The organism is Drancourtella massiliensis, from assembly GCF_016900655.1.
Taxonomy (GTDB): Bacteria; Bacillota; Clostridia; order Lachnospirales; family Lachnospiraceae; genus Sellimonas; species Sellimonas catena.
Map to the genome: position 1 here is coordinate 1 of NZ_JACJKH010000015.1, position 57,671 is coordinate 57,671.

Annotated in this window: 56 protein-coding genes and 4 tRNA genes (1 of these 60 running past the window's edge); 7 read left to right on the forward strand and 53 right to left on the reverse strand. The window is 45.6% G+C overall.

From position 1 onward, the window contains the following. Positions 1–78 precede the first annotated feature (78 nt). The 14 genes from H6A32_RS09250 to H6A32_RS09315 form a co-directional block, all read right to left on the reverse strand. Positions 79–609, reverse strand: coding sequence for a PglB (locus tag H6A32_RS09250; RefSeq protein WP_204864210.1), 531 nt, complete (start codon positions 607–609; stop codon positions 79–81). Then, positions 606–1,130: a transcription termination/antitermination NusG family protein gene (locus tag H6A32_RS09255; protein ID WP_118636793.1), complete on the reverse strand. Its 525-nt coding sequence runs from the start codon at positions 1,128–1,130 to the stop codon at positions 606–608. Before H6A32_RS09255 ends, H6A32_RS09250 begins: the two co-directional genes overlap by 4 nt. Positions 1,131–1,223: 93 nt before the next feature. Continuing rightward, complete coding sequence (locus tag H6A32_RS09260; RefSeq protein WP_118636794.1) at positions 1,224–1,793, reverse strand: transcription termination/antitermination NusG family protein; 570 nt, start codon at positions 1,791–1,793, stop codon at positions 1,224–1,226. Between the two features lie 12 nt (positions 1,794–1,805). Then, positions 1,806–2,258, reverse strand: a complete 453-nt coding sequence (locus tag H6A32_RS09265; protein ID WP_204864211.1) for a hypothetical protein — start codon at positions 2,256–2,258, stop codon at positions 1,806–1,808. Between the two features lie 492 nt (positions 2,259–2,750). Then, positions 2,751–2,912 (reverse strand): hypothetical protein, encoded by a 162-nt coding sequence (locus tag H6A32_RS09270; protein ID WP_087253381.1) that lies wholly within the window; start codon positions 2,910–2,912, stop codon positions 2,751–2,753. Between the two features lie 14 nt (positions 2,913–2,926). Continuing rightward, positions 2,927–5,641, reverse strand: a complete 2,715-nt coding sequence (mgtA, locus tag H6A32_RS09275; protein ID WP_204864212.1) for a magnesium-translocating P-type ATPase — start codon at positions 5,639–5,641, stop codon at positions 2,927–2,929. A gap of 174 nt (positions 5,642–5,815) precedes the next feature. Next, positions 5,816–6,316: a winged helix-turn-helix domain-containing protein gene (locus H6A32_RS09280; protein WP_087253385.1), complete on the reverse strand. Its 501-nt coding sequence runs from the start codon at positions 6,314–6,316 to the stop codon at positions 5,816–5,818. A 14-nt stretch (positions 6,317–6,330) separates the two neighbouring features. Then, positions 6,331–8,985, reverse strand: coding sequence for a magnesium-translocating P-type ATPase (gene mgtA, locus H6A32_RS09285; protein ID WP_204864213.1), 2,655 nt, complete (start codon positions 8,983–8,985; stop codon positions 6,331–6,333). Positions 8,986–9,143: 158 nt separating this feature from the next. Continuing rightward, positions 9,144–12,863 carry an FtsX-like permease family protein gene (locus H6A32_RS09290; RefSeq protein ID WP_204864214.1) on the reverse strand — a complete coding sequence of 1,240 codons (3,720 nt, stop codon included), beginning with the start codon at positions 12,861–12,863 and terminating at the stop codon, positions 9,144–9,146. A gap of 33 nt (positions 12,864–12,896) precedes the next feature. Continuing rightward, positions 12,897–13,262 carry a winged helix-turn-helix domain-containing protein gene (locus H6A32_RS09295; protein WP_087253391.1) on the reverse strand — a complete coding sequence of 122 codons (366 nt, stop codon included), beginning with the start codon at positions 13,260–13,262 and terminating at the stop codon, positions 12,897–12,899. Then, positions 13,259–14,350 (reverse strand): RES family NAD+ phosphorylase, encoded by a 1,092-nt coding sequence (locus H6A32_RS09300; RefSeq protein ID WP_087253392.1) that lies wholly within the window; start codon positions 14,348–14,350, stop codon positions 13,259–13,261. The genes H6A32_RS09295 and H6A32_RS09300 overlap by 4 nt, the downstream gene beginning before the upstream one ends. A 3-nt stretch (positions 14,351–14,353) precedes the next feature. Continuing rightward, entirely contained in the window at positions 14,354–15,277 is a 924-nt protein-coding gene (locus tag H6A32_RS09305; protein WP_144289687.1) for a sce7725 family protein, read from the reverse strand. A gap of 1 nt (position 15,278) precedes the next feature. Continuing rightward, positions 15,279–16,142 (reverse strand): sce7726 family protein, encoded by an 864-nt coding sequence (locus tag H6A32_RS09310; RefSeq protein ID WP_243424889.1) that lies wholly within the window; start codon positions 16,140–16,142, stop codon positions 15,279–15,281. Between the two features lie 55 nt (positions 16,143–16,197). Continuing rightward, on the reverse strand, positions 16,198–16,902 hold the full coding sequence (locus H6A32_RS09315) for an ABC transporter ATP-binding protein (RefSeq protein WP_118636799.1): 705 nt from the start codon (positions 16,900–16,902) through the stop codon (positions 16,198–16,200). A 99-nt stretch (positions 16,903–17,001) separates the two neighbouring features. Here H6A32_RS09315 and H6A32_RS09320 point away from each other — a divergent pair, with 99 nt between their 5' ends. Continuing rightward, entirely contained in the window at positions 17,002–17,499 is a 498-nt protein-coding gene (locus tag H6A32_RS09320) for a GNAT family N-acetyltransferase (protein WP_204864215.1), read from the forward strand. A 37-nt stretch (positions 17,500–17,536) separates the two neighbouring features. Further along, entirely contained in the window at positions 17,537–18,664 is a 1,128-nt protein-coding gene (locus H6A32_RS09325) for a DUF362 domain-containing protein (RefSeq protein ID WP_087167738.1), read from the forward strand. Between the two features lie 95 nt (positions 18,665–18,759). Here the strand turns inward: H6A32_RS09325 and H6A32_RS09330 are convergent, their stop codons facing one another. The 16 genes from H6A32_RS09330 to H6A32_RS09405 form a co-directional block, all read right to left on the reverse strand. Next, on the reverse strand, positions 18,760–19,716 hold the full coding sequence (locus tag H6A32_RS09330; protein ID WP_330620394.1) for an SPFH domain-containing protein: 957 nt from the start codon (positions 19,714–19,716) through the stop codon (positions 18,760–18,762). 1 nt (position 19,717) lies between these two features. After that, positions 19,718–20,176 (reverse strand): NfeD family protein, encoded by a 459-nt coding sequence (locus H6A32_RS09335; protein WP_330620393.1) that lies wholly within the window; start codon positions 20,174–20,176, stop codon positions 19,718–19,720. Between the two features lie 153 nt (positions 20,177–20,329). Beyond that, positions 20,330–21,688: an MATE family efflux transporter gene (locus H6A32_RS09340; protein ID WP_242959032.1), complete on the reverse strand. Its 1,359-nt coding sequence runs from the start codon at positions 21,686–21,688 to the stop codon at positions 20,330–20,332. 15 nt (positions 21,689–21,703) lie between these two features. Next, positions 21,704–23,281: a ClC family H(+)/Cl(-) exchange transporter gene (locus tag H6A32_RS09345; RefSeq protein ID WP_346342265.1), complete on the reverse strand. Its 1,578-nt coding sequence runs from the start codon at positions 23,279–23,281 to the stop codon at positions 21,704–21,706. A 151-nt stretch (positions 23,282–23,432) separates the two neighbouring features. Beyond that, positions 23,433–26,210, reverse strand: coding sequence for an insulinase family protein (locus tag H6A32_RS09350; protein ID WP_204864216.1), 2,778 nt, complete (start codon positions 26,208–26,210; stop codon positions 23,433–23,435). Between the two features lie 12 nt (positions 26,211–26,222). Next, on the reverse strand, positions 26,223–26,537 hold the full coding sequence (locus H6A32_RS09355) for a thioredoxin family protein (RefSeq protein ID WP_087253399.1): 315 nt from the start codon (positions 26,535–26,537) through the stop codon (positions 26,223–26,225). Further along, a complete protein-coding gene (locus tag H6A32_RS09360; protein ID WP_087167681.1) occupies positions 26,538–27,473 on the reverse strand; it encodes a hypothetical protein in 936 nt (311 codons plus the stop codon). Positions 27,474–27,483: 10 nt separating this feature from the next. Next, positions 27,484–28,248 carry a LytR/AlgR family response regulator transcription factor gene (locus tag H6A32_RS09365; protein WP_087167682.1) on the reverse strand — a complete coding sequence of 255 codons (765 nt, stop codon included), beginning with the start codon at positions 28,246–28,248 and terminating at the stop codon, positions 27,484–27,486. Positions 28,249–28,251: 3 nt separating this feature from the next. Beyond that, a complete protein-coding gene (locus tag H6A32_RS09370; RefSeq protein ID WP_204864217.1) occupies positions 28,252–28,737 on the reverse strand; it encodes a hypothetical protein in 486 nt (161 codons plus the stop codon). Between the two features lie 18 nt (positions 28,738–28,755). Further along, positions 28,756–30,474 (reverse strand): ABC transporter ATP-binding protein, encoded by a 1,719-nt coding sequence (locus H6A32_RS09375; RefSeq protein ID WP_204864218.1) that lies wholly within the window; start codon positions 30,472–30,474, stop codon positions 28,756–28,758. Then, the gene (locus H6A32_RS09380; RefSeq protein WP_204864219.1) at positions 30,471–32,201 is read right to left on the reverse strand and encodes an ABC transporter ATP-binding protein; all 1,731 of its coding nucleotides are present in this window, start codon (positions 32,199–32,201) and stop codon (positions 30,471–30,473) included. The genes H6A32_RS09375 and H6A32_RS09380 overlap by 4 nt, the downstream gene beginning before the upstream one ends. A 73-nt stretch (positions 32,202–32,274) precedes the next feature. Next, positions 32,275–32,766 (reverse strand): hypothetical protein, encoded by a 492-nt coding sequence (locus H6A32_RS09385; protein WP_087167686.1) that lies wholly within the window; start codon positions 32,764–32,766, stop codon positions 32,275–32,277. A 461-nt stretch (positions 32,767–33,227) separates the two neighbouring features. Continuing rightward, positions 33,228–33,301 (reverse strand) — tRNA-Pro (locus H6A32_RS09390). 4 nt (positions 33,302–33,305) lie between these two features. After that, a tRNA-Gln gene (locus H6A32_RS09395) sits at positions 33,306–33,376 on the reverse strand. Positions 33,377–33,450: 74 nt separating this feature from the next. Then, positions 33,451–33,524: transfer RNA gene (locus H6A32_RS09400), tRNA-Pro, on the reverse strand. Between the two features lie 4 nt (positions 33,525–33,528). Beyond that, positions 33,529–33,599 (reverse strand) — tRNA-Gln (locus tag H6A32_RS09405). 148 nt (positions 33,600–33,747) lie between these two features. Here H6A32_RS09405 and H6A32_RS09410 point away from each other — a divergent pair. Then, entirely contained in the window at positions 33,748–34,539 is a 792-nt protein-coding gene (locus H6A32_RS09410; protein WP_087167687.1) for a MerR family transcriptional regulator, read from the forward strand. A 92-nt stretch (positions 34,540–34,631) separates the two neighbouring features. Here H6A32_RS09410 and H6A32_RS09415 read toward each other — a convergent pair whose 3' ends face one another. The 4 genes from H6A32_RS09415 to H6A32_RS09430 form a co-directional block, all read right to left on the reverse strand. Beyond that, a complete protein-coding gene (locus H6A32_RS09415) occupies positions 34,632–35,846 on the reverse strand; it encodes an LL-diaminopimelate aminotransferase (RefSeq protein ID WP_087167688.1) in 1,215 nt (404 codons plus the stop codon). Between the two features lie 131 nt (positions 35,847–35,977). Continuing rightward, complete coding sequence (gene dapF / locus H6A32_RS09420; RefSeq protein WP_087167689.1) at positions 35,978–36,781, reverse strand: diaminopimelate epimerase; 804 nt, start codon at positions 36,779–36,781, stop codon at positions 35,978–35,980. 53 nt (positions 36,782–36,834) lie between these two features. Beyond that, on the reverse strand, positions 36,835–37,605 hold the full coding sequence (locus H6A32_RS09425) for a polysaccharide deacetylase family protein (protein ID WP_171027984.1): 771 nt from the start codon (positions 37,603–37,605) through the stop codon (positions 36,835–36,837). A gap of 62 nt (positions 37,606–37,667) precedes the next feature. Further along, positions 37,668–38,684 carry a YeiH family protein gene (locus H6A32_RS09430; RefSeq protein ID WP_118636806.1) on the reverse strand — a complete coding sequence of 339 codons (1,017 nt, stop codon included), beginning with the start codon at positions 38,682–38,684 and terminating at the stop codon, positions 37,668–37,670. A 119-nt stretch (positions 38,685–38,803) separates the two neighbouring features. Between H6A32_RS09430 and H6A32_RS09435 the strand changes: the two genes are divergently transcribed. Then, positions 38,804–39,688 (forward strand): LysR substrate-binding domain-containing protein, encoded by an 885-nt coding sequence (locus H6A32_RS09435; RefSeq protein WP_204864220.1) that lies wholly within the window; start codon positions 38,804–38,806, stop codon positions 39,686–39,688. A gap of 277 nt (positions 39,689–39,965) precedes the next feature. Here the strand turns inward: H6A32_RS09435 and H6A32_RS09440 are convergent, their stop codons facing one another. From H6A32_RS09440 to H6A32_RS09470, 7 genes are read right to left on the reverse strand one after another with little or no spacing between them, the layout of a single operon-like run. Then, a complete protein-coding gene (locus H6A32_RS09440) occupies positions 39,966–41,312 on the reverse strand; it encodes a sensor histidine kinase (protein WP_204864221.1) in 1,347 nt (448 codons plus the stop codon). Next, positions 41,309–41,992 carry a winged helix-turn-helix domain-containing protein gene (locus H6A32_RS09445; protein WP_087253422.1) on the reverse strand — a complete coding sequence of 228 codons (684 nt, stop codon included), beginning with the start codon at positions 41,990–41,992 and terminating at the stop codon, positions 41,309–41,311. Before H6A32_RS09445 ends, H6A32_RS09440 begins: the two co-directional genes overlap by 4 nt. Then, complete coding sequence (gene phoU / locus H6A32_RS09450) at positions 41,989–42,675, reverse strand: phosphate signaling complex protein PhoU (protein ID WP_191426561.1); 687 nt, start codon at positions 42,673–42,675, stop codon at positions 41,989–41,991. Before phoU ends, H6A32_RS09445 begins: the two co-directional genes overlap by 4 nt. 2 nt (positions 42,676–42,677) lie before the next feature. Continuing rightward, entirely contained in the window at positions 42,678–43,430 is a 753-nt protein-coding gene (gene pstB / locus H6A32_RS09455) for a phosphate ABC transporter ATP-binding protein PstB (protein WP_087167697.1), read from the reverse strand. After that, on the reverse strand, positions 43,430–44,263 hold the full coding sequence (pstA, locus tag H6A32_RS09460) for a phosphate ABC transporter permease PstA (RefSeq protein ID WP_087167698.1): 834 nt from the start codon (positions 44,261–44,263) through the stop codon (positions 43,430–43,432). The genes pstB and pstA overlap by 1 nt, the downstream gene beginning before the upstream one ends. After that, positions 44,256–45,125: a phosphate ABC transporter permease subunit PstC gene (pstC, locus tag H6A32_RS09465; protein WP_087167699.1), complete on the reverse strand. Its 870-nt coding sequence runs from the start codon at positions 45,123–45,125 to the stop codon at positions 44,256–44,258. The genes pstA and pstC overlap by 8 nt, the downstream gene beginning before the upstream one ends. A gap of 2 nt (positions 45,126–45,127) precedes the next feature. Continuing rightward, a complete protein-coding gene (locus H6A32_RS09470; protein ID WP_138373328.1) occupies positions 45,128–46,027 on the reverse strand; it encodes a substrate-binding domain-containing protein in 900 nt (299 codons plus the stop codon). A gap of 352 nt (positions 46,028–46,379) precedes the next feature. Between H6A32_RS09470 and H6A32_RS09475 the strand changes: the two genes are divergently transcribed. Next, entirely contained in the window at positions 46,380–47,258 is an 879-nt protein-coding gene (locus H6A32_RS09475; RefSeq protein WP_087253431.1) for a YitT family protein, read from the forward strand. Between the two features lie 64 nt (positions 47,259–47,322). On the opposite strand, the gene H6A32_RS09480 is transcribed toward H6A32_RS09475, so the two are convergent. Together H6A32_RS09480 and ald are read right to left on the reverse strand one after the other, a co-directional pair. After that, the gene (locus tag H6A32_RS09480) at positions 47,323–47,709 is read right to left on the reverse strand and encodes a hypothetical protein (RefSeq protein WP_204864222.1); all 387 of its coding nucleotides are present in this window, start codon (positions 47,707–47,709) and stop codon (positions 47,323–47,325) included. Positions 47,710–47,845: 136 nt separating this feature from the next. Then, positions 47,846–48,958 carry an alanine dehydrogenase gene (gene ald / locus H6A32_RS09485; RefSeq protein ID WP_204864223.1) on the reverse strand — a complete coding sequence of 371 codons (1,113 nt, stop codon included), beginning with the start codon at positions 48,956–48,958 and terminating at the stop codon, positions 47,846–47,848. A gap of 214 nt (positions 48,959–49,172) precedes the next feature. On the opposite strand from ald, the gene H6A32_RS09490 reads away from it, so the two are divergent. Beyond that, positions 49,173–50,036 (forward strand): MurR/RpiR family transcriptional regulator, encoded by an 864-nt coding sequence (locus H6A32_RS09490; RefSeq protein WP_087167703.1) that lies wholly within the window; start codon positions 49,173–49,175, stop codon positions 50,034–50,036. A 20-nt stretch (positions 50,037–50,056) separates the two neighbouring features. Here H6A32_RS09490 and H6A32_RS09495 read toward each other — a convergent pair whose 3' ends face one another. From H6A32_RS09495 to H6A32_RS09505, 3 genes are all read right to left on the reverse strand, one after another. After that, positions 50,057–52,186 carry a DNA topoisomerase III gene (locus tag H6A32_RS09495; RefSeq protein ID WP_204864224.1) on the reverse strand — a complete coding sequence of 710 codons (2,130 nt, stop codon included), beginning with the start codon at positions 52,184–52,186 and terminating at the stop codon, positions 50,057–50,059. Between the two features lie 9 nt (positions 52,187–52,195). Then, positions 52,196–52,891 carry a GTP pyrophosphokinase gene (locus tag H6A32_RS09500; protein WP_204864225.1) on the reverse strand — a complete coding sequence of 232 codons (696 nt, stop codon included), beginning with the start codon at positions 52,889–52,891 and terminating at the stop codon, positions 52,196–52,198. A 124-nt stretch (positions 52,892–53,015) separates the two neighbouring features. Beyond that, a complete protein-coding gene (locus H6A32_RS09505; protein WP_087167706.1) occupies positions 53,016–53,531 on the reverse strand; it encodes a cysteine hydrolase family protein in 516 nt (171 codons plus the stop codon). A 130-nt stretch (positions 53,532–53,661) separates the two neighbouring features. Here H6A32_RS09505 and H6A32_RS09510 point away from each other — a divergent pair, with 130 nt between their 5' ends. After that, positions 53,662–53,928, forward strand: coding sequence for a hypothetical protein (locus H6A32_RS09510; protein WP_087167707.1), 267 nt, complete (start codon positions 53,662–53,664; stop codon positions 53,926–53,928). A 38-nt stretch (positions 53,929–53,966) separates the two neighbouring features. On the opposite strand, the gene H6A32_RS09515 is transcribed toward H6A32_RS09510, so the two are convergent. The 7 genes from H6A32_RS09515 to H6A32_RS09545 all read right to left on the reverse strand — a co-directional run. Then, positions 53,967–54,323, reverse strand: a complete 357-nt coding sequence (locus tag H6A32_RS09515) for a SpoVA/SpoVAEb family sporulation membrane protein (RefSeq protein ID WP_087167708.1) — start codon at positions 54,321–54,323, stop codon at positions 53,967–53,969. 16 nt (positions 54,324–54,339) lie between these two features. Continuing rightward, positions 54,340–55,365: a stage V sporulation protein AD gene (locus H6A32_RS09520; RefSeq protein ID WP_330616766.1), complete on the reverse strand. Its 1,026-nt coding sequence runs from the start codon at positions 55,363–55,365 to the stop codon at positions 54,340–54,342. 18 nt (positions 55,366–55,383) lie between these two features. Beyond that, positions 55,384–55,863, reverse strand: coding sequence for a stage V sporulation protein AC (spoVAC, locus tag H6A32_RS09525; protein ID WP_207753146.1), 480 nt, complete (start codon positions 55,861–55,863; stop codon positions 55,384–55,386). Between the two features lie 12 nt (positions 55,864–55,875). Further along, complete coding sequence (locus H6A32_RS09530) at positions 55,876–56,298, reverse strand: stage V sporulation protein AB (RefSeq protein ID WP_204864226.1); 423 nt, start codon at positions 56,296–56,298, stop codon at positions 55,876–55,878. Beyond that, positions 56,288–56,917 carry a stage V sporulation protein AA gene (locus tag H6A32_RS09535; protein ID WP_118636814.1) on the reverse strand — a complete coding sequence of 210 codons (630 nt, stop codon included), beginning with the start codon at positions 56,915–56,917 and terminating at the stop codon, positions 56,288–56,290. The genes H6A32_RS09530 and H6A32_RS09535 overlap by 11 nt, the downstream gene beginning before the upstream one ends. After that, the gene (locus H6A32_RS09540) at positions 56,871–57,074 is read right to left on the reverse strand and encodes a hypothetical protein (protein WP_087167711.1); all 204 of its coding nucleotides are present in this window, start codon (positions 57,072–57,074) and stop codon (positions 56,871–56,873) included. Before H6A32_RS09540 ends, H6A32_RS09535 begins: the two co-directional genes overlap by 47 nt. A gap of 78 nt (positions 57,075–57,152) precedes the next feature. Then, positions 57,153–57,671 carry the 3' portion of a SigF/SigG family RNA polymerase sporulation sigma factor gene (locus H6A32_RS09545; RefSeq protein ID WP_087167712.1) on the reverse strand. 207 nt of this gene lie beyond the right edge of the window, so only the last 519 of its 726 coding nucleotides appear in the window; its start codon lies off the right edge, out of view — the gene reads right to left on this strand; its stop codon occupies positions 57,153–57,155.

Sequence of the window (57,671 nt, forward strand, 5' to 3'; positions counted from 1 at the left end):
AGATATTGCTTTTTCTTCAGATAGTTTTTCTTCCTCATGACTACACTCCCATTTCCAAAGAGGATATCTCCCCCTTGTTTATCCCTTTCTCATTTCTTTTTGATTTTCTATCGCCATCCCGCAGGGTATCCTCTCTCCCTCCGGAATTCTGCTTCCTTTTATAATTGCTCCACAGTCCAGATGGACACCGTCTTCCAGCACGCAGTCATGATCGGTCAGGCTTCCGATCGAAAGAATACATACCTTTCCAATCGTCGCTTCCGTATGGACGACCGCTTTAGGAAGAATCACCGTTCCTTCTCCGATCGTTGCCGACGGACTGACATATGCTTCTGGATGAATCAAAACTGGAACTGTAAATCCAAAGCGTTTCGCTCTTGAATACAGTTCCAGTCGTTTTTGATACACCCCCACTGACGGGAATGCATCCTGATATTCTTTTTTAAATACCGGCAGGTCGTTGATTTTCCCAACTGCTCCCGGTTTCAAATCGTCCAGAAAGTCAATCTTGTCATATACCGGATTGCCTTCTGTATCCCGCATAGCTCTGGCTGTTTCAGCTACTACACGACCATGTCCTCCTGCACCTAAAATCAGCAGGTTTTTCATTGCTTTCTCTCCTCCCTCGTCCGGATCCCAATCAGTATCTTCCTCTTCTGTCCGAACAGTTCTTTTTCTATCATTACATAGCAAAGACGTATCTTTTTCTTTACGATATTTCCAACATAATGTTTCAGCGGTCCTTCTGCCGAAAGAATCTTCTTCTCGTCATCCAGCTTTACATCCGACAGCCGGACAATCTTTTCCTTGTCTCCATCAATCAGATTCTCAAGAAATTCCTGTTCTTCTGATGAAACCGCAAGAAAGATGTCTTCCTCGGCCCGCAGTAATTTCGTAAGTCCGGGGATGTGTTTTAGTTCCCAGTACAGGGCTTCCGGATCTTTTGTTGTGACAAAGAGATACCCCGGAAACATGGTTTCCACATGGCAGATCTTCTGTCCTTCCAGACACCAGATCCTCTCTCTTCTTATGTAAAAGCAGTCTTCATAGAGATCTCTGTGAAGCTTGCTTTCGATGATCGTTTTCATTTCCTCTTCTTTTCCGGTCATCACCTGTATCACGTACCACATAGTCCCTCCTGAAAAAGGGCGTGCTTCGCCATTTCACGGCCTGCGCCCCGAACTCATTCCCTTTTCTTACGGCAGTTCTTTTCCCGGCAGTCTTTACTGTCGTGAAAATGTTTGCTGCTGTATTTTTCTATCATTCTGCCAGATCTGATCCCCTGGAAGGCGGATTCCAAACAGAATCGTTTCCTGTCTTCCAAAAAGTCCTACTTCTGCCAGTACATAACGTTTTCTCAGACGTTTCCTGACAATCTGCCCGGAATATGGTTTGAGAATTCCACCGACCCGGATCAGATTTCCCTCGTCATCCGCTTCGACTTCCGATAGTCCCATTGGAACATCCAGCCGTTTTCCACAGACTTGTTGAAGAAAGTGCAGATCTTCCTCTTCAATCCGGACTGGACATTCTTTTCCTCCGACAGGCTGTGGGTATTCTCTCGATCTTTCCAGAACTTCTGCCAGTTCTCCCATCTGATCTGTTTTTACAAAAATAAATCCCGGAAACATCAGTTCCGTATCCAGAATCAGCTTTCCATCTGCCCGGAACAGTTTTTGCTTTTTCAATACGCTGCAGACATCCCACAGTGCAGGATCTACTGTCTGGCGTAACAGCTCTGCCGCTGCTTCTTCTTTTCCGGGTACAGTCCTGAGTGCATACCAGTTTTCCATGCTCCACACCTCTCAGCTTTTTGACGTAATCTCAAGACCGGTCCAGAATCCTTCATTCTGCCAGAGTTCTGACGGTCCTTCGATTTTTGCAAGACGCCGATGCCGGTCAATTTTCCTGATTCTTGCTTCGTTTCCAACAAGAGGGCCTTCTGTCACTATCGTCACACCGTCCCGGATAATGCCTCTGGACATGGGAACAAAATGATCCGCTCCACCAAGTCTGCGCAGAAATGCTTCTGTCTCTTCATCCACCGGAACTGCTTCCTGATCCCTTGGAACGCAGTCTGTTTCACTTTCCAGAAAGAACATGCCCGGAAACAGCGGTGCATGGAGAGAATGCCAGCTTCCCTCATACCGTTTCATCCGCTCAAAGGTAAACAGAAAGGCTTGTGCCCTGGCAGTGGAATCCTGCTGTTTCCAGTTCTGTACGGCCTCTGCTTCCTGTCCCTTTCCGCAATGCAGCATATACCAGATGGCTGCTTCCCCCTTTTCGTAAAGTTTTTTACTCTGCGAAAGGGCAGAGGCCGTATGGAGACACCGCCTGTTTTTTTGGAGGAGACTCTGTCTGACGTTTTTTATTGACGGGAAATGAAAAGACTTGGAAATAGAAAAATAATCATGAATTTCTTGTTTGATCACGGGAAACAAATACTGGACAGACAAGGATTTTGACGGGGAATAGATCTTTATTATGTTTGAAATTTGTAAAGGACAGCATTGTGGACAGATAAAATCAACTGTTTTCTGCCTTCGCAGTAGATAATCTCGTTGCTTTTTTTACTTATTGTGCTATAATAATTGAGGGTAACAGAAGAAAATATTATCTCTATTTATAATGAAATAAAAAATATTTCACAGAGTAAAAAACTCTGTGAATTTTCCCATTAGAAAAGTACTGCTGTCCTGTAATGATATCTGATCATTCATGGACAGCAGTACTTTTCCTGTTTACAATTATCACTTTTCACTTCCATCTTTTTTTGGTTTCATCCCCCAGAATACAAGATTCATTGCCAGTACAATCAGAAGAACTGCAGATATAGATACCCAGAATCCCATATCCACTCCAAACAGACTGGTAGTTCCAAATAGTTTTATCCAGATTGTTGACCATTTCATTGTTCGCGCCCTCCTTATAATAATTCTCCATAATGCCTTACATATGCTTTTTTCAGACTGGTAGCCAGTGCCATATAAAGCAGAATACACGGGATCAGAAAAGCAAAATAGCTTAATGGCAGAGGTGCAAATCCAAGTATTGTGCCAAGCGGGGTAAACGGAATCAGGGTAAGCACGGTTATTCCTGCACAAGTCAGGAGCGTCAAAGGTGCAGACGCATGGCTCTGCACAAAAGGCAGTTTTGGTGTGCGGATCATATGGATAACCAGTGTCTGGCTCCACATGGATTCTATGAACCATCCCGCCTGAAACATGGCTGTATACATGGACTGCAGCCGGATAAGTTCTTCCCCCTGAAAATGTGACGGCAGATCATTATAAAGAATGCCTCCCGAGACGAAGACCGGGCAGAACATAAAATACAGGAAAATGTAAGTTAGAAAATCAAAAACAGAACTTGTAGGACCAATCCAAATCATAAAGTTTCCAACGGACGATGCATCCCATCGCCTTGGTTCAAGCAGAAATTCTTCGTCAACATTGTCCCAGGGAATTGCCGTGCATGAAAGGTCGTAAATCAGATTCAGAAAAATCAGCTGTACACTCATCATTGGCAGAAACGGAAGCAATGCTGATGCCGCCAGTACTGAAAACATGTTCCCGAAATTGGAGGAAGCGGTCATTTTAATATATTTAAGCATGTTGGCATAGGTTTTTCTTCCTTCAATAATGCCTTCTTCCAATACCATCAGATCTTTTTCCAGAAGAATAATATCTGCGGATTCCTTTGCAACATCAACAGCGGTATCCACCGAAATTCCGATATCCGCCGCCTTCATTGCGGCTGCATCGTTGACGCCGTCTCCCATAAATCCTACCGTATGGCCTTTTTCGCGCAGTACCCTGACTACCCTGACTTTCTGCTCCGGTGTCAGCTTTGCGAATACATCTGTGTATTCAGCCTCTTCCGCCAGTTTTTCATCAGTCATAGTTTCCAGATCTGTTCCTAAAAGCATTCCCCGGACTTTCAGTCCTACCTGTCTGCATATTGTGCGTGTTACTTTCTCGTTGTCACCTGTCAGTATTTTTGTGGCAACCCCGTACCGTTTTAGTGCCTGAATCGCTTCCATCGTAGACTCTTTCGGCGGATCCAGGAAGGCCAGATACCCCATCATGACCATATCGCATTCGTCCTGTGCCCCAAAAACTCCAACCGGAGACGGATTGCTTTTCTGAGAAACCACCAGAACACGAAATCCTTTTTCATTTAATCCATCTACCGTGTTTATTATTTTCTCCCTGATTTCTCCTGTCAGCGGCACTACTTCTCCGTCATATTCTGCATAAGCACAGATGGAAAGCATTTCTTCCACTGCTCCTTTAGTTACCATCTGTATTTTCCCGTTTTTGTCCTGTACCAGCGTAGATAACCTTCGTCTTGTAAAATCAAACGGGATTTCATCTACTTTAATATAGTTTTCAGACAAATCTGTCAGCTGCGGATTTTCTGCCTCTCCCTGCTCGGTTTTATGGATAATCGCCAGATCCATCAGATTTTTATACCCTGTCTGAAAATAACTGTTCAGATATGCGTGCCGCAATACGCGCATGTCTTCTTTTCCGCTGACATTCAGGTGATATTCCAGCACGACTTTATCCTGTGTCAATGTTCCGGTTTTATCTGTACAAAGGATGTCCACAGCGCCGAAATTCTGAATCGAATTCAGGTTTTTAACAATGGTTTTCTTTTTGCTCATGGAGACTGCTCCTTTGGCAAGACATGTCGTTACAATCATCGGAAGCATTTCCGGTGTCAGCCCGACTGCAATGGAAATCCCGAAAAGGAAAGCTTCCAGCCAGTCCCCTTTTGTAACTCCGTTAAAAATAAAGACAAGCGGAACCATAATGAGCATGAATCGGATCAAGACCCACGAAACTGCATTTACGCCTTTCGTAAAGCTTGTCTCGGCCGGCTCTTCGGCCATGGAAGCCGCCATGGATCCAAACAGCGTATGGTCCCCGGTACAGATCACAACCGCGGTTCCGCTTCCTGACACTACATTGCTTCCCATAAATGCTATATTACTGTACTCTGTGACTGCGGTTTCTCCAGCCTGAACTGCGGCTGCCAGCTTTTCAACCGGCTCACTTTCTCCGGTCAGTCCGGACTGGCTGACAAAAAGATCTTTTGCGTCAAGTATCCGGACATCTGCCGGAACCATGTCTCCTACTGATAAATGTACGATATCTCCCACTACAAGATCGTCCATCGGTATTTCTTCTGTTCCGTTTTCTTTTCGTGTCACCGTACAGGTAGTTGTAATCATTTCCAGAAGTTTTTCTGCTGCATTCCCGCTTCTTGATTCCTGTACAAACCGGAGTGTGCCTGATACAGCTACCATAACAAGAATGATAGCGACAGTAAGGCAGTCAAAATCCTCCGGAGTATGGCCAAGTATGGAAAAATACGGCAGTATCATGTCCGTCACCGTGGATACGGCCGCAAGACAGAGCAAAATTGCGGTAAACGGGTTGATGAATGCCCCGGCCATCCGTTTCAGCAATGATTTTTTCTTTTCATGAGTGACTTTATTTGTTCCATAGCGTGAACGGTTTTCCATGACCGTTTCCGGATCAAGCCCGCGCAGGCTTGTATTCAGTTCTTTCATAATAACTTTTACCGGGCCCTCCGCAGCTGTCCGGACAGTCAGTTTTCTTTCTTTGAGCATGTTTTTATCTCCTTCCTTTTCATTTGTTCAACGGCAGATACCTCCTTTCATTTTGAGTATAGAAAAAACGCAGAAAAAATCACATGGTTAAATCCTTGCGATTTTCTTGCGTTTACAGTAAGAAACACCCTTTCCGGCCGAATGATCTTCAGCCGTGAAAGGGTGTTTCTGCAGTTATATCCGGTCATTAAATTTATATCCGATTCCCCAGATGGTCAGAATATATTCCGGTGCATCCGGATTTGGCTCGATTTTTTTCCTCAGTTTCCTTATGAACGCCATGATGTTGCTGTCATCCAGCATATATTCTCCTTCCCACACTGCCTTGTAAATCTGCTCTTTTGTAAATATTTCTCCCCTGTTGCGGGCCAGAAACCAGAGAATATCAAATTCTTTCGGGGTAAGCGGGATTTCCGCCCCTTCCCGGATGACTTTCCGAAATCTTGGATCAATGGAGAGTGCGCCGCAGACGAGTAAATGGTTTGACTGTAAAACCGGTGTTTCTGTTTCATCCAGCTCCAGCATAAGAGAATCAACGGCACCATTTAGCAGATCCTCCAGTCCTTCCTGAAAATCCTGAGCTGCCATTCCTCCTTGCGAGGATATGCGTAACTTTTCATAAATCCATTTTGCAGTGGAGGAATCCAGACTGATTAAACCGATTTTCTTTTTCATTCTGCTTCCTCCTTTTAAAATAATTCTTTATATTTGCGGACATAAATCCCTTTGGCAACAGTTACAACAAAAAGATATAAAATCACAACCCCGACCAGAAAGCCAAAATAGGAAACCGGCATCGCCATCATTCCAATTATCTTTCCAAGCGGTGTGAAAGTTAAAACAGTAAAGAAGAGAATTCCAACTGTTGTAACGAACATCACCGGGCCGGAAGGCCTGCTCTGCAGCATCGGTATTCTTCTTGTCCGGAGCAGATGAAGAATCAGCACCTGAGTCCACATGGATTCCAGAAACCATCCGGTCTGGAAAAGCATAATAAACTGTGTCTGTGCCGCAGTTTCCGTAAGCTGCGCAAATTCTCCCCCGCACAGGGCCGGACAAAAAATGAAATACAGGAACAAAAATGTAATCACATCAAAGAAGGAACTGACCGGGCCGAAAAATTTCATAAATCGTCCCAGCGTCCGTCCTGACCATTCCAGTGGCCTGGAGCATGCATCCTGGTCGACGTGATCCCATGGAAGGACAAGGCACAGTGTATCATACAGCAGATTCAGCAAAAGGAGCTGCACAGATGTAATCGGCAGAAACGGAAGTACAACGCTTGCAATTACTATTGAAAAAATATTTCCGAAATTGGATGAGGCTGTAATCCGTATGTATTTGGTCATATTGGAAAAGGCTTTTCTTCCTTCCAGTATCCCTTCCTCCAGCACGTTGAGATCCTTTTTCAGAAGAATGACATCCGCGCCTTCTTTTACCGCCTCTGCTGCCGTATCCACCGAAATTCCCACATCGGATTCCACCATGGCAGGCAGATCATTCATTCCATCTCCTAAATATCCTACTGTATGCCCGTTTGCCTGCAGTGTTTCAACAATCTCCGCTTTCTGTTTTGGAGACAGCTCCGCAAAAACCATTGTGTTCTCAATCTGCATGATCTGTTTTTCTTCACTCATAGCGTCCAGCTCTGCTCCGGTAAGTATCTGACTTGTGTCAATTCCCAGACGATGACAGACTGATGCCGCAACGCTTTTTTGATCTCCTGTTAATACACGGATTCCGACCTGAAGGGCTTTCAGCTTCCCGATCGCATCCGCCGCCGTCTTCTTCGGAGCATCAAAAAAGGCAAGATAGCCGATCAGTATCAGGTCTGTTTCATCTTCTTTTGTCAGATTATTCTTTTTCACAGGCTTGTAGGCTACTGCCAGAACTTTCATCCCGTCTTCGAGTATCTCATCTACAACCGCATGGACATCGGAACTATTTTCGGGTTTCTTTTCTCTTTTTTCTCCTTTATACTCCACATATCTGCAGCGTCTGCACACTTCTTCAATACTGCCTTTTACAATCAGGAGGTTGTTTTCTTCTCCGCCTACCAGAATACTTGCGATCTTCCGCTCATAGTCGAACGGAATCTCATCCAGTTTGGCTTTCTGCTCTGCAGCCCTGCCGAGTTGTTCACCAAGCCCCGGCATTTCTCTGTATTTCAAAACCGCCGTGTCAAGGTGATTCCGGACTCCTGTATGATAAAGGCTGTTCAGATAGGAAAGTTCCAGTACCCGTTCACTTTCATTCCCAAGGATATCCATATAGTATTCCAGCAAAATTATATCTCCCGTCAACGTTCCGGTTTTATCGACGCAAAGTACGTCCATGCTTCCAAAGCCCTGCATGGCATTAATGTTTTTTACTACTGTCTGCTTTTTCCCCATAGAAGCACTCCCTTTTGCAAGGCAGGCATTAATAACCATGGGAAGCATTTCCGGGGTAAGACCTACTGCTACGGACAGAGCGAACAGAAATGCAGCCGCCCAGTTTCCTTTTGTAAGGCCGCATGCAACAAATACAATTGGAATGAGGACTCCCATAAACCGAAGCAGTACCCGGGCAATAGAAGCAGCTCCCTGGTCAAACTTGTTTTTCCGCTGCGATATCATTCCCGAAAAGCCGCCGTACACTGTATCCGGCCCGACAGCCAGCACAATCCCTTCTCCGGATCCGCCCATTACCGCCGAGCCCATCCATGCAATATTTTTATAATCGCTGTAAGTGCAGCTGTCCTGTATACTGATTTTCCCCGATGTTTTTTCCAGCACGGCACTTTCTCCTGTAATGACAGACTGTGAAAGAAACAAGTCTGCTGTTTTTGTGAGACGGATGTCTGCCGGAATCCGGTCTCCGGCGAAAATGCGTACCTGATCTCCAACTGTCAGCTCGGAGGATGAAAGTTCTGTCCATTTTCCTTCTCTAAGCACAGTCACGGTAGAATGCAGAAGGCTGACCAGGTGATCCGCCACCTTTTTTGATTTCATTTCCTGAATAAAACGTATCATTCCACTGACAACAAGCATGCAGAAAATAATCGGTGAAGCTGTCACATTGCGGCTGAAGCTTTCGACCTGCAGCATATCTGTAATAAACGATACTACTGCAAGTGCCAGCAGTACCGTTGTAAACGGATTGATAAACGCCCTGCGCAGGCGGTAGAATATCGTGTCGGACGCGCGGCCGGAAATCAGGTTGCTTCCGTACTTTTCTCTGCTTTTCTCTGCCTGCCTTTCCGTATAACCTGTGTCCTTGATGTTCAGATCACAATAAAGCACTTCTTTTTCCTGTTGTGCGTAATACATTACTCTTTTATGGATCGAACCGCCATGCTTCATCTTTTCACCTCCTGAGAATTTCTTCCATTATATCATGCAGTCTTCTCTATATGTATGTGGAAATCCTTGCTTTTTTCTTGCTTCTGTTTCACTCTTTTCTCAAAAAGAACTCCTTTCACGATCAGCCTTTCTCATGCCTCTCATGAAAGGAGTTCTTTTTATTCCACACTCTTCAGTGATTCCACCATATCGATCTTCTTCAGTTTATAATACATTACCCAGTTGACAAACAGGGAGAATACTGTGGTGAGCAGGGCACTTAAGAGGTAACTCTGCCAGTTGACCACTCTTCCGAACATGACTGCGTCCACCTCCACAGTCGTAATGACAAACCGGTGAAGCAGTGCCCCGAGTACAATGCCGACTGCGATGCTGAATATCGTCAGCATAATATTCTCCCGGTAAACATAGGAGCTGACTTCCGTATCGTAAAATCCGAGTACTTTCAGGGTTGCAAGCTCCCGCCGCCGTTCTGTGATATTGATGTTGTTCAGATTGTACAGTACTACAAATGCAAGCAGTCCTGCTGAAACAATCAGTACCACAATAACCAGGTTCAGGCTCTGCAGCATCGTATTTAACTGATCCTCAATGCTGTTTGTGTAAGTAACATTCATTACGCCGTCATACTTTAACAGTTCTTCTCCTGTCTGTGACAGTTCCTGTGCGGATGCGTCTTTCAGATCGAAGAGAATGCTGTTATATTCCGGTTCTTCTCCATACAATTCACGATAAAGTTCCGGCGACATATAGACGTAGTGCTCCATATAGTTTTCGCAGACCGCCGTAACGGTTACTTCTTTTTCCGATCCGTCCGCGCCGAGATAGATGGTATCTCCGCTGGAAACATCCAGTGTATTGGCCATTTTTTCTGTCAGAATAACACCTTCATCCTGAATATGGTAGACCTCTCCTGTCGTCCGGCTTCGGAAGTTCATAAAGTCTTCGATCGCGTCTTTGTCCTCCGGTACGCACAGGTAAACGTCCTCTGTGCTTCCGTCAATGGATACGGACACCGGTTCTCTGGTCATCTCCATCTCAATGTAACGGTCCATCTTATCCATTCCATCCATGGCATCCTGGATCTGCTGAATCTGATCCTCTGTCACACTGCTGCTCAGATAAATCATGCCATCATAGACCTGAATCTCCTGATACTGGATGGTTCCAATGCACATGATGGAATCCCGGATACCGAATCCGACTACCATCAGCGCCATACAGCCGCCGATTCCGGCGATTGTCATGAAAAACCGCTTCTTATAACGGAAGAGATTCCGGATTGCGGATTTCCATGTAAAGTTCAAATGTTTCCAGATCAAAGTCACTCGTTCCAGAAGAATCCGCTTTCCTTCTTTCGGAGAAGGCGGCCTCATCAGTTCCGCCGGCTGTGCCGCCAGTTCTTTATAACATGCATAGAACGTGGCAAGCAGCGTACATGCCAGTGCCGCTCCCGTTGCCATCACCGCATAGCTCCACTGATAAGGGATCACAATGTGCGGCAGATGGGTATACATAATCTGGTATGAATAAAGAATGACATATGGAAATAGTTTTTCTCCGATCAGTACTCCGAATATACTGCCGCCCATCGTCGCAAGAAATGCGTACATCATGTATTTTCCTGCAATGGCTCCTTTTCCGTACCCAAGCGCTTTTAATGTACCGATCTGGGTTCGTTCTTCCTCCACCATCCTTGTCATAGTTGTCAGACTGATCAGAGCCGCCACAAGGAAGAAGAGTTCCGGGAACACTTCTCCGATAGCACGCATCCGGTCTGCGTTTTCGCCGTAGCTTGTGTATTCTGCCAGAACGTCTCTGTCATTGACATACCATTCCTGATCTTCGATCTCATCTACCTCTGCTTTCGCATCGTCGATCTTTATCTGAGCATCCGCCAGTTCTTTCTCGGCGTCTGCTTTCTGTGTTTCGTATTCTTTCCGACCGGACTCCAGTTCGGCCCGTCCGTCTGCAAGTTCGGCTTCTGCCTGTGCCAGACTTGTCTCCTGCTCCGTAATCGTATTTTTTGCAGCCTCAATCCGGGATCTTCCGCTTGCAATCTGAGATGCCGCCGAAGAAAGTTCGGACTCGGAAGCACGGATCTTTGCTTCGGCAGCGGCAATCTGCTCATCTCCTGACGCAAACCTGGCCTCTGTCGCCTGCTTTGCACTTGCAAGTGCCGCTTTTCCTTCTTCCAGCGCCTTTACGCCGGCTTCCCACTGAGCCTTCCGTGTAGACAGCTCCTCTCTTGCTGCGGCTGCCTGTTCCTGAAAGACTGCTTCCTGTTCCGAAAGGGTCTGATCCGCCTGTTCCAGTTCGCTCTGTGACGCCGCAAGATCTGTCCGCTGTGTCTCGATCTCCTGCAGCGCTTCCTGCGCTTGAGCTTTCTTTGCCTCCAGCTCAGTTCTTGCATTCGCAAGGACACTGTTTCCGCTTTCCCACTGGCCTTTCAGTTCCGAAAGCTTTGCCTTCATCTCTTCTGTAACAGAGTCCGGATCCGATGCTATCGTCGCTTCCAGTTCGTCGATCTGTGCCTGCAGTGCATCCAGCTCCTGCTGTTTCTGACTGATCTCCTGCTCCGCCTGAGCAAGTCCGGAGTTGATTTCCTCTTCCTGCTGATTCAATGCCTCAAGTCCGGCTGCAAGCTCTGCTTTTTTCTGATCCATCTCTTCTCTTGCCGAAGTCAGCTCTGCTTCCTGAGCGGCAAGTTCCTGCTCGGCCGCATCGATCTGCTGTTTGGCCGAATCCAGCTGGCCCTGGGAATTTGCAATCTCTTCCTCCTGCTTTGCGAACTCTGCCTGAGCCTGACTTTTTCCGGATGCAAGAGCTTCCTTCTGACTTGCCAGTGCAGTTTTTCCGGACTGTAACTCAGCCGCTCCGCTCTGATACTGAGCCTCGGCATTCTGCAGGGTCTTCTCCTGACTGCTGATCTCTGCCTTGCCGGATTCCAGTGCTGCCTTGCCATCGTCAATCTGCTTCTGTCCGTCCGTAATCTGCTGCTCGGCATCCTGTAATTCCTGTTCTGCCTTTGCGAGCTCCTCATCTGCTTCTTTTTTCGCATCATCCAGCTCACTCTGGGAATCCGCGATTTCCTGAAGTGCCTCCGCTTTGATCTCCTCCGTCCTGCGGACGCACTCCACATCAGCAATATCTTCCACCCGCTTTTTGACTTCCGCGATCAGATCATCGTACCCGTCTGTGTAGCAGGTTTCGGCTTCTGCTCCGTCTACAAGAAGATAAATTTCCGTATATACATCCAGTACGAAAGCCTCCGGTGCCACCACCGCAAAGGCGGAGACTTCACCGTTTCCGATCAGGGAGCTTCCTCTTTCAATGGAGATGTATTCCGGGCTGCTGCCTGCTCCCACTATCGTAAGATCTTCCTTTTTCAGACTGTCTGTCAGCGGATCTTCCGTGCCGGAAGAGAGTTCAATCGTATCCCCGATCTCATAGCCGTTCGCCTCCATAAAGTCTTCATCAAGAACACACTCGGAATCCCCTTTTGGCATTCTTCCTTCGGATACTGTCGTCTGATTGACCGTGTCATAGGAAGATGCAATATGTATGACTTCTTCATTTTCACCCACTTTGCAAAGGGCATCAACACTGTATCCGCCCTCCGCCGACCGGATTCCCTCTACTTCGGACAGCGCCTTCACATCGTCATCCGTAAGCCCCAGGCTCCCCTGTACTTTCAGATCCATAAGGTTTGTCTCATCGTAATATCTGTCTCCGGAAACCCGCATATCCGGTTCCGAGGCACGGATTCCGGAAAAGAACGAAACTCCCAGAGCGACAATCAGAAAGATCGAAAGGAAACGGCCCGGACTTTTTCTGATCGACATCCAGAACTCTTTTCTTAATGCCGTCTTTTTCATATTATCACCGCCATTCGAACTCGATTCGTTAAATTATATTACTTTCCAATGTCCAAAACGCTTTCCACCTTCACGAACAATCTTCCCCTGTTCAGAAAGCTTCTTCATTGCTCGCTGTACGGATGCTATGGATCGACCTGTTTTTGCAGCTATTTGCTTTTGGCTCAGCCTGTTATTCTCGGTCAAAAATTGGATTATCTGATTTTGCAAAACATCTTTTAAAACATCATTCAAAACATCATTTTGATGTTTTGGATTTTTTTCATCCTTATTATTCTGCTCATCTTTCCATGTCTCCCGGAGATTCCTGTAAAACACAACGACAAAATCGTCTTTTGAATAGTAAAGGACTCCTGTAAACGCTTTTTTCTTTAAATTTCTTGTAGAAACTATTATCATATAACATGTTTGCGATAATCAATCATATCTATTCTATAAATCTGCGTATCGACACATTCACATAAATCAGGATCAAATAAGGCAAGATTATACCCATCACTATGCATTACACTTTTATACTCTATACCAGCATATTCAGCAGCACCATCATTACGAATAATACTCTTGACAAAATCGGTAATATATTGCGTTGGAACATAGTCCAAAGCACTATCACTTCTCCTCATAATTTTACCCATTTCGTCATTTATCTTATTTAAATGCTCCTTATTAATCGCATACTCTAAACAATCTATCCCTTCTATAAATGGACTGATTTGATTAATTTCCTTTAAATCAACAACAATAATGTCCTTCTTTAATTTAAATGTACCAACCGTTACATAATCATACGCTCCAGCTCTCGTCTCATGGATCGTAGTTTCAGGACTATCGCCTAAGTACAAACACCTGATTCCTCTTGCATTTGCCCTACCATCCGTAGTTAATTTTTTTGGAGGCGCCCCCATTTCATTAGACGGAATCCCTTCTTCCGTCGATATCCTGCATCTATAAAACAACTCACCTGCCTTATAGGGTTTACGAATGTATGAACAAAATCTTTCCAACAGATTTAAATCCACATAATGAGTGTGAAAACGATTCTTTGTTTTTATCGCATTTACAAAATCATCCCAAGAATTAGTAACTAAAAGAGAATGTTTTGATAAATAGTCTTGGTCATATAATTCCTGAATACCAACTGGATGATCAAATAGTTCTGCGTTATACTTATATTTTTCCTTGCATATCGCTGTTATTATATTATACACATCAGACTCGCTCTTTTTATTAAAAATATTCCAGTTATTAATTAAATCACTCTTTAATAAACGAGTATCTGATTTTGGATATGACTCTGGCAGCAAAGAAACTGGTGTATATATACTTATCAATTCATCAAACATCATACTCAGATCTTCATATTTATCCGTATCATATATATGTACATTTTTACATTTACACAGTGGGCAGTCCCCAATCTCTGCTTTGTTCCGGATAACAGAAATAACTTCTGTATCGCAAAAACATTTTTCGCAAATTATCATAAGCTACTCCTTATCCAAATATCTTCCTATTAGTTCCAAATGATGCATAATAGATAATTTTTTCACTGTTCCTAATCCCGGATAAGCCTCTCGACGATATAAATCTTCGAATTCTTTCATTGCCGCAGTATCAAGTTGCTCTTCTTCGTTCCATACCACTAATTTCGACAATGCTTCTTGAAATTTCCCAGCTGGGTCACTTATATCATCATTCGAATCAGACACAAAATGTCTTACACGTAAACTATTATCTGAATCAAAATATACGATATGTATTGCAACTGCATAAGGTGCAAATCCAGTTTCATTATATTCCTTGCCAACCACAGAATAATCTGCAAAACCAATATACCCATCTTCTAAATAGTATAAATGATCTTCCGAAAAAGGCTCATCATCAACTTCAATATAATCATTATTTCTGGGCATCTTATTGAATCTATCCGCCAAAATCACTCTGTTTTTTCTTATTTTTCTTCTAAATCCACTTTCATCCGGTATTAAATTATACTTAACATCTGCTAAAGCAAAGTATTCTTCATAAGTAGAAATTGCATCTTTATCGTCACAAATCGTTCCCATATTGTTTGAATATTTATCAATAAATTTGTCGGGTTTTGAATTTGGCCTTAATAAATTCATAAAAAGAATATTGCTATTTTCTGTTAAACATGCAGACAAACTTTCTTTTAACTGCTGATTTTTCTTTTCTTCAGCATCAATAATAAAGCTGCCCACCTTAGGGTTAGTAATAATGGCTAACTGCTTATTATTCTCCTTATATGTTTCTATAGTTTTGACTAGCGTAGAAGATAACTTTACAGGTTCAATAATTGGCGTTATTTTACTGCTCAAAACATCTTTCTCTACCAGTTCACGCAATGCGATTAATTCAAATTGTCGTCCTCTCAAATAAGGGAAATACATACTACGCACCTCCATATTGACGTTCTAAGAAAATTTCAAGTTTCTGATAATCATCATATGTAAATTCCATAAAATACACCAAAAACTTTAATTCATAAGGGATCTTAACAAATTCCTCTTTTTCTAGTTGCATTCTCTTTTTCAATATTCGCAAAACTTGTAAATATGACTCTTCTATGGGTATCTGCAAAAACATTTTTTTACAAGTAGAATAATATTGGAACTGTGTAACTTCTGGCAAATAACCATATTGCTGTGCAATTATATATTCATATTCACTTTTTCTTAATAACTTAAAAATAATTTCCTTGTCCAAATCACCTGTGTATTTTTGAGGCTTTCGAACTGTACCTAACTTTCCATTTTTTCTTAATACATAAATACCTACCGGTCTATCAATATTATCCAATACTTTTTTCAACTGTTTCAGATTCTTTTCATAAGTGACCACAGCCACATGCTCAAACGCTTTATAATAGTCATCTATCTGAGACTCTAATCTTTCCAGATTATCCAATTCCGTTTTTATCTCATATACAACGGCTTTCCCATTTATTAATATAAAATCTGCTTTAGATTTTGCAATGGCAATTTCCGTTAAGGCTGTTGTCGTATTAACACTGTGCACACCTAAAAGTAATTTGTTCAACAAAGTATTCTTATAAAAATATTCATTCCGATAATTATTTTGTAATTCACAATATATTTCACTTATTAGTTCCCGGTTGTTTTTTTGGTCGGCATTACTTATATAACGTCTTACTACTGACGAATAGGCATTATCTACTTTTCCTTCTATAAAGTGGCGAAGCATATTGCGGGTAAATATTCTATTCAAATTACTTATTTTATTTGTGTTCATCATCTTCGCCTCCTTTCATATCTCGTCTTTATGATTTTCCTAAGATTTAAATTTACATCTACCACTCAATCGTCTCCACAGGAACCGGATGTTCGTTCCTGATCATCTTTGATACTTTTCCATTTTTAATATGAATGACCCTGTCCGCCATCGGCGCAATGGCCGAGTTGTGCGTAATCAGGATCACAGTCACACCCTTCTCCCGGCAGGTATCCTGCAAAAGTTTTAAAATTGCTTTCCCTGTATTATAGTCAAGCGCTCCCGTCGGCTCATCGCAGAGCAGAATCTTCGGATTCTTCGCCAGCGCTCTTGCAATGGAGACTCGCTGCTGCTCACCCCCTGAAAGCTGCGCCGGGAAATTCTTCATGCGGTCGCCCAGTCCGACTTCCCGCAGCACTTCCGCAGCGTCCAGCGGATCCTTGCAGATCTGAAGCGCAAGTTCTACATTTTCCAGTGCGGTCAGGTTCTGAATGAGGTTGTAAAACTGAAATACAAATCCGATATCATCCCTCCGGTAGCCGGTCAGCCGCCGGGCTTTAAATTTCGTGATGTCCGTCCCGTCAATCCACACTTCCCCGCTGGTGGCCGTATCCATCCCGCCCAGAATGTTGAGAACAGTCGTCTTTCCGGCGCCGCTCGGCCCTACAATTACGGCAAACTCGCCCTTTTCAATCTCGAAATCGATCCCGTCCACGGCGCGGATTTCCACTTCTCCCATTTTATAAATTTTGCGTACATCTTTCAATGTTACAAAGCTTGTCATGTGCTGTCTGTCACCTCTAATTTTATCTTGCATCAAATTCTTACTATCTTTATAATAACAGATAAGGGATTGAAAAAACAGTCCGAAGGAGGAATTTTTATGGGAACATTCAGAATGGAACAGGCTGTGACCGATGTCGCTCTGGACAAGATCGCGGCGCTTGCAAATGAAATCTGGCACGAGCATTTTGTCCCAATCATCGGCCTTGAGCAGGTCAACTACATGGTCGGCAGGTTCCAGTCTTATCCGGCCCTGAAAGACCAGGTGAAAGACGGATATGAATATTATCGGATCTTCTGTGATGATGCGTTTGCAGGCTATGCGGGGATTCATCCGGAGAAAGATGCTCTGTTTCTGAGCAAGCTTTATCTTCACAAGGATTTCCGGGGACAGCATCTTGCCACACAGGCTGTGGATTTCTTAAAGAACTACTGCCGTGAGAAAGGGTTTAAAAAGATCTGGCTGACCTGCAACAAGTACAACAGCCATACACTGGACGTTTATCATCATCTTGGTTTTCACGATGTCCGCTCTGAGGTAACCGACATCGGAAACGGTTTTGTGATGGATGATTATATTCTGGAAATGGAAATTTAATTTGAGAGGAAACTATATTTTGGAGGGATACAAAAACATGGAAAAAGCAAAAGTATATTTTTCAGATCTCCGGGCTCTTCCTGGAACAAATCTTCCGGGCAAGCTGAAAAAACTGATCAGAAAAGCCGGCATCGGGGAGATTGATTTTGAGAAGAAAATGACAGCCATCAAGATCCACTTTGGCGAGCCGGGCAATCTTTCCTACCTTCGTCCGAACTGGGCAAAAGCTGTTGCTGATGTCGTAAAGGAGCTTGGCGGACGTCCATTTCTGACAGACTGCAACACCTTATACGTAGGACGCAGAAAAGATGCTCTGGAGCATATCGAAAGTGCCTACGAAAATGGATTTACCCCGTTTTCTACCGGATGTCAGGTCATCATCGCCGACGGACTGAAAGGTACGGACGAGACCTATGTACCTGTGGAGGGCGGTGAGCTTGTGAAAGATGCGAAGATCGGAACTGCCATTATGGATGCGGACGTCTTCATTTCTCTGAATCATTTCAAGGGACATGAGGCAACCGGATTTGGCGGTGCCCTCAAAAATATCGGAATGGGATGCGGTTCCCGTGCCGGAAAGATGGAGATGCACAACAGCGGGAAACCTTCTGTCGATCAGGAACGCTGTGTAGGCTGCCGGACCTGTGCAAAGAACTGTGCCCACGGAGCGATTTCTTTTGATGAAAACCGTCGTGCCTCCATTGACCACAGCAGATGTGTCGGATGCGGCCGTTGCCTCGGATCCTGCAATTTTGATGCCATCTACAACGAGAATTCTTCCGCGGTGAAGGAACTTGATATGAAAATCGCCGAGTATTCCAAGGCGGTTCTGGATGGGCGCCCGAATTTCCATATCAATCTGGTGATCGACATTTCCCCGTACTGCGACTGCCACGGTGAAAACGATGTGCCGATCCTTCCGGATATCGGAATGTTCGCAAGCTTCGACCCGGTTGCGCTGGATCAGGCCTGCGTGGACGCATGCAATGCACAGAATCCGCTTCCTGGAAGCCTTCTTGATGACCGTATGCATGAGGATGGCTTCTGTGACCACCACGATCATTTCGTCAACACAACCCCGGAAGCCGGATGGGAAGATTGTCTCTCCCACGCTGAGAAAATCGGCCTCGGCACCAGATCCTATGAATTGATCACAGTAAAATAAAATAACTTCAGAAAGCAAATCAGAGGCCCGGAGTTTTTCCGGACCTCTGTTTCATTTCTACTTTCTATTCTACTCTGCCAGTGCCGGCTTCTCGATTACTCGCCGACTGTTTTCTCTGTCTCCCCGACTTCTACAAGGGATTTCACCAGACCTGCCACTCCCTGGATTTCGGACGGAATGATGATCTTTGTCGCTCTGCCGTCCGCCGCCTTTTCAAATGCTTCCAGACTCTTTAAGGTCAGGACTGCCTCATCGACGCCGGCTTCCTTCAGGAAACGGAGACCATCTGCGTTAGCCTTCTGGACTTTCAGGATCGCTTCCGCTTCACCTTCTGCCTCTTTGATCATCTTCTCTTTTTCTGCCTCTGCATGAAGGATAGCCGCCTGCTTATCCGCCTCCGCGTTTAAGATTGCGGACTCCTTATTTCCTTCTGCCACAAGAATCGTAGATTTCTTCTCACCCTCTGCACGAAGGATGGCCTCTCTTCTTTCACGTTCCGCTTTCATCTGCTTTTCCATCGCATCCCGGATCGCTGCCGGAGGAATGATATTTTTCAGTTCCACACGGTTCACCTTGATTCCCCACGGGTCTGTGGCGAGGTCAAGCTCCGAGCGCATTTTCGTGTTGATCGTCTCTCTGGATGTCAATGTCTGGTCCAGCTCCAGATCTCCGATGATATTTCGAAGCGTCGTAGCAGTCAGATTTTCAATCGCCATGATCGGATTTGCCACTCCGTAGCAGAACAGCTTCGGATCCGTGATCTGATAAAAGACAACCGTATCAATCTGCATGGTAACGTTATCTTTCGTGATTACCGCCTGCGGCTCAAAATCAACCACCTGTTCTTTTAAATCAATCCGTCTTGCCACACGCTCAATGATCGGAATCTTAAAATGAATTCCAACGCCCCAGGTCGCCTGATATGCGCCGAGACGTTCGACCACAAGTGCCTGTGCCTGATGTACGATCTTAATGCAGGAGATCAGAATCAGTACAATCAGAATCAGTAAAATAATCCCAAGAATACTCATAATCGTGGATGCATTCATCATATTACTTTTCCTCCTTTTCCCTCACAATCAGCTTCACGCCCTCGATCTTCTCGACAACCGCATACTTTCCAGCTTCAATTGTCCCGTCATCTTTCACGCTTCTTGCGGTCCACTCCTGTCCGTCATAGACCGCTGCCCCCGTCTGGTCTGTGTTGCTGATACGCTGTGTCACTTTGACTGTTTTCCCAATCAGACTTTCGTAGTTGGTCTTTTCCCGGTTTCTGTTGACATACCTGAGGGCCCACGGCCTTGTAAAAATCAGCAGGACGATGGAAACGGCCAGAAATATGCCAGTCTGCCATCCGATCCCGGCACCTGTCAAAGACAGGAGAAATGCCGCCGCCGATCCCGCCGCAAACCAGATTGTCGTCAGTCCCACGGTAATCAGTTCGATCACCAGAAGAATCACAACAAGCAAAAGCCAAATAATCCTCATTGTTTCCGGTGTCAGAGCGTCCACATGTCACACCTCCTTACGTCAGATATCCTTCCGGATCCGGAAAGACAGAGATGGTTCTTTTTCAAAACTTTCTCCTCTTTTTCTGATTTTTTAAACTGTTTCAATTTATTATCAGTTTACTAGAGTTCCTGCTGTTTTGCAACCAGAAACAGATCATTCTCCTCTTTTTCCCAGTTTTCTGTAGACAGTCACATACATGGTGGCGAAACATGCCACACCTCCGATCAGATTGGAAACCGGCTCTGCAAGGAATACACCGTTTACACCAAGCCCTCCGATCATCGGGAGGCAGATGGTAAGCGGAATGACAATAATCGCCTTTCTGAGCAGGGAAAAGAACACCGCCTGCTTCGATTTTCCAAGTGCCACAAAGGTAGACTGGCCGGTAAACTGAAGTGCCATCAGAAAGATTCCGAAAAAATATATCCGAAACGCGCCCACCCCTGCTTCAAGCAGCTCCGGTTCACTGTTGAACAGATGAATAAAAAACTGCGGTACGGCAAACAGAACCGCCCAGACCGCGCAGGTAAATACGATACAGCTCGTACCCATAAAACGGATGGCTTTCTTTACTCTTTCGTATTCCCCCGCTCCATAGTTGAATCCGATCACCGGCTGTGCGCCGTTGGTCAGGCCGTTCACCGGCATGGTAATAATTTCCCGGACAGAATTGATTACCGTCATGACTCCGACGTACAGATCCCCTCCATACCGGGAGAGCATGGCATTGCAGACGATCTGTACCGAACCGTTCGTCACCGACATGACAAACCCGGAAAGTCCAAGTCCTGTAATTTCCCGGATCAGTTTCCCCTCCAGTCTCATATCTTTTTTATTCAGCCGGAAAAGAACATGATTCCCTCTCAGAAACCAGAACACGTAGGCTGCCGACACTCCCTGGGAAATTACGGTCGCCGCCGCCGCTCCGTATACGCCCATATGAAATCCGAAAATAAAAACCGGATCCAGCACGATATTCAGGACTGCACCGATCAAAACAGTGAGCATTCCCATCTTTCCAAAGCCCTGGGCGTTGATAAAGTTGTTCATACCAAGACTGATCATCACAAACAGTGTCCCTGTCAGATAAACGGAAAGATACGCCTGTGCATACGGATAGGTCTGGTCGCTGGCACCGAAAAGGTAAAGCATCGGTCTCATGGTGAGATAGCAGAACGCCATCAGGATCACGCCTGTCATCAAAAGCAGCGTAAAGGAATTCCCCATAATTTTCTCAGCCCGTTTTACGTCTCCCGCTCCTCTTGCAATCGAACAAAGCGGAGCACCTCCCATGCCGAACAGATTGGAAAATGCTGTAATCATCGTAATAACCGGAAGCGCAAGCCCGATCCCGGTCAGCGCCTCTGTCGACGCATCCGGAAGATGTCCGATATAAATCCTGTCTACCACACTGTAAAGCACGTTGACAAGCTGGGCCACTGTCATAGGGACAGCCAGACTCCATATATTCTTTGCCACGCTTCCTTTACTGAAATCATTTTTTGTATCCAAATTTCATCGCCTCTTTTACTCGTTTCTGCACAACTGCTTCATCTGGTCACACACTTCGCCGTTGTGCGCTTCGTCGGTCATTGTGATAATAACATCCCCGGTCTGAATCTTTGTTTTTCCTTTCGGGATCAGTTCTTTCTCACCCCGCCGGATCGATACAAGCAGGCACGCTTTTGGCCAGCTGACCTCTTTTACCATGCATCCGGCAACAGGAGAACCTTCTGCCACCGCATAATAATCCAGTACCTTTTCTCCTCCTTCTTCCGGCATCTGCCCGTTTTGCCCTTTCAGAAGTCCTGCAAGAAGACTTTCATAAATCGGCTCTGACTTTAACATCATGGCCGTTATGTATGCAATGACCGTGACAACAGACAGGGAAAGCATCTGGCTCAACGATCCTGTCAGCTCAAAAATCAGAATGATTCCGGTCATCGGGGCGCGTACCACCGCCGTAAAAAATCCCGCCATTGCAAGCAGAATGAAATTGTTGATATATTCTGCCGGAACGCCGAACATTTCATTGCATACTGTCCCGAAAACGCATCCTGCAAACGCGCCGAGCACCAGCATCGGGAAAAAGATCCCGCCCGGGACCCCGGAGCCGAAACTGACTGCTGAAAATAAAAACCTTAAAACGAACAGCACAATCAACGTCTGCAGCACCATTCTCTCATGCGTCATCGTATCGATCAGGCTGTGTCCGTTTCCCAGAATCTCCGGTACCGTAAATCCGAGAATCCCGGCAGCCAGGAACGGGAACACTGCTTTCCCGACCGGTCCCAGAAACGCAGCCTTCTTATAGAGGCTCTGGACTTTCAAAGTAAACCAGTTATAAAACACACCGAAGACTCCTAAGACCAGTCCCATGACAATGAGCAGTCCGTAATATCTCTGAGGCAGATTCCCTGCAATGTCAAACTGAAACACCGGATCCATCCCCAGAACATGAGATGTCATATAGTCGGCAACAACCGCCGAGGTCATGGCAGAAATAAACACCGGCGCCGTGAAGTTTTTATGAATCTCTTCCATGGTAAACATGACGCCTGCAAGAGGAGCCTGAAATGCCGCCGCCATTCCCGCACTGGCGCCGCAGGTCAAAAGGAATTTTTCCTCCGTCTTTCCACGTTTTAAAACACGGGAGATCCCTTTTCCCGCCATAGCTCCAAGCTGAATGGACGGGCCCTCCCGACCAAGGGCAAGTCCGCCGAACATTCCCAGAAAGCCGCCCAGAAATTTCGCCGGAAGAATCCGGTACCACCGCTGTTCCAGCTTTCCTTCCATCTCACCTTTTAACTGCGGGATACCGCTGCCCGAAATCATCGGCTCCCACCGGACAAGAAGGCCGGTCACAACCGCCATCAGAAGAAGCACTCCGATCCAAAGCGCCGACCGGAGCGGATCTCCTTTGCACATCTCCAGGATCTGACGCATCCATGTCCCCGCATAGTTCAGGCAGATCCGGTACAAAAGCACAATGCCTCCGGCAACGGCTCCCACCAGAATTCCTTCCCCGATCATAATAACCGGGAAATCCGCAGATCTGCGAATCGTATAAGATATATCTTTCTTTTCTCTCATCGTTTCACCCATTTCTTTAGATTAATTCTCTCACAGTTTTCAGTATAGCACAAAAGCAGGGAAGCCGGTCATTTGATTTTGACCGGCTTCTTCCATGATTCGGTGAATTTCTCCCAGATATTCTTATTCTCCTTCTCCATCTTTATCATTTCTCTATTAAGATTTACTCCATCAGTACTGTTACATTGTCAAATTGGTCGGCTGTCTCTTCAATCTTCGTTCTGTTTCCAAGAACACAGACAATTCCCTCTTTGGCAAAGCTCTCCATCGTCTGATACCTGTTTTTCAAATCTTCTTCCGATGCTTTTAACACCCCTTCTCTGATCTTTGCTCTGGTCTGTGGCTCTTCCTGCCTCAGATACCAGGAATCCATTCGTTTTGCCTGTACATATGTTTTAGAAGTCCGGTCATATCCGGCAACTGCACCAATCTTATAATTCAGAAGTTCCTGCTCTCCTAATTCAAGATTTTTCAACCACCCTGAAGCGCTTTGGAAGACTTCTATCGTCCTTTTTACGTTCGGATCTCGATAGGAGCTCATAATCCAGCTTTGATTTGGGAGTACAGACATCCGGCATCCGTAGGCCCCTCCTTCAGCGCGGATTTTGGCCCACAGATAATCAAAGCTCACCATTCTGCCAAGAAGATAATCCTCACCGGTATATTCCCCGATTCCTCCAAGCGCAACATAGGATACCTCCGACGGAATAATGAATGCCTCTGATTTCCCGGGAAGCAATTTATCCTGATACCACCCGGGATCCCCTTTTCTTTCACTACCGACGAACCTCGAAGCTGCTATCAACTTACGGAAACCGGTATAAGATTTCTCTGTGCCTGTAAAGCTCATCACCAGATTAGACTTACTGCAAAGCTTCTTCTGAATTTTCTTAAGCTCCCGGATAATCTGCCCCTGATCCACGTCAAAGTTCTTTAGAAGTTTTCCCAAGAACTGATAATAGCGAATTCCGTTATAACGTTCCCTTGCCGCTCCTTCCGGCATATAGTGTGCTGCCACGCGGCCAGATGCATAACTGTCTCCGCTGGTAACAAATCCCCTCTCCAGTTCCATCCGGCTCTGCCTGATCCTTTTCAGAATAATCTCCGGATGCTCCAGAATGGTGTCATACAGCAACTCTTCTCCCAGTTTTACCGCTCTTGGAAGATTCTGTTCCAGACAGCTTACATCCATCACAAATTTAAGCCTGACATGCCGGATATCATCTGCATTGGTGTACGCTTCCAGATAAGTCCTTACATTTCCAAGCCACATATTTTTCTCAATCACTAATTCTTCCAGACTGTGTATTCTTGTAGGAAGACTTCCCAGAAGTTCGGAAAACAGCTTGGCATAAGGAACTTCCTCCGGTTCCAGCTCACTGATATCAAAATAGCAGCTTTGATATGCCACTCCTTTTGAAGGGATCTCCTGCTTCAGATATGTAACCCCCTCCTCTTCCTCTACCCTTGTAAGCGGCTCCTCTTTCTTTTGAAACAGGTCATCCACAGACAGCGCCGGCAGATCTTCTGTCTCTTCTTTTTGCTTCTTCTCTTCGACCTTTTCAAGAGGTTCCAGAAAAACCTCTGCCTCATAATCATTTTCCAGGAAGGTTTCTCTTAGAAGTGCTTCAAAGTATCTTTCCTTTACAAGGGTCCTCATCTTTCTGTATGTTTCTTCAAATTCTATCATCTCGCAAGGTCCGGTTCCCTGTGCCCATCCTCCGGCAATATCCAGTACACATTCTATTCCCTCCGGCTGGTTTCCGCCTTTTTCCCTCATCCAAAATTCCAGACGGTTAATTGCCGAAATCAATACTTCTTCTTTGATTCCTTCTCTGCAAAGTCTGTCCGCCTGTTCCTTGATAACCGTTTTCAACTGGCCGGCAGTTTCTTTGTCCGTATTCTTTATTTTAATGGCAAGATAGGGTTGTCTGATACCATCCATAATAAAATACTGAATTTCCGGGATTCCAAGACTCTGAATAAGCCCTTTTTTCATCGGTGCTTCGTCTTCCCCCATAATCGCCTGCATAAGAATATAGACTGCATTCATACGTTCCCGGTTGTCAAAATCTCCCAGACTATAGGTGCATGACGCAAACACCCCCTGATCACCGAACTTATCCTTGTCATACAGCTTTTTTCGGATTCCCTTTACAGGTTTCTGTCTCATGACCGGCTTCGCAGGTTCTGAGCGTTTCATTTTTCCCAGATAAGCTTTATCAATATACTCAAACAGTTGTTCCGTATTCATTCTTCCATATAGAACAATACAGCAGTTGGACGCATTATAAAACGTCCTGTAATATTCCAGAAATTCCTCATAAGATAGAGCAGGAATCGTATCCGGAAATCCTCCGGATACAAAACGGTAAGCCGTTTCCGGAAACATTGCTTTAGATATTTCATCCTCTAATATGCTGTCCAGGGATGAAAAGACACCTTTCATCTCATTATAAACAACGCCATTAATCTCCGGAGTTTTTCCGTCTTCGCACTGAAAATGCCAGCCCTCCTGTTCAAAGATCTCTTTATCCGTAAGAACATTCGGACAAAATACCGCGTTTAAATAAACATCCGCCAGATTCATAAAATCCTTTTCATTCTCTGTACAAAAGGGATATACTGTATGATCCGGATACGTAATTGCATTTACGAATTCTGCCATGGAATGTTTCATCAGATTGACGAACGTATCTTTATCCGGATATTTGCGGGAACCGTTCAGCACAGAATGCTCCAGAATATGAAAAACTCCCGTGCTGTCCTTTGGTATGGTCCGAAATCCAATCAAAAAGCTCTTTTTAACGTCCTGATTGTCTATGACGATAACCTGCGCCCCGGTTGACAGGTGCTCCATCTGAATAATATCTCCCTCAACCTCCCGCACATACTTCTTTTCTTTAACTTCAAATCCATAGATTTTTTCCCCGATTTCCATATCCATTCCCTCTTAATACATGAATTCTGTGATCTTCTTTTTTATCTCTTCCACTTCCATCACACCTACGTTTTCATACTTCTTTTCACCGTCTTTGTAGAATTGAACGGTTGGAACACCAAAAATACGATTCTCTTTGGCAAGCTTCGGATAATCTGTAGTATTCACTTTGACGATATGGATAAACGGAAGTTCCGCGTCTAACTCTTCTAAAATACGTGAAAAGGCTTTACAGGGTACGCACGTTGTGGAAAAGAAATCCACGATCACAAATCCTTCCTTAATCTGTTCCTTAAAACTCTCATCATCCGCATATTGAATTGCCATCTACTTTTCCTCCTTAAAAAAATTCTCTGTCACATATTCTTTTACCTTATTGTAATAATAATTTACATAAAATAAAATTTCCGAATATTCATAAGTATTGATTTTTTCTGCATTTTCTTTCGTTTCATGCCAGAATTTCACGTACTCATCTATATCGTCCCGGTATTGCTCCATCGTATATCCAACGCCGCTTTTTTCTGCGTATTCCCGCCCCAGAAGGTAGCCGCAGAGTCTGTCCCATGAATCGTTCTGCACGCTTGCGAATAATTCATAATAGCTTGAGAACGGCATCTTTCCTTCAAATTCCTCTGGCGTCATGGTTTCCAGATTCAACCCCTGTTCTTTGGAAATTGTCTTCAATCTCTTAATTTCATGATCTGTCATTTCTTTCCAGTCCGCCTTCTTAAGATCAAACGTACTGGCCTCAAAAACTTTGTCTATCACATATTGGACTGCTTCGTATCCCTCGTTTTTTGCAATCTTCTTTTTCTGTTCCCGGATCAGACGAGCCTCATATTGTTCTATATTGCTCACTCCTTCAATTCCAAGAGCTTCTATCATCCCGTCCGTGATCACAGGAATCTTTTTTTGCTGAATGGAACGAACCGTTACAGTCACTTTCTCTCCGTCGATGTCCAGCTCACTGGCCGTCCCTTTTTTCAGCCCGATGCACATCGTTTCCAGCTTCTTGTGAAAGAACCCCTGTCCTACCATAATTTTCACGTTCTCTCTGTTAAAAAACGGATTTGCCGATTCCATATCGCATACAATAAGTGCTCCGTCCGTAACTTCCCCCGCTTCTTCCCATGTGCTGTTCTTGTTTTTTATAAAATCTATTTCTTTCTTGTACGCCTTCTCATCAAGCTTGAATACTTTCTTGTACATACTGATATCCACCTGATCATATTCGACAAACGATAAAACTTTTGACTTCATCTTTCTCCTCCTAAAGCGTAAGCTTCGCATATTTACTTTTTAGCAGTTGGAGTACTTCCTTATATTTCTCGCGACTCACCATAACTTCCCCTGCATATCCATCGAAAATCAGCGCAAAATTTTTCGATTCATTATCCGCCCGAACATAAGATACTTTGGAAAGATTCACGATAAATGACTGATAGCACCGGTAAAAATTATAACCTTCCAGAATCTGTTCCAATTCATTCATGGAATATCCGGCAAGGACCATCTCTTTTCCGTCCACCATCACCATCTTGTTCTTTCGGTCCGTCCGTTCGATAAAAAGAACCTTATCAATATTCACGAGCTGATATCCGTTTCTCGTCTTGATCATCATAGAACGGTTCACAGATAACCGTTTGTATTGGAGCAGCTCAAACAAATACTGCAGCCGCTTAACCACACGCTGAAGCACACGGTTATCGAACGGAAGCCGAAAATATTCATCGCAGCAGCAGTCAAATACCTGCCCTGCCTCTAACTTTTCTTCTGAATACAACACCACCAAGACATCCGGCTTTATCTGGGACAGATTGTATGCCAGAAAGGAGCCGTCCCCGCTATATCTTGGATTTCCTGTTTTTATGTTGATAAACACCGCGTCCACATCGTTCAGACAGATATATTTATTGGCTTCATTGATTCCGTCAAAGGTATGCACAATGTCAAATACATTATAAAACGCCAGTAATTCTTTCAGTTCTGTACACAATGTTTCATCACTTTCTACCAAAACAAGCTTCATTTTCATCAATCAATTCTCCTGACCAAATTCTTCAAACGCTTTTTCTAATGCCTCCACATCACCTTCATAATAGGTTGATAAAAGTGCAAAAGGACCATTTTTCTTCGGCATAATAATCGTACCGGCTCCATATAAATTGATTTCGCCTTTTGTCCTGAGACTCTCATATGCCTGATACTCGTCAGATTCCGGATCCAGATTTTCCAGATCCCACCAGTATATTTCGGCTCCGTCATATTTTAGTGCGAGCGTACACAGGCCTTCCGCACTGAGCGTCACTTTCGTGTCCGCATGGATCAGCCCCTTCTCCTCCAGAAATGAGACAAGTTCATCCACTGTCTTATTCCAGACAGGTATTTCTTTATCCTCTTCTTCAGGCACAGCCGCTTCTTCCTCTTTTGGAGGCATAAAGTCTTTAGACGACGCCACATATCCTACCATCCCACAAAACAGTAATACGAAAAGCAGGGAAGACACAATCGTAAATTTTTTCATAATCATTCCTTCTTTCTTTTAAGATGCCTCCGCAGACTGCAGATATTCCTGATAAGTCCTGCTTACGGCAAGTACTTCTTCATGGGTTCCGCAAGCTTCAAGGCGTCCGTGACGCATAACAACCAGATAGTCTGCTTCTGCAATCTCGCGCATATCATGGGCAATGAAAACAATCGTATTGCCTTCCATCTTTTTCCCGATACTATGAAAGATTTTCATATACGTGTCATGATCCAGACTCGCCCCTGCCTCGTCAAGAATCAGATAATCCGGCTTCGCAATCAATGCCCTGGCAATGGCTATTCTCTGTTTCTGACCGCTTGACAAACGGTTTCCTGCCTCTCCAAGAGTTGTATCATATCCGTTGGGAAGCGCATCTATAAAAGAATCCGCTCTGGCTTCTTCCGCTGCTTTTTTCATCTCTTTCTCCGTCGTTTCTCCCTCTGCACCATACAGAATGTTATCCCGGATTGTACCTGACATCAGCGGATTGTTCTGGAGTACATAGCCAAATTTTTTATGACATTCCCGGGGACTCGTTTCGCTTATTTTGTTTCCTCCAACCCATATTTCTCCCGAATCAGGTTGGTAGAATCCCTGTATCAGTTTCATGACTGTAGATTTTCCGGAACCATTATCGCCGATCACTGCCGTTGTCTTTCCTCCCGGAATGCAAACGGAAAAGTCATGAAGGATTTCTTTTTCGTTCCCGTATCCAAAGTTCACGTTTTTGAATACAATATCTTTGTTCCCTGATTCTGTCCAGGAATTACCTTTTTCTGTATGTTCCTCTTCCATATCAAGAATATCCCCGACATGGACAAGTGCGCCTTTTGAGCCCATCACGTTCTGCCACACCGTCAAAAGCTCCGCCATATAAAGATTCACCTGCGTCATATAGGTGCTGAACATATTAATCCCTGTTGATTCCATTTTCCCGGCGTTAATCAATCTGGAACCGCCCACTGCCATTACAACAGTCGTAAGAAGCGAATAAAGGGAATTGGCCAGAACCTGAATCTGCTCCATGAAAGCATAGTATATATCTGCCTTATACCGTGAATCGATTGCCGCATATCCGCTTTCCAGCTCTTTTTCTTCCATTACCTGCGCTTTTACATATTTCCCGGCCGACAGGTGTTCGGAGAAAAATGTGGTCATTTCATTCAACGCCGCATAGCGCTTTTTCATTATAGTAAACTGCAGCCTGCCGACGATGATAAACATTGCCACCGCAACCGGTATGCAGATCAAAAGGTATGCTGTGAGAGGCGAATTGTATTGATACAAGATCATACAGGCGCGGACAAATCCGAATAACGACGCAGCTCCTGAGAATATTCCGCTGATCACCAGAGTTGCCTGAGTTACGTCGTTCGTAACGGCCGACACCAGCGAGGACGGCTGTTCCTTTTCGAACTGATCCATCGGAAGATGCAGGATCTTCCTCCACATCGAAAGCCTTACCCGCAGGATCACTTTTTGATTGGCATACTCTTGCACAAGCGGCCGCAAAAATCCCAGCAACGCATTAAAAATCGTAAAAAACACATAGCCTAAAATAACAGAATTATATAGTTCCCCCTTGTTCACACGGACCAGATACTCCGATACTCTCATTCCGATCTCGGCATAAACCACGCCGCTTCCGAATGCAATCAGGTAGAGCCACCAGGGGATCGAAAGCCTTCTGTAAAAGTTCAGAAAAAACGATATTACATGTTTGTTGTTTTTCATCTGCCCTGTCCCTCACTTCCTATTAATTCTCGGTAATATGTATTCTCGGCATATACTTCCTCCGGTTCTCCCTGACAGATAATCCTTCCGTTATGCATTACTATGATATAATCTGCTTTCTGTACGGTCTGTCTGTCGTGGGCAACCATAAGCACGGTTTTACCTTCCATATGCCGTTTCACACTCTTCCATACCTGATCTTTTCCCCGGATGTCCATAGCCGCGGTCGCCTCATCCATAAACAGATAATCCGATTGTTTTAGAAGCGCCCTCGCAAAAGCAATCCGCTGTTTCTGTCCGCCGGAAAGTTTGTCGCCCTGCTCGCCTACATCCGTCTGGAAGCCCTCCGGCTGTTCCCTGATAAAATCCATGATTTCTGCGTCCGTACATGCTTTTTCCAGTTCTTCATCCGTCACCTCTCTTTTAATGCCGAACAGGATATTGTCGCGGATCGTTCCCGCAAACAATGTACTTTCCTGTGTTATGTATGAAATCTCGCTTCGGAAGCTCTTGAGCGAATACCGTGCGGTATCTTTGCCCCCAAATAAAATCTTGCCTCCCGAAACCGGATACATACGTTCCACCAGATTCAGAAGGGTCGTCTTTCCGCTTCCTGACGGTCCGATAAGCGCCGTCACGCGCCCTGCAGGGATCTTCAGATTGAGTTTATCGAATATAAGTTTCTCTTCATAAGAAAAATCAACCTCTTTTAATTCAATATCGCCGCTGAGACGTTCCACATGCTCGCCGGCTTCTACGTCTTCTTCCATTTCTTCCATAATCTGAGCTACTCTTCTGGTCGCTCCCTGGGAACCCTTGAAGGTTGTCCAATATACACAGTACGTGCTGAGCTGATTAACGATATTCACCGCGAATCCATAATAGGCAATCCATTGGGTAAGAGTCAATGCGCCGGATGAATAAAAGCTTCGGCCTACCATCACGATCACAATAAACTGCATAGCTCCCACCAATGCATACATCGGAGTTGCGAATCCCAGCCACGCATTCAGAATCGAACTTTTATAGAACCCGTTCATCTTCTCCCGCCCTGTCTGAAGTTCTTTTTCTTCTTTTCCGTAAGATTTGACGAGAAGAAGATTATTGGTTTTTTCTGCAATCGTCTGTGTCAGCTCTGCATTTTTTTGATTTACCAGATCCAGCACTCCGAACTTCATCTTTCCCATGACGAATGCAATGACTAAATTCAGCGGAAGAACCGCGATCAGAGCAATCATCAGCTTCTGGTCGTAGGATCCGATTTTTCCCAGCGTAATGACCAGCGTATATGCGGAAGTGAGAATCGCAACAAATACTTGCATGATTAACTGACTGATTGCCGTGATATCCGTTGTAATACGGGAAATCATTTCTTTGGGCTTATTTTTTTCGTAATATCGAAGCGGCAGCCTGACGGTCTTACTCCAGATCATTTTCCTGATATTACGGTCAATTCGCGCAACACACAAGTTACTCATAATCTTGCTGACCGAATTGATCAGCTGGGATAGTAATGTAAAAGCCAAAAACGGAAGAATCACGGTACCAAAATTCACATTCCCGGCAAATAATTCGGCCGTGTATTCCGTTACGCTGATTCCTACATTGCTAAGAAGAGCTGTAATGGCAATATATGCAAGAATCCACAGATAAGGAAGTCTTGCCTTCTGCAGCATGCGGAAGAAGCGTCCCATGCTGCCCCTGTCTTTTCCAAAAACCCGTTCCATATTGTTTCCCTACCTTTTCTTAATTTCAGAGCATTGGTACTAGAATATAAATAGTGCAAATCACATTGAACTGTTATTCGTTTTCTATCATTTCAAACACTTTAACCGCATCCTGTTTCTTTTCATAATCCTCTGAAAATGCAATTGCGTAAGTTCCGTTTACCGCTTCCGTCTCAAGGACCGCAGCGCCTCCGGCAAGGACTATCGTTCCTTGGTTGGCAGCCATAGACTCATAGTTTTCATATAGATCCGTCTTGTTTTCCGGATCCCACCAGAACAGCCAGAGTCCATCATAATCATATGCTTTATCCGCCACTTTCGTCTCAGTAAACTGTCCATTCGTATTGTCTGTGAGATATCCTGGTGTTTCATTGATATCTACCGGTTCGCAGTCCTCCAAAATGAGTCCTTCCTGCTCAAAATAATCCACCATATCTTCGTATGGAGAAGTGGACGCATTCACTTCAATTTTTTCTTCTTTCGACGTACATCCCGCCATCATTCCGCATACAGTTGCTGTTACAATGGCAGCTGCCACAATCTTCTTCATCCTTTTTGTGCTCATCTCATCAATCTCCTTTTATAAAAATTTTACAATCAAGTTTCTTTATTTTTACAATAAAATCAGCAGTTTAACAAGAAGGTTATCCTATTTTGTCCTTCATTTCGCTCATAGTGTCTTTTTATCTCTCATCTCAGTTATTTTCACTTCCGCCTCCTGCTCTGTCTGATAAGCTCTTTTAGGAGATCTTTAAAAAGTCATTCATCAAAAAACTCCCCTGCCCGTCTACAGGCAAAGGGAGTTTTTTAACTGGCGCCGCATTGATTTAAGAACCGTACTATACTCATGCCAGAGCCACGAGTACGGACCGGATGCAGCCCTTTCCGACTGGATCATTCTTTTTAAAAATTACTTCATTGGATAAGTATTGACAAAACCTTTTTAGAAATTCAGTTATATTTTCGCAAAAAATAAAAACACCGTAAAACCCTGATATTAAGGCTTTACGGTATCTAATAAAAAAATCGGAGTGACAGGATTTGAACCTGCGGCCTCTACGTCCCGAACGTAGCGCTCTACCAAGCTGAGCCACACTCCGAAAGCTACGGATAGAGGACTCGAACCTCTACTAACAGAGTCAGAGTCTGCTGTGCTGCCATTACACCAATCCGCATCGCTGCTTTCTGTCTTTCAAAGCGTTTTTAATATATGTTGTTTTCATCGGCAAAAATTGAGTTTTTCCGGTGATCGGAGTGACAGGATTTGAACCTGCGGCCTCTACGTCCCGAACGTAGCGCTCTACCAAGCTGAGCCACACTCCGATAACTACGGATAGAGGACTCGAACCTCTACTAACAGAGTCAGAGTCTGCTGTGCTGCCATTACACCAATCCGCATCAGCATTTGCCGTGTCACTGTTTTATCAGCGAACAAGACTATTATATCAAAAAAATTTTGATTGTCAACACTTTTTTTCATTTTCTCTTCCACCTTCTTCCAAACCCTGATATAATACGAACAACAATGGTTTTTCAGGAGGCGCTTATGAAACAGTATTTTAAAATCGGAGAAATCTCAAAGCTGTATCAGATCAGTGTGGACACACTGCGTTACTATGAGGAGCTTGGTCTCCTGACACCGAAGCGCGGTGAAAACGGATACCGCCTCTATCGTCTCAATGATATCTGGCGTCTGAATGTGATCCGGGATCTTAGGGGGCTTGGATTTCCCATGGAGCGGATCCGGGAATATTTAAATGACCGGAGTATTCATACGACGGAACAGCTGCTCCGGGATGAGCTGGATGCGATCCGCCTGAAAATCACAGACCTTACGAAGCTTCAGTCTAATGTGCAGGAGCGCCTTGCAACGATCCGGAAGGCGGAGGATCAGCCTCTTGAGACCGTCACGGAAAAATGGCTTCCGGCGCGGTCCTGCCATATTCTTCACTCTGGTTATCAGAAGGACGAAGAGATGGATGTACTGATGAAACAGCTGTTTAACCAGTCCCAGGACACTCTCTATATTATCGGCAGCAATCATATCGGTTCTTTGCTGCCTGCCGCATCTGCCAGGGAAGGAAATTACACTGGCTACGAGGGAGTATTTCTCATTGCCGAGGACGGTCCGGATACCTTGCCGGAAGGACGTTATCTTTCCTACAGCTACCATGGAAGCACCGTCCACAATGCCGAAGGCATCCCGAAACTGCTCTCCTACGCCCAGGAGCATGGACTTACGGCCGGGCCATGGTTTCTTGAGCTGCTCTGGGTTGATATCCATCAGTCTGCGGACCCGGATGAACACATCACAGAACTTCAGCTTCTTGTCACCTGAAAGGACATCCCCGTTTTTCGGAGATGTCCTTTTTTGATGCTTTTATTTTTCACCTGATTCTTTCGGCCTGCTTTTTCGCTTTCCGGAGCGTCCTACAGATTTTTGATCCTCTCTACTGCCGCCTTTGTATTTTCGTAAGTACCGAATGCAGTCAGACGGAAATATCCTTCTCCGCTTGGTCCGAATCCGGATCCCGGTGTTCCTACAACGCCTGCCTGTGCAAGCAGATAATCAAAGAACTCCCAGGACGTCATGTTGTCCGGTGTCTTCAGCCAGATATACGGCGAATTTACGCCTCCGGATACAGTATAGCCTGCGTCTTTCAGCCCGTCATAGATTGTCTTTGCGTTTCTCATGTAGTAGGCAATCTGCTCTTTTAACTGTGCTTTTCCTGCCTCGGAATACACTGCTTCTCCTGCTTTCTGTACGATGTACGGAGCCCCGTTGTACTTGGTTCCGTGACGTCTTGCCCAAAGGGAGTGAAGCATCACGTCGCCGCATTTGAGATCCTTCGGGATCACTGTTGCGCCGAGACGCACTCCTGTAAATCCGGCATTTTTGGAAAAGCTGCGAAGCTCGATGGCACAGGTTCTTGCGCCTTCACACTCGTAAATCGTGTGCGGTACGTTTTCCTCGGAAATATATGCCTCGTATGCTGCATCATAAATGATGACGGATCCGTTTTTATTTGCGTAATCTACCCACACCTGAAGCTGGTCTTTTGTGATGGCAGATCCTGTCGGATTGTTCGGGAAGCACAGATAAATCAGATCCGGCACTTCCTTTGGAAGCTCCGGCACAAATCCGTTTTCTGCCGTACACGGCATGTAGATCACATCGCTCCAGATTTCGGACTTCGGATCATAGGTACCGGTACGTCCTGCCATGACGTTCGTATCCACATATACCGGGTATACCGGATCGCAGACAGCGATTTTATTGTCCTGGTCAAAGATCTCCTGAATGTTTCCGGAATCTCCCTTTGCTCCGTCGGAGATAAAGATTTCGTCTGCGTAGATCTCACAGCCTCTTGCCTCATAATCATTCTTTGCCATTGCACTTCTCAGGAACTCGTATCCAAGATCCGGGGCATATCCGTGGAATGTCTCTGCGTGCGCCATTTCATCCACCGCGCTGTGAAGCGCATCGATAATCGCCGGTGCCAGCGGCTGTGTCACGTCACCGATTCCAAGCCGAATGATAGATTTGTCCGGATTTGCTTCGGTATATGCCGCTACCTTTTTTGCAATATTTGAAAAGAGATAGCTTCCTGGAAGTTTCAGATAATTTTCATTAATTTTAAACATACCCTGTCTCCTTCTCTTTATTTCTTTAGTGTATTAAACTCATGCCGCGTCTATCATAACACATTTCACGAAACACGTAAAGGAGATTTTTCAGATCCGTAGTACAATTTCGTACTACGCTTATTTTTTATCTATCCGACACTTCCGGGGTACTCCCCTTCACATACAAAACGGCATCCTCCCGTCAGATACATCTGCCCGTCACTGTCCCATTCCACTTCCATCATACCTCCCGGCATTTCAATATTCACTTTCTGTTTTGTTCTTCCGCTCCGGATGGCCGCCGCTGCCGCGGCACAGGCTCCGCTTCCGCAGGAAAGGGTCTCCTTACTTCCTCTCTCCCATACGCGGATTTTCATACCGGTCTCGGAATATACCTGCACCAGCTCTACATTAATCCCGTCCGGAAAGTCCGAATGGGTACTGACAGCTTCCGCCTTTTTCATATTCCATGTTTTCCAGCTTCCCTCCTCCGGCTCCATGAAAATGACTGCATGGGGATTTCCCATGGAGACAATCATCATCTCCGTCTTCTGTCCTTCCATCGAGATCACGTAAGGCTCCTCCTCAATAACCGGGGTGCCCATGGCCACTGTAGCCTTTCCGGAATCTTCCAGAATCCGGACCGTATGGATTCCACTGTCGGTCTCTACCGCAATCTCCTCTTTTCGTATCTTTTTATAATCATAGAGATATTTTGCCACACAGCGGACACCGTTTCCACACATTTTCCCTCTGGACCCATCCGCATTATACATTTCCATCCGGCAGTCTGCCATATCGGACGGACAGATCAGAATCATTCCGTCCGCTCCAACGCCAAAATGGCGGTCACTGATTTTTCTCGCCAGGGTCTGCGGATTTACGATCTGCTCTTTTTCCTGATCCACGTAGATATAATCATTGCCGCATCCCTCCATTTTTACAAAATGCATCTGCACAAATTCCTCCTGTTGTTTTCTGGTATTGTATGAAGAAAAGCGGCATTTTATGTCATCCTTGGGATCTGTCTTCCTTTTACATCCATGTGATAATTGTCTCTTAGTATCATCTCCGAAACCGGAACAATCTCATATGACTTTTCCTCTATGTTTTCGATCAGTTCTTTTAATGCATCTTTTGTAAATTTTGCTTCGCTGTTCAGACGGATAATGGCTCCATTCCGGAGCTCTTCACTTTCGACCACTTCCTTGATCAGACTTCTTTTCCCATAGTTTTTCCAGTCCCGGGAATCGATTGACCAGCAGATCGTAAAAAACCCTTCCTCCGCGGCAGTCCGGATCAGTGTGTCGCTGTATCGTCCATAGGGAGGGCGGAAAAGTTCCATGGAAATCCCTTCCTCTTTAGCGGTATGTTCTGCTTCCTGCAGTTCTGCCCTGATTTCCGCGGATGTCTGTTCCGACAGATTTTCATGGCTGACTCCCATCGTTCCGATGTCATGTCCTTCCGCTTTCATTCTTCCGACCAGATCCGGATGCTCCCGCATCCATCCGGCAGTCACAAAAAAGGTGGCGCGTATCTTCTCTTCTTTTAATATGTCCAGGATCTCCCCGGTCTTTTTGTCTCCCCAGGCTGTCTCAAAGGTCAGGGCCGCCTGTTTTTCATCCGTCTCCACAGAACAGACCGGCATTTCATGACCGTTTACGCTGTTTCCGACAGTGGTGTATTCTTTTACATACCAGATTCCGCCCGACAGCAGGAAACAGGCTGCCGCGGCAAAAAGGATGTATTTCTTCCATGCTTTTTTCTGAAAAGACATAAAAAAACTCCGGAGCATCTATTGTTCTTATAGTATATGCTCCGAAGTTTTCTTTTACGCATTTACCAGATTCCCAGAAAATGCTGTATCAGAAGGCTCACTCCCGCTATTCCGATCCAGCAGCAAAGTCCCATGAAAATCGGTTTCCCGCCTGTCTTGACCAGCTTCACCAGATTCGTATTAAACCCGATGGCCGCCATTGCCATAATAATAAAGAACTTACTCAGCTCTTTAATCGGTGCAGTCACTGTCACCGGAAGGGAAAATACTGTTGTAATGATAGAAGCGAGCACGAAAAACAGGATAAAAAACGGAAAGATCTTTTTCAGATCAAAGGTTCCGCCTGCCTGCTCTCCGTTTTTCTTTGCCTTTCGCATCTGCCAGATGGAGAGAACCAGTGTGATTGGAATGATCGCAAGAGTCCTTGTCAATTTGACAATCGTCGCCGCATCCAGCGTATTGCTGCCGTGAATTCCATCCCATGCCGCTGCCGCCGCCGTCACGGAAGAGGTGTCATTGACCGCCGTTCCGGCAAAAAGACCGAACCCCTCATTGCTCAGTCCCAGAACGGCTCCGAGTTTCGGAAAGATCAGCGCCGCGATCACATTGAAGAGAAAAATAACAGAGATCGACTGGGCAATCTCCTCATCGTCCGCATCAATGACCGGTGCCGTCGCCGCAATGGCCGAACCGCCGCAGATACTGGACCCCACCCCGACCAGCGTCGAGATTTTGGATGGAATCCGCATGACCTTGTGAAGCACAAAGGCAATCACAAGTGAGGTGGAGATCGTCGCAATGATAATTGGAAGAGACTGGCGTCCTTTCTCCAGAATATCCGTCAGATTCATGCCGAATCCAAGCAGAATCACCGCGTACTGTAAAATCTTTTTGGATGTAAATTTGATCCCCGGCTGAAGGGGCTCGCTCCTTTTCACTATCAGGGCAAGACACATCCCGATCAGAATCGCAAACACCGGCCCGCCGACTACCTCAAACTGTTTTCCAAGCAAAAACGCCGGAATGGAGATCAGCAGACAGAACAAAATACCTTTATAAGTTTCCTGAATTGTTTTCATGGTTATCTCCTCTCTTTTTATTTCTGGAAGTATCATATCAAAGGAAATGAATCATGAAAAATTATATATATTTATTTATGCATAAACATATGTTATGATTAGGAAAAGGAGGCATTCTTATGCTAGATTTTCGTATTTATACATTTTTGGAAGTCTGTAAATACATGAATTTTACAAAAGCCGCCGAGGCGCTTCATATCACGCAGCCTGCCGTCTCGCAGCATATCCGCTATATTGAGGAATACTATCAGACCCGTCTTTTTACATTTCAGGGAAAAAAGCCGGTTCTGACCGAGGCCGGGGAATATCTGCTCCACGCCTTTACGACATTGAGCCATGACCAGGTCTATCTGAAAGAGCAGCTCCTTTCCATGCAGAAAAAAAAGCCGGCCCTGATCTTTGGCGCGACTCTTACAATCGGTGAATATGTCATGCCGCGTTTTCTGATCGAATACCAGACACGGCATCCGGATACTGTCCTGACCATGATCACGGCAAACACTCACGAACTCCTCGACCGCATCTCGGACGGAGAGATTGATTTTGCGATCGTAGAAGGCTATTTTGACAAGACCCAGTATGACTATCTGACGTTTTCCTCGGAACCGTATATTGCCGTTGCAGGAACCCCGCTTTTTGAAGACTTCCGTCCCCGCTCTCTTTCGGAGCTTCTTGATCAGAAGCTGATTGTCCGGGAGCCCGGATCCGGTACAAGGGAGATCCTTGAAAAACATCTGGAAGCCCGTAATCTTTCCATTCACGATTTTTCCGGTGTTTCCGAAATCGGGAATATTCCGGCATTGAAAGCGGTTGTCTCAGCCGGTCTTGGCATTACATTTTTGTACCGTTCCGCTGCTGAAGAAGAGCTGAAAAACGGCATACTGTTTGACGTCACGCCGGAAAATTTCTCTATCACACATGATTTTACTCTCATATGGCAAAAGGGAAGTATGTTTGCTTCCCGCTACCGTACTATTTTTGAAGAATGGAAGAAAAAGTTATGAAACTGTCAGTTACACGTCAAAGCATAGCACGCTGTCTGAAAATCATTCTGGGCAATTTTCTGATTACCGGAGCATATGCCTTTATTACCGTACCAAACGAGATCGTAAACGGGGGCGTTACAAGTTTTTCCATGATTCTTGGCAATTGGAAAGAAATTTTTCACAGGAACCGGATTCAGCTGTTTCTGTTATCTCATCCTGTTTTCCGTCCTGCACGGTCTGGGATATGCAATCCTGGTTCATCCGGTCATCGGCATGGTTCTGGCCGGGATCGGCTTTACTGCTCTTCAGTCGCTGACGCTGAATTGCCTTTTGAAAAGGAAAGAGTAATCGCGGTTCCTTTTCCAACCTCACTGTCAGTCCGGATTTGAATGTTATGGATGACCGCTCCATGCTTGACGATGGACAGGCCAAGTCCTGTACCTCCCGTCTCCTTGGAGTGGCTCTTATCCACACGGTAGAAGCGTTCGAAGATCCGTTCCTGTTCTTCTTTCGGAATTCCGATTCCGGTATCTTTCACAATAATCTTCGGGCCGCTTAATGTATTGCCGACCCAGACATGTACATGTCCGCCCGGCTTATTATATTTGACTGCATTTTCACACAGATTCCAGACCATCTCATCCAGAACCCGGTAAACTCCTTCATATTCCACTTTCTCCCCGCTCAGTTCCATCGAAACATGATGACGTTTGGCCATATTTTCCAGACGGATCAGAACGTCCTCGCAGATACTGTAGAGATCGACTTTTTCTTTTTCCAGTCCCACACCGCCTTCATCCAGTTTGGAAAGCTTGATGATATCCTCCACAAGCACAATCAGACGGCTTGCCTCTTTATAAATGCGTTCGGCAAATCCCGGCACATCCTCCTGCTTTACAAGCCCGCTTTTCATAATCTCCGCATAACCTGATATGGATGTCAGCGGAGTTTTCAGCTCATGGGAAACATTGGCCGAAAACTCTTTACGCATCTGCTCATTTTTCTCTTTTTCTTTCTTCTGGTTTTCCATGCTGAGCAGAAGCGGCGTCAGCTCTTCGTATACATCGTTATCGATCGGATGTTCCAGATCCAGCTCATTAATCGGCTGAACGAGCCGGTTTGCCACCCACTTGGAAAGTCTCCACGCAACAATCACAAGGATCAGACCGATGCCGAACATGTAAGGAAGAATCCTTACTGCCGTACTGCTTACGCCGTCCATGGACTTCGCGACACGAAGAACCGTCCCGTCATCGAGAAGCGTGGCATAATAAAACAGCTCCTGCCCTACCGTCTCTGAGACCCTTTTGTCCTGTCCTGTTCCATTCTCAAGTGCTTCCATGACTTCTTTTCGCCGGGCATGATTCTCGTCCTTGCTGTCAATTCCGTGGGAATCATACAGTACTTTCCCGTTCTGGTCGATCTGTGTTACCCTCGTGTCGCTATTGACATCATCCATTTCCTGCAGATAATCACTTCCCAGCAGATTGATGGCTTCCTTGATGTAGGAAGCCTCCTGCCTTGCGTCCTGCTGCATGATCCGGTATGTCTGGTTGTAGACAATCCCGATAATAAATGCATATGATGTCAGGAGCGTCAGAACAATGACAAACACCATATTTCTCTGGATCTTGTTTCTCATACTTCCTCCTGGTCCTCCGTGATCCGGTAACCGACACCGCGTACAGTCTCGATTTCCTCTCCCGCTTTTCCAAGCTTCTGGCGCAGCGTCCGGATATGTACGTCAACTGTACGTGTCTCGCCGTCGAAATCATATCCCCAGATTTCCTCAAGAAGCCGGTCCCGTGTAAGGACAATTCCTTTATTGTGCATCAGTCTCTTGAGCATCTCGTATTCTTTCAGCGTCAGGCTGACATGTGCTCCGTCTACAAGGACCTCATGCTTCTTTTCATTCAGTACAATCGGGCCTGCCTTGAGTACTTCGATCTCTTCTTTTTTCTTCGTGCGCCGCAGGACCGCCTTGATTCTGGAAACAAGTTCCATCATTCCAAACGGTTTTGTCACATAATCATCCGCACCGGCGTCAAGCCCTGAAACCTTGTCGTACTCTGTTCCTTTCGCCGTCACCATGATGACCGGAATGTCTTTCGTCTTTTTATTGTTTTTCAGCTTTTTGAGAATGGCCATGCCATCCTCTCCCGGCAGCATAATATCAAGTAAAATAAGCTCTGGCAGCCGTTCTGCCAAAGCTTTAAAAAACACTTCGCCGTCTTCAAATCCTTCCGCTTCCATGCCTGTACTTGATAATGTGTATACTACCAGTTCTCTAATATTCCTGTCGTCTTCTACACAAAAAATCATTTCGTTTCTCCTGAATTTCTGTTTTCATGAACTTCTGTGGCAATGCGGTGATTTCCGGTGATGGAAAACTCTACCCATTCTGCAATATTGGTTGCATGGTCTCCGATTCTTTCCAGATATTTTGCAACCATGATAAGATCTACTGCTGCTTCGCCTCCATCGCCGCCTTCTTTGGCAATATAATCGATGATTTCCTGTCTGATCTTGTCAAAAAGTCTGTCTACTTCATCATCCGCGGTCATAACCTTTTTGGCCAGCATCATATTCTGTTCTACGTATGCACGAACACTTTCTCTGACCATTTTAGCCGCTGCCTGTGCCATCACGCCAATGTCTTTATTGTTTTTTTCCACTTTCAGATCTGTGGAAAGCAGAATCTCTGCGATATCGGAAGCCTGATCTCCGATACGTTCCATATCCGTAATCATCTTCAGAGCCGCTGAAATCTGGCGTAGATCCTTCGCCACCGGCTGCTGCTGAAGGAGCAGTCTCAGACAAAGTCTCTCAATGTCTTTTTCCGCCTGGTCGATCTCCTCGTCAGCCAGAATCACTTCTCTGGCCTGCTCTTCTTTTCCTTCCAGAATCGCTTCTGTCGCTTTTGTGATTGCGACCTCGCAGAGCTCGCCCATTGTTGTGAGCTGCTCTTTTAATGAGTCAAGCTGCATATCGAATTTGTTTCTCATATTTAGCCGAACCTCCCTGTGATATAATCTTCTGTTCTCTTATCTGATGGTATAGAGAATAATTTTTCCGTATTATTGTACTCAATCATTTCTCCAAGCAGGAAAAATGCTGTATTATCGGAAATTCGTACTGCCTGCTGCATGTTATGTGTTACCATAACAATAGTATAATCTTTTTTCAGATCTGCTGCAAGGTCTTCAATCTTGGAAGTAGAAATCGGGTCCAGCGCGGAGGTCGGTTCATCCATCAGAAGCACTTCCGGTTCTACTGCCAGCGCTCTTGCGATACAAAGTCTCTGCTGCTGTCCTCCGGACATGCCAAGGGCGCTTTTTTTCAGTCTGTCTTTTACTTCATCCCAGATTGCCGCGTTTCTTAAAGAACGCTCTACAATCTCATCCAGTTTTGCTTTGGAACGGATTCCGTGTGTACGTGGTCCGTAAGCCACGTTATCATAGATGCTCATCGGGAACGGGTTCGGTTTCTGGAATACCATTCCGACACGCTTCCGAAGTGTGTTGACATCCATTGATTTTGCGTAAATATCCTGTCCATCCAGAAGAATTTTTCCGTCAATCCGACATCCTTCTACCAGATCGTTCATTCTGTTCAAGGACTTCAGAAGTGTGGATTTTCCACATCCACTAGGTCCGATGAACGCTGTAATCTTATTCGGCTCAATTTCCAGGTTGACGTTTTTCAGCGCCTGGAAAGAACCGTAAAACAAGTCCATATCTTTAATATCTATTTTACCCATTACCGTGTCCCCTTTGTAAGTTTTCTGGCCGCAAATGCAGATAATGCATTCATTGCTACTACCACTACCAATAAGATAACTGCCGTCGCGTATGCCTGATCCATGTAAAGACCTTCACTTGACAGGTTGTACATGTGAACAGCCAGCGTACGTCCGGAAGACATCGGTGTTGCCGCAATATCCGGTACCGTTCCTGCCGTGTACATGAGCGCCGCAGTTTCTCCCATAATTCTTCCGATTGCCAGGATCACTCCTGCCATGATTCCAGGAACCGCTGCCGGAAGTACAATTCTGAAAATTGTACGGAGCTTTCCTGCACCAAGTCCAAAGCTTCCTTCCCTGTATGTATCAGGTACTGCTTTTAATGCTTCTTCTGTCGTTCTCATAATCAGAGGCAGGATCATGATGGACATGGTGAACGCACCTGCCAGAATGGAATATCCCCATCCGAGAGCCGTAACGAAAAACAGCATACCGAAAAGTCCGTATACGATGGATGGAATTCCCTGTAATGTCTCGGTTGTCAGACGGATGATTCCGACAAACCTGTTTCCTTTTTTCGCATATTCCACCAGGAAAATCGCGGAAAAGATTCCAAACGGAATCGCGATCACCAGTGACAGCAACGTCATGATGACAGTATTGATCAGGGCCGGCATCAAAGATGCATTTTCCGTATTATATTCCAGTGAAAACAGTGACGGCTTCAGATTCGGAACTCCGTTGATCAGAATATACGCAAGGAGGAACAAAAGTACTGCAAATGTGACCGCGGCTGCTGCATAAATCAGTACCCGCAATATGATACTTTCTATTTTTCTGCCTTTAGTCATTTTCGCTCCTCCTGTTCAATAATGATACACATGCGTTAATGATGAGAATGAATACAAACAGCACAACTGCTGTCGCAATCAGTGCTTCTCTGTGAAGATCTGCTGCATATCCCATCTCCATTACGATGTTTGTTGTCATTGTACGCACACCTTCCAGAATACCCTGCGGCATTCTCGGCTGGTTTCCTGCTACCATGATAACCGCCATCGTCTCACCGATCGCACGTCCGATACCGAGGACAATACCGGCGATCACACCGGATTTGGCAGCCGGGATTACGATACGGAAGATCGTTCTCTCCTTTGTTGCTCCAAGCGCGAGAGATCCCTCATAATACTGATCCGGCACACTTCTCATCGCGGATTCTGTAACCCCGATGATGGTCGGCAGAATCATAATTCCAAGAATAATGGATGCTGTCAGCATCGTCTGTCCGTTTCCGCCTATTCCCTGTGCTGCAGTATAATTTCTGATCATCGGTACGATCACAACCAGACCAAAGAAACCGTATACAACAGACGGAATTCCTGCCAGAAGCTCTGTCGCTGATTTTAAAAACGGATAAATCTTTTTCGGACAGTAATGTGCCATAAATACGGATGTAAAAATACCAATCGGCACACCAATCACGATGGCTCCCGCTGTTACATAAATACTTCCCATGATCATCGGAAGAATGCCGTAAATATTATTGCTCGGTCTCCACTCTTCCCCAAGCAGGAAATCAAAGATTCCGATCTCTGACATGGCCGGGATACCATTTGCGAACAAGAAAATACAAATCAGTGCTACCGCTAAAACGGAAGCACAGGCAGCAAGGAAGAATACTCCCTGCATGCCTTTTTCCTTCCAATCTTTCATAATTACTCTGTTACCTCATCCCAAGAAGTGATTTCACCTGTGAAAATCTGTTTTACCTGATCTGTTGTAAGCTCATCTACGCTGTTGTCGTTGCTTACGATGACTGCGATACCATCTGTTGCGATAACTGTTGCTGTTACACCCTGAGATGTTTCAGAATCTTTCAGTTCACGGGATGCCATACCGATATCGCTGATTCCTTCTACCGCATTGGATACACCTGTTGTAGAGTCACTTGTCTGAAGTTCAACTTTAACATCTGCATTCAGTTCCTGATATGCTTCAGAAAGTTTTTCCATTACCGGAGATACGGAAGAAGATCCGGATACTGTAACTGTTCCGCTTAATCCGGAAGCTGTGTACTCTGTCGTTGTATCTACCGGAATATATCCTTCATCAGCAACCACTTCCTGTCCCTGTGTACTCATGATGAAGTTGATGAAATCCTGTGCCACATCACTGAGACCGTCTTTTGTTACAATGTTGAACGGACGGGATACTTTGTAAGTACCATTTTCAATGTTTTCTGCTGTAGCTTCTGCTCCGTCGATCTTCACTGCTTTTACATCATCGCTCAGAGATCCAAGAGAAACATAGCCGATTGCGTTTGGATCCTGTGCTACTGTAGAAAGCATTACAGATGTATTGTTTGTTACTGTTGCATCTGTTGTTGTATTGTCAACTTTCTCTCCGTCTACTTCTTCTTCTACACCGAAGAGTTCTACAAAGGCTCCTCTTGTTCCGGAACCGTCCTCACGGGAAATAACGTTGATACTTCCGCCTGAAGAAGATCCGCCGTCTCCGCCGTCGCTGCTTCCTCCGTCATTGCTGCTTCCGCATGCTGCAAGAGACATCATCATAACTGCTGCTCCAATAATTGCTGTAACTTTTCTGAATTTCATATTTTTTCTCTCCCTGATTTCATATTTTACATTTTTTCTTGTTTCCTTGTCGACAGTGCCTATCATAAAGCACGAATGTTAAATCTGTTAAAAATAAATGGTTAAATCTATGTAAAATATCTTCCCTCTTTCTTGATTTTTCATTCCAGAAACGGAAAATTAGTTTTTTATATGAAGAAATTGTAAAATCATTTTTCTTCCATCCGAGAATTTTACATGAATTTTATTGTTATATTTCAAACAATACTTGCCACTCCGATTACAGAATGATAGAATGAGTGCAAAATGTACTGAACCATTTCTTTATTATAGAAGGAATGTGGATTTTATATCAGTAGGAAGGGGAAAAGAAATGTCAGTAAAATCAGATCAGAAAAAACAGATCACAGGCCTGCTTTACTCCGTATGCGGCGGGGTGCTTTTCGCAGCCGGTGTCAATCTGTTTATTACACCGCTTGACTTGTACAACGGCGGTTTCATGGGAATTGCTCAGTTGATTCGTACCTTTTTAACTTCGGCTCTGCATCTTTCTTTCGGCCAGACCGATATCGCAGGTATCATTTATTTTATCGTAAACCTGCCTCTTCTGTATCTGGCGTGGAGCAAAATGGGACGCGGATTCTTTTTCCGTACCGTTGTCACCGTCATTGTAGAAACCGCAGCCCTTACTTTTATCCCGGTTCCGGAACGCTCTCTCATCGATGACCGTCTGACTTCCTGTGTCATCGGAGGTCTGGTGGCCGGATTTGGAACCGGGCTGGTACTGCGCGGCGGCAGTTCCGGCGGCGGCCAGGACATCCTTGGCCTTTATTTTACAAAGAAGTTTCGCAATTTCAGTGTCGGCAAGATGGCAACTATTATCAATGTCTTTGTGTACGGGATCTGTCTTCTGATGTTCAATCTGGAAACCGTGATCTATTCCCTGATCTACGGAGTCATTTCTTCCGTAGCATGTGACCGGATCCATATCCAGAACATCAATATGAGCGTCATGATCTTCACGAAAAAGCTTGGGATTTCCAAGGCGATCATGGAAGAGACGGGCCGCGGCGTCACCAACTGGGAGGGGGCCGGTGCCTACACGAACGAAACATCCTATATTCTCTTCGTCATGATTTCCAAATACGAAGTGAATCAGATCCGCCGGATTGTCCAGGGCATTGACCCGAACGCCTTTATGATCTTTACCGAAGGCTGTTCGGTGGAAGGAAACTTCGAAAAACGGTTATAAAAGGACACAAAAAACGAGCTCCGAAAAATTATTAACATTTTTCAGAGCTCTTTTTCTTTCTATTTTACGCCGGACGTTCCTCCGCAAACAGCTTTTCTATTTCGTGATGAAGCCAGGATCTTTTCTGAATCTCTATGCCGCCGATCTCAATGGATCCATCGCTTCTCTGTACCGCTTTCCCGACTTCAGGAATCCAGCATGAGAGCACTCCTGTCCTTTCAATTCGGACTCTTCTTTTTCGTCCTTTTGTATCCAGGGCTTCCTGAACCAGTTCTTTAATCTGCTCTTTATTATAGTAGGAATCGTTCACGATAACGCCGTCCCCTGTCACAATAATCATATCTATCTCATCCGGATCGCGTCCGTTCGGATCCTGCTCAAAATGTTTGTGCAGTCTATCCAGTAATGCTCCAATCCCAAAACCGGCCTTCGTTCCCAGAGTTCTTTTCATAAATATCCCTCCTTCGTTCTGGTATGAGGTAATTTTAGCACTGTCCTCATATTTCTTCAACGAAAGATATTCTTTAGAAACTGAAGATATTCTGAAGGTCCGAAAGCCGGCATTCATTCTTTTTTAATATTTTCTTTTACAGAAGACTTTCCAGATCCGTATATTCCATCCGGAAACTGTCTGCTACATTTTTACAGGTCAGTTTTCCGTCATAGGTATTGACACCTGATATCATAACCGGATTCTTTCTGCACGCTTCTTCCAGTCCGTGTTCCGCAATCGCAAGTCCATAGCGCAGTGTCGCATTTGTCAAAGCAATGGTAGATGTTCTTGGTACCGCCCCCGGCATATTTCCGACACAGTAATGGATGATTCCGTCCACTTCATAGATCGGATCGTCATGGTATGTAACCTTCGTCGTTTCGCAGCATCCGCCCTGGTCTACCGCAACGTCCACAATCACGCTGCCCGGCTTCATCTCTTTTAAATAAGCTTTCTTCATCAGCTTCGGCGCCGCTTTCCCCGGGATCAGTACGCTTCCGATCACGAGATCCGCTTCCTTGACTGCATTTTCAATATTGGTGTCCGTGCTTACCAGTGTCTGGATCCTTGCGCCGAAAATATCATCCAGGTACGCAAGTCTTGGAAGGCTGATATCAAGAATCGTCACATTGGCGCCCATTCCGACCGCAATCTTGCAGGCGTTGGTTCCCACGGATCCGCCTCCGATAATGACGATATTGGCCTTTGGTGTTCCAGGAACACCGGATAAAAGAACTCCGGATCCTCCGAATGTCTTTTCCAGGTACTTTGCTCCCTCCTGGATGCTGAGTCTTCCGGCAATCTGGCTCATCGGCGCCAGAAGCGGAATACTTCCGTCCCGTTCGATCAGTGTCTCATAGGCAAATCCTTTCATGCCGGATGCAAGCATCGCATCAGTCAGTGGTTTGTCTGCCGCCAGATGGAGATAGGTGAATAAAACGAGATCTTTTCTGAAATAGCCGTACTCTTCCGGAAGAGGCTCTTTGACCTTAACCATCATATCCACGCCGTCCCATACTTCTTTTGCTGTATCTACAAGCTTTGCTCCGGCTTTTTCATATTCCGCATCCGTAAAACCGGATCCAAGTCCTGCTCCTTTTTCAATCCATACTTCATGTCCTGCGTTTACATAGCTTTTTGCATTGTCCGGAATAAGTCCTACACGGTACTCTCTGTTCTTGATTTCCTTCACACATCCGATTTTCATCGTTTGCCCTCCTTCATTTCATTTTGTAGAATCGCCTAATTTTTCGATTCTCTTTGTATCGTTTTCTACATTTCTCTAAATTCATGATACAACATCGGAATTGCATTTGCAATAATTGTTAATTTTTAAATTATTGCATATTTCTCCCTCATGCTTGCCTTTTGCAGATATTTGTGATTAAATCAAGCTATATCAAACAGAAAAGAGGATCTCTATGAAAGCAATCCAGAATTTCATTCAAAACCAAAAATTAACGCGGGTGCAGTCGGCCCTCGCATCATTCGTATTAGACCATGCAGTAGAGGTCTGTTTTATGAGTTCCACCAAGCTGGCGGAAAAACTTGGCATCAGTGAGCCTTCTGTGATCCGGTTCTGCCGGGCTCTTGGCTTTTCCGGCTACACCGATTTTCAAAACGCGCTGCGGAAAGAATACCACGGTGATCTCTTCCGGATCTCGGACCGGCTCCCTGTCCCTTCCGACCGTGCCGCCGCCCTTTCCCGGCTTGATCTTCCGTCCGATATTCTTGCAAATGAATATCAGAATACATTAGGCAATCTGGAGCAGGCCCTTGCCTCCAACCGTCCGGAGACGCTGGATGCAGCTGCGGATCTGATTCTTGCTTCCGGCCGGAAATACATTGTTGCTTCCCGCGGGAATGCCTGTCTTGGTGTCTATCTGAATCTGTATCTTCACCACATGACCGATCACGTCATCCATACCGCCTCCGCATCGGTCAGTCCTTTTGACCTGATGGCGGACATTTCGTCCGACGACTGCGTGATCGTTTTCAGTTTCCCGCGCTACTCCTCCATAGACGAACTGGCCCTGAAACTTGCTAAATCCGCAGGCGCAAAAGTGATTCTCTTTACCGACAAGCCAAGCGCCCTGTTAAGTGAATATGCCGACATTCTGTTTACCATTCCGGTCAACAGCACTTCTTTCTTTAATTCTCTAAGTGCCGCCCAGTTTCTGACAGAGGTGCTTTTAAATACCATCAGCAGGAAATGCAAAGGCCGATCCATCGAGCGCAAGCTCAAAAAGATCGACCTCTATCTGGACGAGTTCGGTACTTACTGAAACGTCCGTTCCTGTTCGGTTTATTCTATCTTCATCTTTGCCAGAGCTTCCGCAAACGCGTTGTTCAGCGGCTGCTCTGCTTCTTTTTGCTGCTGTTTCATGTAACGTCTGACATCCTGTCTGCTGACATCTTTTCCTTCCCGCTTTCTTCTTGCCTCAAAGGCCGCCATCTTTTCTTTATGGCCGCAGGCACAGACAAAAGTCTGGTCCTCTCCTTTTCCGACAAGCTCCATCCGTTTATGGCAGACCGGACATCTGGCATTGGTTGTCCGCGAAACCGTCTCACGATATCCGCACTCCCTGTCCTGGCAGACGAGCAGTTTACTGTTCTTTCCATTGACTGCCAGCATCCGTTTTCCGCACCGCGGACATTTCCGGTTTGTCAGATTGTCATGCCGGAAGGTCGCTTCGCTTGTACGGATGTCCTGCATCACATTGTTGGTATACTGCTCAATCTCTTTCATGAACGTCTTTTCTTTTTGCCTGCCGTCCGAAATTTTCTGCAGTTCCTTCTCCCATCTGGCTGTCAGCTCCGGCTTTTTCAGATCTGACGGAACAAGTTCCAGAAGCTGACGGCCCTTGGAGGTAATCAGAAGATCGTTCCCTTTTTTCTCCATATAAAAAGTATTGAACAGCTTTTCAATGATATCCGCCCTTGTGGCAACGGTTCCAAGCCCGCCTTTTTCCATGGAGGTAAGAAGAGTTGCCTCGGTATAGTGTGCCGGAGGTTTTGTCTTTCCTTCCGTCACTTCCAGCTTTTTGACAGGCAGGCTCTGCCCTTTCTTCAGTTCCGGCAGAATCTGATTTTTCAGGCTGTCATCTTCGTCTTCTTCTTCGATATCACTGTCATATACGGCTCTCCATCCGGCTTCCCGGATCGTCTCGCCTTTTGCCGCAAAGTGTTCTCCTTTGACCGACGCCTTGACGCTGATCTGCTCAAATTCAGCCGGCGGATAGAGCACCGCCAGAAATCTGCGTACGACAAGATCATAGATCTTACGCTCCTCCGAAGTCATATGGGTCAGATCCACGTACTGTTCTGTCGGGATAATCGCGTGATGGTCACTGACTTTGCTGTCATCCACAAACCGCTTGTCCGCTGTAAACTGCTTTCCATGAAGAACACGTGCCAGCGCCCGGTACGACCCGGTCTGGCATGCCTCGATTCGTTCTTTTAAGGTCGGAACGATGTCTGAACTCAGATATCTGGAGTCTGTCCGCGGATAGGTCAGCACTTTGTGGTGCTCATATAATCTCTGCATAATATTGAGAGTCTCTTTGGCAGAATATCCGAAACGACGGTTCGCCTCTCTTTGAAGCTCCGTCAGATCATAAAGGCCCGGTGCATACGTCTTTCTGGATTTTTTCTCCACACTGTCCAGCACCAGCCGTTCTCCCCGGATCTCTTCGGAAATCCGACGGATCCGCTCCGGATCAAAGAATCTCGTACTGCCGGACTTTCCATCCTGCCAGGTAAAGCAGATCCCGTCCGCATAAACTTTCAGTCCATAATACGGCTTCGGCCGGAAAGAACGAATCTCATCCTCCCTGTTTGCGATCAGCGCAAGGGTCGGTGTCTGCACCCGCCCGCAGGTCAGCTTTGCGTTATATTTGCATGTCAGCGCCCGGGTCGCATTGATTCCTACAAGCCAGTCCGCCTTTGCGCGGGACCGGGCAGCATCATAGAGATTCTGATAGTCTCTTCCGTCACGGAGACGTCCAAATCCTTCCCGGATGGCCCGGTCCGTCACGGAGGAAATCCAGAGCCGCTTCACCGGTTTCTGATTTCCTGCCTTTTCAAGAATCCATCTTGCCACCAGCTCTCCTTCCCTTCCTGCGTCCGTGGCAATAATGATCTCTCCGACATCCTTTCTGTGTATCTGGCTCTTTACCGCATTGTACTGCTTTGCTGTCTGGCGGATCACGGAAAGCTTCCATGTCTTCGGCATCATCGGAAGCACATCCATCTTCCACTCTTTCCATTCCGGCTTATATTCTTCCGGATCAGCAAGTGTCACAAGATGGCCAAGCCCCCAGGTGACAATATACCGTTCTCCCTCGATGGTTCCCTGTCCGTTTTTCTTACATTTCAGCACCCTGGCAATGTCTCTTGCCACAGATGGCTTTTCTGCGATTACTAATGATTTCATAGTGTTCCTCTATTCATTCAAAATCGGATTCCCGTCCCGATCCGTTAAACGTTCAAGCTGCCTGCTTTCCTCTTCCGCCTGCTCGAGACATTTCAGAATCGCTTCATTCAGCGAGAGCATTTTATCGTCCAGTTCTGATACCATTTTTGCACATTCTTTCAGCTCTCTGCTGATATACTCCGGCGCATTTCCTTCAAACTTATAGTAAATCTTGTGCTCCAGACTGGCCCAGAAGTCCATGGCAATCGTCCGGATCTGGATCTCTACCTTCGTGTCTACCACACTGTCCGTCAGGAAAATCGGAACCGAGATCAGCATATGATAACTTTTGTATCCGCTTTCCTTCGGATGCTTGATATAATCCTTGATGGAAAGCACTTTCAGATCACTCTGATTGCCGATCATCTCAGCCAGACGATAGATGTCCGAAGTGAACGAGCAGATCAGTCTGACTCCTGCAATGTCATTGATATACTTTACCATATTTTCAATGGAACTTTCATGTCCCTGTCTCTTCAGCTTCTTGACGATGCTCTCCGGTGTCTTGATTCTCTTTTTGATATGTTCAATCGGATTGTACCGATGTACATGCTGGAACTCATCATTTAAAATTTCCAGCTTTGTGCCTACTTCTTTTAATGCCGCGTTATATAGAAACATCATGGTTTTCCAGCTGTCTACATCTTCATAGTTTTTTACATTCATCCTTTTCCACCTTTCACGAAAAAGACTGCATTTTTATGCTTACCGCATTTACGCGCCATTTTACAGTATAACATATTGTTATATGTTTGTCATTTATTTCACATTTTCTATATTATTTTCTCTACTATATTAAAATCTGGCACATCTTCATTGTGCATAATGCCGATTCATGGCTTTCGGGTGTAACACCTGCGCAGCAGGCCGGATCAACCCGGACCGGCAGCTCCGGCACATACGCTTTTGCCAGGAGGGCATTGGACACAACACAGATATCTGTGCAAAGACCGATCATCTCCACGGCATCAAATCCACCGTCCCGGATATACTCTGCAAGCGGAACGCTTCCGAATGTCGTCTTGTCAAAGACACTGCGGCCTTCCGAATACGGACGGATCTCCGGAATCAGCTCCCATCCTTTGTTTCCTTTGATACAGTGTTCCACCGGCAGGAGACGTCCCTCCTGAGTTTCCGGATACTGCTCTGTATGTGTATCTCTTGTAAAGACAATCTCCTGCCCTTTCTTTACATATTCCTCAATCTTGTTTTTGACATTGTCCACAATCCCGCAGGCCTCTTTCGTCCCAAGGCTTCCCGTCACAAAGTCATTCTGCATATCAATCACGACCAGAAGTTCTTTCATTTTCTTCCTCCTCCCTGCATGTTTTCTGTATTGTAACACGATTTCCAAAGTGCGTAAAGGAACCCTGGACAGACTTTACATTTCTTTAATAGAATGGTATGATGATCAAACAGAGAAAGGAGTTTTCAGGATGTTTCGATTGTGGGCAAAGACATGGAAGAACAACCGCATGCTGTCAGATACGGTGATCTGTGACGACTCATCCGACACAAGAACACATAAAGTATTCCGGGCTTTGGAAGAGATCTGTTATCAGTTTGATTTAAGCCAGCCGATCTGGCTTGACAGCAATATCAATGAGTTCCGGCGTCATGCCAAAGCGCGGTTTTACCAGGACAGTTTTATTGACAGTATTGACTTTGACTTTCTGGAAATCCAGGTCATCGAAGAAGATTAAGAGCGGCTGCATTATGTAAAACGGAGGGCTTCCCTCCGTTATTTTTTCATTTTCGGTTCAAAAATCCAGGATGCAAGATATCCGAAGACCAGTGCCGCCGAGATTCCTGCCGCGCTTGCGGTAAATCCTCCTTCAAAGATCCCGATGAATCCGTCTTTCAGGACGGCCTCTTTGACTCCCTGAAACAGAGTGTTTCCAAACCCGAGAAGCGGAACGCCTGCTCCGCAGCCGACCATTTCAATCAGAGGATCATACACGCCCAGAAACCCCAGCACGGTTCCGGATGTCACCAGAAGTACCATGACTCTTCCCGGCATCAGTTTTGTCCTGTCCAGAAGGATCTGTACAAGCGCGCAGATCAGGCCTCCTGCCCAGAACGCGTTAAAATATTCCATCGTTTCTCCTCCTTTGTCAACATGCACGTTCCAGCACAATGCCATGGGCAATGCCCGGAATGCTCTCGCCTTCATTGAAGCTGACCGTTGACATCAATGCACCGGTCGGAACAAAGAGTACTTTCTTCCACTCACCTTTTATGATTTTCGGAAGAACATAAGATCCCAGTGTCACTGCCGCGCACCCGCAGCCGCTGCCTCCGGCATGGGTATCCTGTGTCTTCTGATCGAAAATTTTCATCCCGCAGTCCATGTGTCTTTCCTCAATGTCCACTCCGTTTTTCTTCAGAAGTTCCAACAGGATCGTGCTTCCAATATATCCGAGATCTCCGGTGACGATCTGATCATACTCTTCCATCTCCCTGCCAAAATCTTTTCTGTTTGCCAGAATGGTGTCACATGCCGCCGGAGCCATGCATCCTCCCATATTCTGGGAATCTTTCAGCCCGTAGTCTACGATTTTCCCGACTGTCACTCCGGAAATCCGCACCTTCGATTTTTCCTTTCCGATGACAAAGGCTCCGCTTCCGGTTACCGTCCACTGTGCCGAGAGGGGCCTCTGGGAAGCGTATCCAAGCGGAAACCGGAATTCCTTTTCCGCGCTTCCAAAGTGGCTGGATGTGACCGCAAGAACGTAGTCCGCATATCCGGCTGCCACGCTCATCGCCCCAAGGGCAATGGCCTCCCCTGATGTGGAACATGCTCCAAACAGTCCGAATAAAGGAATCTGGAGGCTTTCAATTCCAAGGGAGGTGGCCGTTCCCTGCCTTAGCAGGTCGCCGCCGAACAGAAAGCGGATCTTCTCCTGCGGAATCTGCGCCTTTTGTATGGCCCTCAGGCAGGCCCGTTTCTGCATTTCGCTTTCTGCCTCCTCCCATGTTTCTTTCCCGAAAAGATTTTCCTTGTCTTCTCCATGCTCGTCGAACAGTTTTCCAAGCGGCCCCTGGCTTTCTTTCTGCCCGACAATCGTTCCCGCGCTCAGCAGGAAGGGCGCCTCTGCAAATCCGAGACTCTGCGCTCCTTTTGCCATTCCGCTTTTCATCTGCAATCCCACCTTTCTCTACCAGCTGATTCCCGCTTTCAGCAGGAAATAGTAAATCAGTCCAAACAGCCAGCTCGTGACGATTCCGTACAAAATGACCGGTCCGGCAATAGTAAAAATCTTACATCCGATTCCGAACACCTGGCCTTCTTTTTTATATTCGATTGCAGGCGCCGCCACAGAATTGGCAAATCCGGTGATCGGGACAAGCGCTCCTGCCCCGCCCCATTTCGCGATTTTTGGATACAGTCCCAGTCCTGTCAAAACGACACTTAACAGAACAAGAATCATGGATGTATAACAGCTTGTCATCTCCTTGTCCATGCCGGTGCCGGACACATAATTGGAAATGATCTGGCCAATCGTACAGATCGTTCCTCCTGTGATAAATGCACGGAACATGTTTTTCCAGACATTATGCACCGGTGTCTTCTGCTTTACATATTCTTCGTAGCTTTTCTGCTTTTTCGCCTGTTGTCTGTTAATCGGTTCTTTCAAACAGATCCCTCCTTACACGCCCCATCTTCCCAGAAAATAAACAAGCGCTCCCGCTGTTTTCCCAAGAGACAGGCCGATGATAATATATGGTATGGTTTTAATGATTTTCAGCCTCCGTATAAAGATCGGAAATACATTGAGAATATCTGCAAGCGCCATGGCCCAGCAGCCCACAAAGATTCCGGAAAACAGACCGAACAGCGCCAGAAGGAAGCTGCCTGCCGGTATCTTTATCTGATAGATAAAGAACAGATTGAACAGAATTCCGCCGAGGGCAATAGCATTTTCATACATCAAAATGTGTTTCCCGGTATGGGTCCTGTCCGCAAACACTGAAATCAGCCCAAGCCCGATAAGAAAAGAAAACATTCCCCCTGCAATGACCGCGCCGGATGAAAATCCGATGATTCCAAGAACGATCTGCTCAACCCACATCTTTTTCTTCCTTCTTCCGTGAGTATTCATCGATCAGTGTCATCTCGATTTCCTCCTCGTACGTCCGCATTTCCACTTCCATCGGCGTCGGATCCACAGTAAAACGTCTTTTCCCAAAGTGATTGAAAAACAGCAGAATTCCCACGCTCATCCCGATACAGTATGTCAGTTCCAGAATTCCAAAGCCGTCCGACCGGTTTCCTGTCACAAGGAAATAGATCTGATTAAACAGTTTTGGTACATCCACGTCATTGTTAAACGACATGATGGAAAACCCGGCACCGATAAAGGTTACAAGAAGTACAAACACACTTTTCAAAAACGGAATCACTTTCCCGTTCTTTTTCTGATCTTCGATGGTAATAATCAGATCTGTCTCGCCCATATTTTCCACGGTGAGATTCGGATAAATCTCATGGATTCTGGAGATAACTTCCAGAATGGATATGACATACCGTTTCTTTAAAGAGCCACGGAGAAGTTTCACTGTCTTTAACCGGCTGACAACGGTCTGATCGGTACATTCCATCGAAAGCACATCCCCAAGAAGCACTTCTGTTTTTGCCAGTTCCTTATTTTTCTCCCCTTTGATATAGAGTGTATGTCCGGATGTTCCCATCGTTTCCTCCTTCTTCCATGCTGACACTGACAAGCGTTCCGTTTTCTTCCGATACGGGCCGTTGCTGTGACATTACATAATATAGAATTCCCAGGATAACAGCTGATGTGACAACGCAGATCAGGCATATCCGGATTCTTCTTTTTGCCTGTTCCATTCTCCTTCACCTTTCCTTTCTTTCAAAGGTAGTATGTCTGTTCTGGCTTTTTTTATACCGGATATGCCTGATTCTTTTTTACGCCGGCGGACTGCCGTATTCTTTCATCCGTTTCAGGATCTTCTTTTCCAGCCGCGAGACCTGCACCTGCGACATGCCAAGCATTTTCCCGGTCTCGGACTGGGTTTTGTTTTCAAAATATCTGAGATAAATCAGCTGCCGTTCCTCTTTTCCCAGCTTTTCCAGAAGGGAATATAGAAACATCTGGTCAATAATCTTTTCTTCTGTTTTTTCCTCCTTTTCCAGTTTTTCCAGAAGCTCCACCTCGCTTCCGTCTTTCTTGTAGACCGGCCGGTGCAAAGACTCCACTTCGGCAGATGCTTCCATAGCCTCTACCAGTTCTTCCTTTCCGATTCCGGAAATCTCCGACAGTTCCCGGATTGTCGGTTCCCGGTTGTACTTTTTCGTAAATTCTTCTTTCGCCTGACATGCTTTACAGGAAATTTCCTTGAGAGAACGGCTGACTTTGAGCATTCCGTCATCCCGGAGAAACCGTCTGATTTCCCCGGATATCATTGGTACCGCGTAGGTCGAAAA

Coding starts and splice junctions, on each gene's coding strand:
- H6A32_RS09480 (WP_204864222.1), bottom strand. CDS start 47,709: ATGAAAAGAACTCTGGGAACGAAGGCCGGTTTTGGGATTGGAGCATTA.
- H6A32_RS09410 (WP_087167687.1), top strand. CDS start 33,748: ATGAAACAGTATTTTAAAATCGGAGAAATCTCAAAGCTGTATCAGATC.
- H6A32_RS09355 (WP_087253399.1), bottom strand. CDS start 26,537: ATGGCAATTCAATATGCGGATGATGAGAGTTTTAAGGAACAGATTAAG.
- H6A32_RS09360 (WP_087167681.1), bottom strand. CDS start 27,473: ATGAAGTCAAAAGTTTTATCGTTTGTCGAATATGATCAGGTGGATATC.
- H6A32_RS09380 (WP_204864219.1), bottom strand. CDS start 32,201: ATGGAACGGGTTTTTGGAAAAGACAGGGGCAGCATGGGACGCTTCTTC.
- H6A32_RS09535 (WP_118636814.1), bottom strand. CDS start 56,917: ATGGGAACATCCGGACATACACTCTATATCAAAGGGGAGAAAAATAAG.
- H6A32_RS09415 (WP_087167688.1), bottom strand. CDS start 35,846: ATGTTTAAAATTAATGAAAATTATCTGAAACTTCCAGGAAGCTATCTC.
- pstA (WP_087167698.1), bottom strand. CDS start 44,263: ATGACTAAAGGCAGAAAAATAGAAAGTATCATATTGCGGGTACTGATT.
- H6A32_RS09255 (WP_118636793.1), bottom strand. CDS start 1,130: ATGTGGTACGTGATACAGGTGATGACCGGAAAAGAAGAGGAAATGAAA.
- H6A32_RS09265 (WP_204864211.1), bottom strand. CDS start 2,258: ATGCTGCATTGCGGAAAGGGACAGGAAGCAGAGGCCGTACAGAACTGG.
- H6A32_RS09290 (WP_204864214.1), bottom strand. CDS start 12,863: ATGAAAAAGACGGCATTAAGAAAAGAGTTCTGGATGTCGATCAGAAAA.
- H6A32_RS09490 (WP_087167703.1), top strand. CDS start 49,173: ATGAAAGCAATCCAGAATTTCATTCAAAACCAAAAATTAACGCGGGTG.
- H6A32_RS09345 (WP_346342265.1), bottom strand. CDS start 23,281: ATGGGTGAAACGATGAGAGAAAAGAAAGATATATCTTATACGATTCGC.
- mgtA (WP_204864213.1), bottom strand. CDS start 8,985: ATGAAGCATGGCGGTTCGATCCATAAAAGAGTAATGTATTACGCACAA.
- H6A32_RS09385 (WP_087167686.1), bottom strand. CDS start 32,766: ATGAGCACAAAAAGGATGAAGAAGATTGTGGCAGCTGCCATTGTAACA.
- H6A32_RS09470 (WP_138373328.1), bottom strand. CDS start 46,027: ATGAAATTCAGAAAAGTTACAGCAATTATTGGAGCAGCAGTTATGATG.
- H6A32_RS09365 (WP_087167682.1), bottom strand. CDS start 28,248: ATGAAAATGAAGCTTGTTTTGGTAGAAAGTGATGAAACATTGTGTACA.
- H6A32_RS09425 (WP_171027984.1), bottom strand. CDS start 37,605: ATGTCTTTTCAGAAAAAAGCATGGAAGAAATACATCCTTTTTGCCGCG.
- H6A32_RS09505 (WP_087167706.1), bottom strand. CDS start 53,531: ATGAAAGAACTTCTGGTCGTGATTGATATGCAGAATGACTTTGTGACG.
- H6A32_RS09295 (WP_087253391.1), bottom strand. CDS start 13,262: ATGATAATAGTTTCTACAAGAAATTTAAAGAAAAAAGCGTTTACAGGA.
- H6A32_RS09530 (WP_204864226.1), bottom strand. CDS start 56,298: ATGTGGGTTGAGCAGATCGTTCTTGGAATCATCGGATTTTCATCCGGC.
- H6A32_RS09250 (WP_204864210.1), bottom strand. CDS start 609: ATGAAAAACCTGCTGATTTTAGGTGCAGGAGGACATGGTCGTGTAGTA.
- mgtA (WP_204864212.1), bottom strand. CDS start 5,641: ATGCTCAAAGAAAGAAAACTGACTGTCCGGACAGCTGCGGAGGGCCCG.
- phoU (WP_191426561.1), bottom strand. CDS start 42,675: ATGAGAAACAAATTCGATATGCAGCTTGACTCATTAAAAGAGCAGCTC.
- H6A32_RS09310 (WP_243424889.1), bottom strand. CDS start 16,142: ATGATGAACACAAATAAAATAAGTAATTTGAATAGAATATTTACCCGC.
- H6A32_RS09440 (WP_204864221.1), bottom strand. CDS start 41,312: ATGAGAAACAAGATCCAGAGAAATATGGTGTTTGTCATTGTTCTGACG.
- H6A32_RS09500 (WP_204864225.1), bottom strand. CDS start 52,891: ATGAATGTAAAAAACTATGAAGATGTAGACAGCTGGAAAACCATGATG.
- dapF (WP_087167689.1), bottom strand. CDS start 36,781: ATGCATTTTGTAAAAATGGAGGGATGCGGCAATGATTATATCTACGTG.
- H6A32_RS09350 (WP_204864216.1), bottom strand. CDS start 26,210: ATGGAAATCGGGGAAAAAATCTATGGATTTGAAGTTAAAGAAAAGAAG.
- H6A32_RS09325 (WP_087167738.1), top strand. CDS start 17,537: ATGGAAAAAGCAAAAGTATATTTTTCAGATCTCCGGGCTCTTCCTGGA.
- H6A32_RS09305 (WP_144289687.1), bottom strand. CDS start 15,277: ATGTATTTCCCTTATTTGAGAGGACGACAATTTGAATTAATCGCATTG.
- H6A32_RS09495 (WP_204864224.1), bottom strand. CDS start 52,186: ATGAAATCATTAGTAATCGCAGAAAAGCCATCTGTGGCAAGAGACATT.
- H6A32_RS09435 (WP_204864220.1), top strand. CDS start 38,804: ATGCTAGATTTTCGTATTTATACATTTTTGGAAGTCTGTAAATACATG.
- H6A32_RS09520 (WP_330616766.1), bottom strand. CDS start 55,365: ATGAAAAGCGGAATGGCAAAAGGAGCGCAGAGTCTCGGATTTGCAGAG.
- H6A32_RS09475 (WP_087253431.1), top strand. CDS start 46,380: ATGTCAGTAAAATCAGATCAGAAAAAACAGATCACAGGCCTGCTTTAC.
- H6A32_RS09370 (WP_204864217.1), bottom strand. CDS start 28,737: ATGAAAAAATTTACGATTGTGTCTTCCCTGCTTTTCGTATTACTGTTT.
- H6A32_RS09375 (WP_204864218.1), bottom strand. CDS start 30,474: ATGAAAAACAACAAACATGTAATATCGTTTTTTCTGAACTTTTACAGA.
- H6A32_RS09540 (WP_087167711.1), bottom strand. CDS start 57,074: ATGGAACAGGCAAAAAGAAGAATCCGGATATGCCTGATCTGCGTTGTC.
- H6A32_RS09260 (WP_118636794.1), bottom strand. CDS start 1,793: ATGGAAAACTGGTATGCACTCAGGACTGTACCCGGAAAAGAAGAAGCA.
- H6A32_RS09270 (WP_087253381.1), bottom strand. CDS start 2,912: ATGAAATGGTCAACAATCTGGATAAAACTATTTGGAACTACCAGTCTG.
- H6A32_RS09430 (WP_118636806.1), bottom strand. CDS start 38,684: ATGAAAACAATTCAGGAAACTTATAAAGGTATTTTGTTCTGTCTGCTG.
- H6A32_RS09515 (WP_087167708.1), bottom strand. CDS start 54,323: ATGGAATATTTTAACGCGTTCTGGGCAGGAGGCCTGATCTGCGCGCTT.
- H6A32_RS09280 (WP_087253385.1), bottom strand. CDS start 6,316: ATGAAAAAGAAAATCGGTTTAATCAGTCTGGATTCCTCCACTGCAAAA.
- ald (WP_204864223.1), bottom strand. CDS start 48,958: ATGAAAATCGGATGTGTGAAGGAAATCAAGAACAGAGAGTACCGTGTA.
- H6A32_RS09330 (WP_330620394.1), bottom strand. CDS start 19,716: ATGATGAATGCATCCACGATTATGAGTATTCTTGGGATTATTTTACTG.
- H6A32_RS09315 (WP_118636799.1), bottom strand. CDS start 16,902: ATGACAAGCTTTGTAACATTGAAAGATGTACGCAAAATTTATAAAATG.
- H6A32_RS09320 (WP_204864215.1), top strand. CDS start 17,002: ATGGGAACATTCAGAATGGAACAGGCTGTGACCGATGTCGCTCTGGAC.
- pstB (WP_087167697.1), bottom strand. CDS start 43,430: ATGGGTAAAATAGATATTAAAGATATGGACTTGTTTTACGGTTCTTTC.
- H6A32_RS09445 (WP_087253422.1), bottom strand. CDS start 41,992: ATGATTTTTTGTGTAGAAGACGACAGGAATATTAGAGAACTGGTAGTA.
- H6A32_RS09510 (WP_087167707.1), top strand. CDS start 53,662: ATGTTTCGATTGTGGGCAAAGACATGGAAGAACAACCGCATGCTGTCA.
- H6A32_RS09300 (WP_087253392.1), bottom strand. CDS start 14,350: ATGATAATTTGCGAAAAATGTTTTTGCGATACAGAAGTTATTTCTGTT.
- pstC (WP_087167699.1), bottom strand. CDS start 45,125: ATGAAAGATTGGAAGGAAAAAGGCATGCAGGGAGTATTCTTCCTTGCT.